Below are 56,537 nucleotides of genomic sequence, written 5' to 3' on the forward strand. Positions count from 1 at the left end.
CGGCTATCTGGCGACCGAAGGGTTCGACGTCCTCACCGCGGAGGACGGCAACGCCATGCGCAAGCTGATGCGCGACTACGCCGTCGACCTGGTGCTCCTCGACATCAACCTGCCCGGAGAGAGCGGATTGACGCTGGCGCGCGAACTGCGCGCCAGGTCGGACATCGGCATCATCCTGGTGACCGGGCGGGCCGACGAGGTGGACCGCATCGTCGGCCTGGAGATCGGTGCCGACGACTACGTCACCAAGCCCTACAACATGCGCGAGCTGCTGGTGCGGGTGCGCAACCTCCTGCGCCGGACCGCGGGCGTGGCGCGCCCGGCCGCCGAGGCGTCGGTGTTCCGCTTCGAGGGCTGGAGCTTCGCCCCCGAACGGCGGCGCCTGGAAGCGCCCAGCGGCGAGCTGGTCAAGCTGACGCGCGCCGAGTACGAGCTGCTGTCGGCGCTGGTCAGCCGACCGGGAGTGGTGCTCAACCGCGACCATCTGATGGACCAGATCAACCACCGGATCTGGGCGCCCAACGACCGCTCGATCGACGTCCTCGTCGGCCGCCTGCGGCGCAAGCTCGAACCCGATCCGCGCAACCCGACGATCATCGTGACGGCGCACGGCGAGGGCTACGTCTTCACTGCCGAAGTCACGACGGGCGGCTGAGCCGCCGGCGCTCGCCGTCGAGCAGTGCCCGCCCGGCGTCGAGCGCCGTGCGGAGGTCCGCGAGGTCGGCTTCGGACGGCGGCGTGCCGGACCGGCACAGGGTTTCGATGCGGCGGGCCAGGGCGCTGGCCGCCATCAGGCCGACCTGCGCGCACGCACTCTTGAGCGCGTGCGCCGCGTCGCCGACCGCCGCCCAGTCCCCTGCCGCGGCGCCGCGCTCCAGCAGGCCGGCCAGCCGGTCGCTCTCCCGCTCGAAGGTCGCGAGCAGCGCCGACACCGTGCCGTCGCCCAGGCGGGCGCGGTCGGCGGCGAGCACCTGGGGGTCGAAGGCCGGCGGGGTCGCGGCGAACGCCGCGTCGGACCGATGGAACGCCTTGTGCCCGGCCAGCACCGCGCGCATCGCCGCGAGCAGGTGGGCGGGATCCACCGGCTTGCCGACCAGACCGTCCATCCCGGCCTCGGCGTAGCGGCCGACGTCGCGTTCGATGACGTGCGCGGTCAGCGCGACGATCGGCAACCGTGCGACGCGCGGATCCGGGTGCGCCCGGATCGCGCGGGTGGCGGCGAAGCCGTCCATGACCGGCATGCTGATGTCCATCAGCACGAGGTCGGGACGGCTCCGCTCGACCGCGGCCAGCGCCTCCCGACCGTTCACCGCCTCGACGACGGTGTGCCCCATGCGCTCCAGGATGGTGCGGACCACCAGGCGATTGACCTCGGTGTCCTCGACCAGCAGCACGGTCATCGCAGGCAGCGGATCGCCCTCGTCGTCCAGCCGGTCCGGCGCCGGCGGCTCCCGGCCGGCCGGCAGCGGCAGGGTGAAGTGGAAGGTGCTGCCGCGCCCCGGCGCACTGTCGACGCCGATCGTCCCGTTCATGCCGTGGACGAGGCGCTCGCATATGGCGAGCCCCAGCCCGGTGCCGCCGTACCGCCGCGAGGTGGAGTTCTCCGCCTGCGTGAAGGCGTCGAACAGGCCCGGAAGCTTGTCTTCGGCGATGCCGATGCCGCTGTCGGCGACCTCGAAGCGCAGCGTCCAGACCGGCTCGCCGCCGGTCGCTCGGGCCGGCCCCTCGCCCTCGACGGAGACGTAGATTTCCCCCTCGTCCGTGAACTTGATGGCGTTGCCGATGAGGTTGGCCAGGATCTGCTGGAGCCGCCCGGGGTCGCCGCGGTACCAGGGCGGCAGGTCCGGGTCGATCTCGAAGCCGAGCAACAGGCCCTTGGCCTCGGCCTCCGGCGAAAACAGGTCCCTCAGTCGCTCGATCACCGCTTCGAGGGAGAAATCGACGACTTCGAATTCAAGTCGCCCGGCTTCGATCTTCGAGTAGTCCAGCACGTCGTTGAGAATGCGCAGCAGCACCTGACCGGATTCGACGATGGTGGCGAGGAACCGGCGCTGCTCGGCGTTCAGCTCGGTGCCGCGCAGCAGCGTTGCGATGCCGAGCACGCCGTTCATCGGCGTGCGGATCTCGTGGCTCATGGTGGCGAGGAACACGGACTTGGCGCGGTTGGCCGCCTCCGCCCGTTCCGCTTCGTCGGCAAGGCGGGCGTTGGCGTCACGGAGCATCGCCGTCCGCTCCGAGACCAGATGCTCCAGGTCGGTCTGGTAGTGGCGCAGCTCCTCGTTGACCAGAACCTGCTGGATCTCCAGCTGGCGGCGGCTGATGGCGGTCTGCCGGAACACCTCCAGCGACCGCGCCATGCTGGCCAGCTCGTCGCTGCCCTCGACGCCGATCGTCGCGTCGAGATCGCCCTCCGCGAGGCGATCCATCGTGCGGTGCAGCCCGGTCATCCGCCGCAGCAGGTTGCCCTGCACGTAGAAGACGACGATGGTGACCGACACGAGCAGGGAGACGAAGGCCAGGACCAGCAACGTCGCGCGGGCGCCGGACATCGTCCGCGCCATGCTGGCGCTGGCACCGGCGATCAGCGCGTTGGAATGGGTGGTCACCTGCCCGACGAGGTCCAGCAGCGAGTCGATGTCGCCGCCGCTGTCCGACGCCAGGCGCTCCCTCGTCGCGGCGAGCGCGAGGATGTCGAGGCGCAGGCTGAAGATGTTGCCGGGCGTGCCCCCGTCGGCGTGCGGCTGCAGCACCGCCAGATGCGCCGCCGCCGCCGCCCGCCGCTCGGGGTCGTCGACGAAGCGGAGGCGGCGCTCGATGATCGTCCACGAACGGCGGTAGGCCGCCTGCAACTCCTCGATCTCCGGCCGGCTGGTGAGGCGCGCCAGCCGCCCGACCTGCTGGCCGAGGATGCTGCTGAGCAGGCGCAGCTCGGTCATCCGCTGCAATTGGTCCAGGTGTTCCTCGACCAGTTGGTCGAGCACGTCCATCGCCTGGGCGGAGCCCTCCGGCCGCTCGACCAGGCGGTAGATTTGGGCGATGGCGGCGATGGCGCGCGTGTCGGCGTTCTCCACCAGCGTGCGCGACAGATCGACGATCTGGTCGGTGGCTTTCAGCACCTGCCCGGTGGCGTCGGCGAACCGCTGTTCGAGGTCGAGGCGCGTCAGCAGCAGGTCCTTCTGCCGATCGACGTTGGACGACAGCCGATTCACGATGGTTCGCAGCTCGGTCGTCGTCGCCGGGGCCGCACCCTGGGTATGCAGGTCGTCCACCAGGGCCGCCAGGGTCCGGCTTCCCGTGCTCAGCAGCCGCGATCGCTCCTCGACCTCACCGACGGTGGTCGCACGCCCGAGGACGATGAGATCGGAGGCCACCTGGGCGCTGACCTCGGACACTTGATGCGCCGTTGCCATAGCGGGGACGGCGCTGCCGATCATCAGGGTTTCGGCATCCTTCACCATCCCGAATCCCAGCCACGCGGTCAGCGCGGCAATGAACGCCAACGCCGCCACCGACCCGAAGGCGAGCAGCAGCCGTCCGCGAATTCCCATGCCATGCAGCCGAACCATGCAGCGCTTCCGCCTGTCCCGGGGGTGGCGTGCGATCCACCGATGTCGTGCCGCCACGACCAGGCGATGACGGCTGAGCACCCATGGTTTATGGCCTTTGTTCTCGCGCGTGGCAAAGGGAGTGGAGCGGAGGGCGCGAAACACCCCCGGGCCGCTGAACAGGCGGCGCTCTGGCGCGGCGCCCTGATGGCCCAACGCTCGCGGACACGGAGCCCCGCAGGATCGCCCTGTCGAGCGTGGACGTGGCGACCGCCTTGTTCGGACGCCGGTTCCCGGCTCAAAGACACCCGCGCGGGTCGAGCGGCATCAGCTCGCTCGCTCCATGTCGGCCATTCGGGTGGCCTCAGGCACGCGGTGACACAGCACATATAGGACGCCAGCGGGACAGGCTCATCGTCGACCACGACCTGATCGACGATGAGTCCAGCCGGCATCCGGGAAAGCGGATGGGCCCGCGCACGGCCCTGCCGTCCAACGATGATGTTGACGGCCTGGGCCATGCCGACAGGCGCGCGCTACCATCACATGCGCATCATGCGGAAGATGGCGATGAACATCACGACGACGCCCACTTCAGCCGCTGTGGCCAGCCAAGCGGGGTGGAACACAATCCCCAACGGCATGATCAGCAAAAGGGCGAGGGCCGGAAATACGATGTAGGGCGAGTCGAGCCGGCGGGAATTCGTCTCCGCGTCGGAAATCTCTGCGTCAAGCAACGACGGATTTGCCAAGTGCATGGACATAAGATCACAGTCCTCATTCTTAAGGATGACGCAACGACCGTCGTTGATCGGCGTAAGGGGGGCAGCAGGACTTCGACGCCAAGGATACCGGACGTCCCACAAGGAACCGGGCGTCGGGATGACTGCAGGACACAAGCGCCAGAATCAGCGGCGAGCCCTGTTTGCCATCATCGTTTCCGCACAGCACCCTGCTCTTGCGGAGCCAATACTAGGCAGCCACACCCATCGGCAAAAGCGAAATAAACCGATGGTATCCATCGGATTTCTTCAATTGGGTGGGCGCCTGATGCCGATCCGCTCCCAGGATCGGCCACCGGACACCCTGGACTGGGGGGCAAGCGGATCGCCGGTATGGACGGTCAGTCGGCGCCCGCGCCGGCCCCCGAAGGGAGACCCAGGATGGCCTTCAATCCGGTGAGCGCCGGGTCGATGATGGTGGCATCGGCGTCGGTTGGATAGGCGGCGTAGATGGGCAGGCTCATGGCGCGGGCGTTCGGCAGAATTTCCCCCTTGCCGGCGTCGATCAGGGGCTGGACGAGTTGCCGGGGAAAATGCCCCGTGCCACCACATTGTTTCACATAGTCAAGCCCGAGTGTCCCGACGCCGATCGACACCGGAGCCGATTGCACATCCGGATGGTGGAGACTCACGTTGCGCCGGAAGTCGTCACCCCAATCAATATGGACATAATGCTCCTCCGCATGGTCCTCGACCGCGGGCATCCGGAAAAGAACAAGCTCTTCCTCAAGAAGCAAACGTATGGATAAGCCCGGCAGGGCGCGCGGCGAATAGAGGACGGCAACATCGAGCGTTCCATCCTGGAGGCCTTGAAGCAACCCGCTCGGCAAACCGACGTCGCAGCGCAACGCGATCTCGTTGGCGTTGCGTCGCATCCAGGGGATCCAGCGGTGCAGCAGGCGATTCCACAAACCCGCCTCGCTGCCGATGCGCAGAAGCGCCTTGTGGCCGGCGGGCAATGTCGCTTCCTGACGGGCCTGCTCCCACAGGCGAAGTATTGCGACGGCATGGCGTTGGAAGCGCAAACCCGCGCTGGTCAGCGTGGCGCCGGTCTTGTTGCGCACGAACAGCCGACAGCCAAGTTGCCGTTCCAGCTGCTGAATGCGCGTGCTGACCGTCGACTGTGTCACATGCAGCCGGTCGGCGGCCGCCATGAAACTTCCCGCCGCTGTGACCTCCAGAAAGGTCCGCGCCATCTCCGTATCCATGACACCTCACGTGAATGCCGGCCCATCCGCAGCCGGTCGCCTTCAGCCTTCGAGGTCCAGACGTAAGGCATCGCTGGTGGGATCGCGACAGGACAGTATGAGACGATTCGTCGCACTCACCGGCTGCAACCACGACGGCCGAGATCACCGCAGAGACGAAATGATATCGGAAAAGGCGATGACGACCATCGGTTAAATTCGCTTTCTGCTTCTTTCTGCCGCCAGTAGCCTCCGCTGTGCCAGCCCGGACGGAAGCCGGCCGACCGCGCCGTACATCCGGGGGCAACGTTGAGAAAGGGGAGTTCCGCTGTGTCAGTCATGCGCAATGTTCTGTTGGCGTCCGTCATTCTGATTTCCGGTGGGACCATCGCCGCGCAGGCCGCGGAGGGCGATGCGGCGGCGGGCAAGGCGGTGTTCAACACCTGCAAGGCTTGCCACACCATCGAGGCCGGCGGCCCTAACCGTGTCGGTCCAAACCTGCATGGGATCGTTGGCAGGAAGGCGGGCACCGCCAACGGCTTCACCTATTCCCCGGCGGTGAAGGACGCCGGGTATGTGTGGGACGAGCAGAAGCTCGATGTCTATTTGAAGGACCCCAAGGCGGCCCTTCCCGGCAACAAGATGGCTTTTGCCGGCCTCAAGGACGACGCCAAGCGTGCGGATCTCATCGCCTATCTGAAGAGCGAGTCGCAGTGACGGCAAAACCCCCGTCCGGCATCGCCGGCGCGTTGTCCCGTCTTCGCGTCACGGCCGGTTGAGCGGATCGACGAAACCGATCGGCTCGCGCGTGTTCCGGCGCCGGAAAGGCCGGCTGATGCTGAGCCGGTCCGAATGACGGTGTCGCGCGAACGCTCGCGAGACCATCGCCCAACGCAGGAAATCCGCCGAGCTTGCTGGTTCGGCGGATTTCCACGGTCGATGTGCTCGGTGGGCGACGAGAGGGTGGCTCATGTCACCAGGGGATCAGGCTGAAGCACACGGCCCCCAGCGTGGCACCGACGATCGGGCCGCCGATGGCGACCGGGATGCCATAGGAGAAGTCGGAGTTTCCCTTGTCCTTGATCGGCAGGGCCGCATGGGCAAGGCGGGGGCCGAAGTCACGCGCCGGGTTGATCGCATAGCCGGTTGCACCGCCGAGCGACATGCCGATGCAGGCGATGATGCCCCAGACAAAGACGTAATTCAGGCCGGATCCGGCGGCACCGGTGACATTGCCGAGGCCGAGCAGCGCGAACACCAGCACAAAGGTGGCGATAACCTCGCAGAGAAAATTCTGCGGCAGGTTGCGGATCGCCGGGCGGGTGCAGAAGCAGCCGAGCTTGGTCCCGGTGTCCTCGGTCGCGCGGAATTGCTCGCGGTAGAACAGGTAGACCAGCACGCCACCGGTAAAGCCGCCGGCGACCTGGGCCAGACAATAACCTGGAACCATGCTCCAACTGAACTTGCCGGCCACCGCCAGCGCGATCGTCAGCGCCGGATTGAAATGGGCTCCCGACACGGCGCCGAAGATGTAGGCGGCGATCATGACGGCAAAGGCCCAGGCGATCGTGATCTGCAGGACGCCCGCCCCCTTCATGGCAGACCGGTCCAGCGTGCAGTTGGCGACGACCCCGTCGCCAAGCAGGATCAGCAAGGCAGTGCCCAAATATTCTGCCAGATATGGCAACATGGATGGTCTCCTTGAGCGGGTTGCAGCGTTGTGGCTGGAATCAGCAAAACGGCGCCGGCACAAACCCAGTCTCCCACCAATACAGATCACACCGGCAACGGGTTTCAGGGCGGGCTAAGGTTTGATCGGGCGTAACGGCATCCTGTTCAGCCGCGTGAACCAGGCATCGGCTTGATGTTTGTCTATCAGAGCGCTGCGATCGGCGGCCAAACTCTGATGCACTTACTTGATGCTGATTAGACTGTGCGGGGGCGGGAGGGTCAACGTGACAGTTTTGTCTTCCGACTGTAAAAACTTGCACTCCCGCACAGGCGCAAGCAGACGGCGTCAGGCGGTCGGCCCGACCACGGCGTCCTAGACCACGGCGTCCTGAAGCAGGCGCAGGGTATGGCCGGCGATCATCCGCTCCTCGTCGGTGGGGATGATGAAAACGGGAATCCGGCTGTCGTCGGCGGAAATCCGGGTGGCCTTGGCGTCGTTGGAAACCTGATCGAGGCGGATCCCGAGCCAGTCGAGTTTCGCCGCGATCCGCGCCCGCACCGGAGCGGAATGCTCGCCGACACCGGCGGTGAAGACCAGCGCGTCGATGCCCCCCATCGACGCGGCCATCGCCGCCGCCTGCTTGGCGACCCCGTGACAGAACAGCTCCACCGCCTCCGCCGCCTCCGGAGCATCGGATTGCAGAAGATCGCGCATGTCGTTGGAAATGCCCGACACGCCGAGCAAACCCGATTCACGGTACAGCAGCCGTTCCAGCTCGTCGGCGCCGTAGCCTTTTTCCCGCATCAGGTAGATCAGCACGCCCGGGTCGATGGCGCCCGGCCGGGTGCCCATCGGCACGCCGTCCAGCGGGGTGAAGCCCATGGTGGTGTCGACGCTGCGCCCGGCACGCATGGCGCACAGGCTGGCGCCGCTGCCGAGATGGCAAACCACGACCCTGGCCTCCGCCAGATCGGGGTCCACTTGCGGCAATTGCGTCGCGATGTATTCGTAGCTCAGCCCATGGAAACCGTAGCGGCGGATGCCCTCGGTGGTCAGTGCGCGCGGGATGGCGAAGCTCTGCGCATGCGCTGGTTGGCCCTGGTGGAAGGCGGTGTCGAAGCAGGCAACCTGCGGCAGGTCGGGATACAGCGCCGCCAGTGCGCGGATCGCCGCGACATTGTGGGGCTGGTGCAGCGGAGCAAGCGGGATCAGGCTGTCCAACTCATCGACCCGGGCGGCCATCAGGCGCACCGGCTTGGCGAAGCGGGTGCCGCCATGGGCCACCCGGTGGCCGGCCGCCGCCAGCCGGACGTCGCCGAGCTGACCGCCGAGCCAATCGAGCAGGTGGCGCAGCAGCCCTTGGCGGTCCGGCGCACCGTCGCCCTCCCACCGGCGTTCGCCGAGCGACCGGCGCGCGGCATCCCTCGCCTCGAACACCGGCCGGGTGCCGATGCCCGAGATTTGACCGGACAGCAGTGGCTGCGGTGACGTCTTGCCACCGTCCAGGAACACGGAGAATTTCAGGCTCGACGAGCCGGCGTTGATGACGATGCAGGCATCCTGATGCGGCATGGACGGGATTCTCTTGCGGAAGATTGAGACAGGATCCCCCCTGCGGGCACTGGGACCGTCCGGTCCGCCCGTGGCAGAAGGCAGGGATTCGACATGAAAGCCGACGGGTTCAGGGAGCGCGCACCTGCCGCCGGTATTCCAACGGCGACAGCCCGACTTCCTTCCTGAAGGATTTGCAGAAGTAGTTGACGTCGTTGTAGGACAGCTTCAGCGCGATGCCGGTGACCGGCAGCTCGGTCTGGGTCAGCAGATCCTTGGCCAGTTCGATCCGCCGCGCCGTCAGGTAGGTGACGAAGTTGATGTTCAGCCTCTTCTTGAACAGCCGGCTGAGATAGCACGCGCTGATGTGCGCGTGGTCGGCCACCTCCTCCAGCGTCACCCCCTTGCTCAGGTTCCGCTCGATGTAGTTCAACGCCTTTTCCACCAGGCCGGCGCATTGGCTGGCTTCGGTGTCCCCGACGTCGAACAGCAGATCCAGCAGACCCAGCAGCACCGCCAGCGCCGCACGGCCGTCGCACTCCCTCGGCGGCATGGCGCGCAGCTGTGCCACCTGCTTCGCCACGGCTTGCGGCAGGGCGACGCCCTTTTCCCGCGCCAGCCCGACCAGACCGGTGGCGAGATCGAGGAAGAGGTCGCGGGACGGACGGTCGCGCTGCGTGCCGATCCAGTCCACACGGCGCCGCACCAGGGCGACGGCATCGCGGTAGGCGTTGCGCTCCACCAGTCCGGACAGGGCGTCCATCAGCTCCCGGCATTGCCGGCCGGCGCCGAGTTGATCGAGGCAGGCCTGGACCGTGGACACCAGGGTCTGGGTCCGGATCGGCTTCAGCAGGTATTCGTCCGCCTTGAGGTGGATCGCCGTCCGCGTCATCTCGAAATAATCATAGGCGGTGGTGATGATCACCTTGGTGTCGCTGTGCCGTTCACGCAGGTGACGGATGACCTCAAGCCCGTTCATCCGCGGGATGTTGATGTCGACGAGCATCAGGTCGATGTCGAGCGTGTCGATCAGCTTCACCGCCTCCGGCCCGGTCGCCGCCTCGCCCAGGATGCGGATACCGTCCATCTTCTCGGTCAGGATGCTGCGCAGCGCCTGACGCTCCAGTTCCTCGTCCTCAACAATGACAACGCCGTACATCGCCGTCCTCCCGAACGCACCGCCGCCGGCGGCTGGCGTCACATGCTGCAGGGATCGAAGTCGAGCGGGATGCGCAGGCTCACCCGCGTTCCCCGACCGGCCATGCCGAGGCTTTCGATGGTCAGCCCATGGTCGTCGCCGAAGAAATAGCGCAACCTGCTGTCCACATTGTGCAGCCCGATGCTGGTCCGGCCGTGATGATCCGCCACGCCGTCCAGGGCAGCCCGCGCCAGCTCGGGAGCGATGCCGTCGCCGTTGTCGGTCACCTCGACGATCATGTCGCGCCCGTCGTCACGCACCGAAATCGCAATCCGCCCGCCGGCCTCACGCGGTTCGATCGCGTAGTTGATGCAGTTCTCGACGATGGGATGCAGCACCATGAAGGGGGAGAGCACGCCGTCATAGCCGTGCGGCAAATCGATGGTGAAGGTAAGCCGATCACCCATCCGCACCTTCTGAATGTAGAGGTAGTTGCGGACATGCTCCAGCTCGATGGAAAAGGGGACCAGCTGCGACCGCGACTTCTTCAGGATGTAGCGCATCATGTCGGCGAAGGCGTGGACCAGCTCCTCCGTCTTCTCCGCCCGTTCCTTCAGCGCCAGACGGCCGATGGTGTTCAGCACGTTGAACAGGAAATGCGGGTTGACTTGATAGGACAGGGCCTGCAGTTCCGCCTCGCGCAGGGATTTCTCCAACTCGGCGCGGCGCTTGGATTCCTCCATCAGCTTCAGGTTCTTGGCGCTCAGTTCCTGGCTGACCGCGTTGGAATAAGCCTCTTCCACCAGATAGGCGGCCATGTGGAACAGGGTGTAGGCGGCGGCGCGCAGCTTGTCGTAGGGGATCTCGCGGATCTGCTCGCGGAGCGCGCTGAGCTGCGGGTCGAGCCGCCACGCGTCGTCCGGCGGCAGGATATGGTCGATGACCCGGTTCGACGCATCGCGCAACAGCACCTGTCCGGAGATGACGGCGCCAAGATACTGGCCGCGGACGATGACCGGGGCGGCGAAATCGACGAGGCCGCAATGGCAACGATAGATGCTCGGCTCGCCGGTGGCCATCGCCCGGCGCCCGCCCACGTCGTCGCACAGGAAGCACTGGTCGCGCCGCGTGGCCGAGGCCCGGACGGCCTGACAGAAGGACGAGAAACTGCTGGGCCGGGTGACCGGCGCGCCTTCCTGATCGACGATGACCATGGCGATGCCCACGGCGGCGCTGAAGTTGTCCTGCACCTTCTGCAGCATGTCGACACTGATCAGGTCGTCGAGCCGAAGCGTCCGATCCTGGGCAGGCACCCGTTCCAGCACATCCTGCATCATCGCCTCCGCGCGATCCGCCTCAAAGACCGCAGGCAGCGCGCAAGGCCGCCGCACGGTCGGTCAGTTCCCATCGGAAGCCTTGGTCTTCCCTGCCGAAATGCCCGTAGGCTGCGGTGGGGCGGAAGATGGGACGGCGCAATCCCAGCGCTGCGATCATCCCGGAAACGGACAGGGGAAACACGTCCCTGACGGCCATCGACAGGCGATCGGTATCGACCGTCCCGGTCCCGAAGGTGCCGATGGTCACCATTTCCGGCAGACTCTCCCCAATCGCGAAGGCCAGGGCAACCTCGCATTTTGTCGCAAGTCCTGCGGCGACCACGGTTTTGGCGATCAGGCGTGCCATGTAGGCGGCGCTGCGATCGACCTTCGTCGCGTCCTTGCCGGAAAAGGCGCCGCCACCGTGCCGGGCGCAGCCGCCATAGCTGTCGACCATCAGCTTGCGCCCGGTCAGCCCGGTGTCGGCCGCCGGCCCGCCGACGACGAAGCGGCCGGTGGGATTGACCAGGATGCGGGCGTCCGGCGCCAGCAGGCCGCCGACCTCCGGCAGGATGACCGCCTCCACCAGCCCGCGGACCAGCTCCTCACGCCCGACCGTCTCGTCATGCTGGGCGGACACCACCAGGCTGGAAATCTCCACCGGCCGTCCATCGTTGTCACAGCGCAAGGTGACCTGGGTCTTGCCGTCCGGCCGCAGCCAGGGCAGCGTGCCGCCCTTGCGTGCCGCGGCCAGACGGGCTGCCAGCCGGTGGGCGAGATGGATGGCGGCCGGCATGCCGCAAGGCGTCTCGTCGCAGGCATAGCCGTAGAAGACGCCCTGATCGCCGGCGCCGAGTTCCTCGCCAAGCGACACACCGCGGTCGATGTCCGGCGACTGGGTCCGCAGGTTGGTCAGGATAAGGCAGCCGTCGGCATCGAAGCCGAGCGCGGGATCGGTGTAGCCGATGTCGCGGATGACGCCGCGGGCGGTTGCCGCCACGTCGATGTCGGCGGTGGTGGTGATCTCGCCGGCGATGACCAGCGTGTCGCCGCACACCAGCGCCTCCACCGCCACGCGCGACAGAGGATCCTGCGCCAGACAGGCGTCCAGGATGCCGTCGGCGATCTGGTCGCAGATCTTGTCGGGATGGCCCTCGGTCACCGATTCCGCCGTAACGAACTGGGTGGACATCGCAATTCCCTCGCAAATGCCGGCTGCCGGACGATCAGCCGCCGATGACGCAGGTGAACCCCAACCCCTCCACCACGCCCTTCAGCGCCGCGACGGTCTCCGCCGGCACCGCGGGCGTGTCGCCCATCGGGTAGTCGCGCCCAAGCAGGCCGTACTTGTTCTCGCCATAGGTGTGGTAGGGCAGCAGATGAATGGTGCCGACGCCGGGCATCAGCTTGGCGAACCGCCCGATCGCCTCGACGGCCGGCGCGGTCGCGTTGACCCCCGGCACCAGCGGCACCCGGACCACCGTTTCGGTGATCGAGGCGATGCGCAGCGCGTTCTCCAGGATCAGGCGGTTGGGTGCGCCGGTGTTGTCCTGGTGGACCGCCGGGTCGATCGACTTCAAATCCACCAGGGCGTGGTCGACGTGAGGCATCACCCGCTCGACCACCTCCTTCGGCGCGCAGCCGGTCGTCTCCATCGCCGTGTTCCAGCCCTGCTCGTGACAGGCCTTCAGCAACTCCACGGAAAAGTCCGACTGCACCAGCGGCTCGCCGCCGGACAGCGTGATCCCGCCACCGGACCGGCGGTAGTTGGTGGCGTCCTTCTTCAGCTCCTGCATCACCTGCCAGACCGTCATCCGGCGCCCTTTCAGCGCCAGCGCACCAGTCAGGCAGACATCGGCGCAGGCGCCGCACCCGTTGCAGCGCGAGCGGTCGACGAAGGCCGGATTGTCGACGGACAGCGCGCCCTGCCGACAGACCTGGATGCAACGCCCGCAGGCGACGCAGCTCGGCTTGTGGAACAGCAGCACCGGGTCCGGGCGTTGCGATTCCGGGTTGCTGCACCAGCGGCAGGCAAGCGGACAGCCCTTCAGGAAGACGATGGTGCGGATTCCCGGACCGTCATGGATCGAATAGCGCTGGATGTCGAAGACGATCCCGTCCTGCTCGAAATTGATCGCACTCATGGTCGCATTCCTTTTGAGCTTGCCGCTCGCCGCCTGCCGCGTCAGTGGGCGCGGCCGAGCTGGCTTTCGATCGCCTGCATGGCGGCCTGGACGGCGGCGGTCTCGCCGAAGACGGCCAGCGTGCTGATGTGCTGCGGGCAGCTGCCGTGCAATTCCACCGTGAAGACCCCCGACGCCTTCCCCGCCAGATCGGCGAGGAAGAAGATGTCGGGGATGCTGGTCTGCACCAGCCCGACGGCGTCGATCCGCTGTTCGCGCAGGCGCGCGCGCAGGTCGGGCGTCATGCGGCGCTCCAGCATCTGCAGCACTTCCGGCCGCGGGGCGTTGATGATCCGGGCGTTCATTCCGGGTTCCTCCCGTTTGCTGGGGCTGGCGGTTCGGCGGCGGCCGGTGTCAGCGGATGTTCAGCGCCTCGACCATCACGCATCGGCGGCGCCGGGCGAAGGAGCGGGCGGAGGTCAGCCCCTCGCCGGTCGGCCCGGCGATGGTGAAGGTCGCATGGCCCTCGCCCCCGGCGCCGATGCCGGCGTAGGACGGGCCGTTCTTCACGAAGATCGTGGTCTGGATCAGCTTCGCCATCTGGGTCAGCTTGCGCACGTTGGTCGAATGCATGATCGCGGTGTGGCGGTTGCCATGCTCGACCTCGATGGCGACGGCGATGGCCTCGTCGACGTCGCGCACGCGGACCAGCGGCAGGACCGGCATCATCAGCTCCTCCTGCACGAAGGGATGCGCCTTCGGCACCTCGATCAGGATGACCCGGACGCCGTCGTCCGCCGCTACGCCGATCTGGCCGAGCAGCCAGGCCGCGTCCTTGCCGACGCAGGACGTCTTCGGCCCGCCCTTCTCGGTCAGGACCAGCGCCTCCAGCCGGCGCAGCTGTTCGGGATCGGTCAGGTGGAAGGCGCCGTTCTTCTTCATCGCGAAGACCAGGAAATCGGCGATCTCGTCCACCGCGATGATCTCCTTCTCCGCGATGCAGGGAAGGTTGTTGTCGAAGCTGCAGCCGTTGACGATGTCGCGCGCCGCCTTCTCGATGTCGGCCGTCTCGTCCACCACCACCGGCGGGTTGCCGGCGCCGGCACCGATCGCCTTCTTGCCGGTGGACATCACCGCCTTGACGATCGCTGGGCCGCCGGTCGCCATCAGCATGCGGACCTTGGGATGGGCCATCATGGCGTTGGTGTTCTCGATCGACGGCTTGCCCACCGTCACCACCAGATTGGCCGGTGCCCCCAGCTCGGCCAGCTTCTGGTTGATCAGCCGCACGGTCAGCAGCGACACCTGGGTCGCGCGCGGATGCGGGCTGAACACCACGCTGTTGCCGGCGGCCAGCATGCCGATCGAATTGCAGATGATCGTCTCGGTCGGGTTGGTGGTCGGGGTGATCGCCCCGATGACGCCGTAGGGCGAATGTTCGACGAGCGTCAGCCCGTCGTCGCCGCTAAGGGCGTCGGTCGCCAGATCCTCGGTGCCCGGCGTCTTCTCGGCGGCGAGGCGGTTCTTGATCAGCTTGTGCTCATAGCGGCCCATGCCGGTTTCCTCGACCGACAGGCGCGACAGCCGCTCCAGCGTCTCCGGCCGCAGGATCACGGCACGGATGCCGTCGACGAAGCGCTTGCGGTCGGCCATCGAGCACAGCAGGTACTGCTGCTGGGCGACGGCGGCGGCCTCCACCGCTTCGTCCATGCTGTCGAAGATGCCGTCCCCGACCTCGTCCGCCGGCCCGCCCGTTGCCGCCGGTTCCGTCCCGCCCAGCACCTTGGCGACGATGCGGTCGATGACCTCGTCCGCCGCCCGCTCCGGTGCCTCCGCCGGCTTCCAGCAGCAGCGGCGGGAGCTGGGGACCCAGCGCGGCACCTCCGTCTTGGCCTCGCCCTTCGGCTGCGTGTGGGAGCCGTGGTCGCTCAGGACCTTGGCGATGGCCCGCGCCACCGCGTCGTCGACGGCGGGCTGGGGTGCCGGGGCCGGGGCCGGAACGGGAGCCTGATGGACGGTGGCCTCGGCCGGGCTGCCATAGGCGCCCAGCACCTTGTCCACGAGCGCGGTGATCTGCCCGTCATTCATGAGTTTTCCCTCCCTCGGGCAGCAGGCCCGAGTCTCGCGTGAGTGTGTGCAGCGCGCAGGCCGCGATCCGCATGTCCTGGTCGGCCGTGCCGCCGCTGATTCCGATGGCGCCGCCGACGGCGCCGTTGCGCCGGCACGGATAACCGCCGCCGAACAGGACGACGCGGCCCTGGTTGGTGGCCTGCACGCCGTAGAGCGGCCGGCCGGGTTGAGCCAATTCCCCCAGCTCGTGGGTCGCCATCCGGAAAGCGGCGGCGGTGAACGCCTTGTTCAGCGCGATGTCGGTGCTGGCCGGCAACGCGCCGTCCATCCGGTGCAGAAGCATCGGCGCGCCGGCCGGGTCGGCGACCGCGACGACGATGGCGAGCCCCATCGCCAGCGCCACCGCTTCGGCGGCCTGGGCCAGCCGCTGGGCCTCGGCGAGGGTGAGCGCGCCGTTGCCGGCCAGATCGGCCAGCGCCGCATCGACCAGCGCCGCGATCCGGCGTTGCTCCGCTGCGGTTCCGAACGCGACCGCAGGGCCGGTTGCCGTCAGGGTCGTCATGTCAGCCCCCCTGATGCGCGATTTCGACGGTGTCGACGATGCCGACGATGGCGGCGTCGGCCACGGAATGGTCGCGGCCCAGCGCTTGGCGGGCGGAGCTTCCCCGGGCGACGATGACCGTCTCGCCGTTGCCGGCGCCGACCGTGTCGACCACCACCTCGGTCACGCCGTCGGGGATCAGCCGCTCGGTCAGCCGGGCCACCACCAGCAGCTTGGTGCCGGCAAGGGACTCCGCCTTGCTCGTCGACACCACGGTCCCGATCACCTTGGCCAGATACATGGCTCGCCTCCGTTCACGCTTGGACCAGCCGGATATCCCGGCGGCGCAGTTCGTCGGCCGCGGCCGGCGTCACCAGCACGTCGCGGCCGAGCCGCAATTCCGCGTCCCGCCACAGCGCCGCGTCGCTGCGGCCGAAGACCCGCCGGCCATGGGCGGGCGTCTCCGCCACCGGTTGCCGCGCGGGCGCGCCGCCGGAGGTCTGCCGTACCGCCAGCGCCAGCGCCCCGGCCGGGACCAGCTCCACACCGAAGGAGCGCAGCGCCCGAAGGTGAGCGCGCATCATCTCCCGATAGGGTTCCGGTGCCGTGAAGCCGCGCCCGGCGCGCGCCGGATTGTCGGGGCAGCAGCCATCGACGGCGGCGACCACCCGCAAGCCGCGCTCGATCCCGCGCGCCAGCAGCCAGGGGGCCAGGCCGTCGCGCAGCCCGCAGGCCACCTTGGCGGCGGTGGTGGCGGTCAGCGTCGGCACCAGCAGCAGGCCGCAGCCGTCGAGCAGCGCCTCCCCGTCCGCATCCACGGGCGCCCCGTCCAGAAGCCGGCACAGCCCAGCATCGCGGGAGAGCGCCGGCGTCAGCAGGCGGCGGGCCTGGGGCGACAGCGCCGCCCGCAACCGCCACCCCTCGGCCGCCAGTTCGCGAAGCGAGGCCGCAGCCTTGACCAGCCCCAGGTCGGTCCCGGTGAACAGGACCAGGGCGTGCCGGGAAGGGACGTTCCACGAAGACGCCTGGCGCGCGCGCAGCCGCTCGACGATGCGGTCGGACAGCAGGTCGACGATGGCGTTCAACACCACCCGTTCGAGGTCGGCCGGCGTCATGACGCCCTCCCCGCCAGCGCACCGGCGTTGCCGTAGAGAGCGATGCCGAGCGGCGTCACCAGCAGGGGCTCCGCCGGCCTGACCACAACGCGACCGGTCCGCTTCGCAAAGAGCGGAACGAAGCGGTCGAAGCTGCAGGCCCCGCCGACGACGTGGATCGTCTCCACCTGATGCCCGGCGAGGCAGCGGGTGACGATCCCGGCCATCTTCTCGACCACCGGCTGGACAATCGCGAAAACCTCGTCCGCGGCGGCCGGATCCGTCTTGCGCGCCTCCGCCTCCGCGATGGGAATGCCGAGCGCTCCGGCCAGAACCAGGGTCATGTGGGTGCCGCCGGTCGCCTCGTCGTCGGTGAAGACCACCTGGCCGTCCTTCAGGATGCTGATGCCGGTGGTCCCGCCGCCGACGTCGACCACGGCGCCGTCGCGCAGCCCCAGCACGCGGGCGGCTGCCGTCGGCTCGTCGCTGACGTCCGCCACCTCGAAGCCGGCGGCCTCGACCACATTGGCGATGGCCTTCGCGTTGCCGGGCAGGATGCCGGGCGGGATCGCCGTGGCGCCCTGCACGAGGTCGCACCCCAGCCGCTCCTCCAGCTCCGCCTTCAGCCGCCGCACCACCGACACCGCGCCGACATAATCGACGACGATGCCGTCGCGGACGACGGTGGAGGGAAAGCTCGCCCCGGCCACCGGCCGCCCGGCGCCGTCGACCACCGACAGCACGATGTTCGCGGTGCCGAGGTCGACGCCGGTCCGCAACGGGCCGGGAGCGCGGCGGTCGGCCGGCAGGCAGGCCCGCTCGCGGACCAGACGGCCGAAGTCCCGCAGCACGGCGTCCGGATCGGTCTGTTGCATGGTTCGAACTCCTTTCCCGACGGGGTTGGCCGTCCGTCTCAGGGCGTCAGGATGCGGACGGTGTCGCCGTTCCTGAGGCAGAGCGCGTTGGCCTCCTCCACGTCGATGTGCAGTTCCAGCGCCGACGCCTCGACCGCCCGGATGGCGACCGCGTGCAGGATGCCGCCGCGCTCGCCGATGGCCTCGACATCGACCACCTGGCCGTTGCGCAGGCCGAGCCGGGCCGCGATGTCCGGCGGCATGTGGATGTGGCGCTGGGCGACGATGACGCCGCGCTCCTTGCACACCCGGCCGCGCGGCCCGATGATTTCGATGCCGGGGGTATCCTCCAGCTGGCCGGACATCCGCAGCGGCGGCGCGATCCCCAGCGCGAAGCCGTCGGCGATGGAGATCTCGACCTGGGTTTCCGGCCGCACCGGCCCCAGCACCCGCACCTTGGCGAGGCTGCCCTTGGGACCCTTGAGGGTCACGGTCTCCTCGGCGGCGAACTGGCCGGGCTGCTTCATCGCCTTCATCCGGTGCAGCGCCGCCCCCGGCCCGAACAGGGCCTCCAGGTCGGCGCGCGACAGGTGGAGGTGCCGGTTCGACACGCCGACCGGCACAAGGCGGGGGTCGGTGCCGGACGAACCGGCGGACGCCGGCGCCCGGCTGTCCCGTGCCCCCGGAAGCCCGGCCAGGATGTCCCGCGCCAGCACCTCCTGGATGATCCGTTCGACCGTGTCGTTGGTGAGTTGCATCATATCCGCCGCCATGGGCTTCGAAGATTTGCGGTCCCGTCACCCCGCCGTTGCGGCTGCGCCGGTGGGATGACGGGTTGGGAAAGGGTCCGCCGACGGTCGTCTCAGTGCAGATGCGGCAGGATGCGCTCCACATCCGCATGCGGGCGCGGGATGACATGCTTGGACACCACCGCGCCGACCTTCTCGGCGGCGGCGGCGCCGGCATCGACGGCGGCCTTCACCGCGCCGACATCGCCGCGCACCAGCGTGGTCACCAGCCCGGAGCCGATCTTCTCGTAGCCGATCAGCGTCACGTTGGCCGATTTCGTCATCGCATCGGCAGCCTCGATGGAACCGACGAGACCCTTGGTCTCGACCATTCCCAATGCTTCGCCACTCATGGTCCTTCTCCTTGTCTGGGCTCGACAGGCTTGCGAGCGCTACTTGATCTTCGTCCTCTGGCCGCCGGGAGCCGCCGGACGGCTGGACGGGCGGACGGGCGGCTGCGACGGTGCGGGGTCCGTCTTCGCGGTGGTGTCCGCCACGGCTTCGGGCACAGGCTCCGCCGCCGGCTCCGCATCGGCAGAGGCCGGTTGGGCCGGGGCTTCGGGGACCGGCTCCGGCACCGGTTCGGGCACGCTTGCCGGGAGCAGCGCCGGCGCTGCCGCCGCAACGGCGGGGGCCTTGCGGACGCCGACGGTGTCGCGGTTGGCCACCAGTCCGGCGATGCCGTCGGCGGGGCGGGCGATCACCCGCGTGGCGACCACCCGGTTGACCCGGGCCGCCGCCGCCGCCCCGGCGGCGACCGCGGCGTTGACCGCCCCGACCTCCCCCTGGACCTTGACGACGGCCATGCCGTCGCCGCGGGCCAGTTCGTACCCAACCAGCACGACATTCGCGGATTTCACCGCGGCATCGGCGGCTTCCACCGCGGCTGCCAAGCCGATCGTCTCGATCAGCCCGAGGCTGAATTGCGTCATGGCGGTTCCTCCCCGACAGGCCGTCAGATGTACGGCCGGGTGACCGACTTGATCTCGGCCGGGTCGAGCGTGGCGAGCACCTGCTTGCCGACCTCGCGCGCCGCGATGACGGCCTGGCGAACGGCACCGGAGTCGCCGGTGAACAGGAAGATGACCTCGTTGCTGTAGCTGGTGCCGCTGCCGGGCGAGGCATAGCCGACCGCATCGATGGTCGCGGCCTTGGCGGCGGTGTCGGCCAGCAGCACGCCGATGGCGGCCGGAGCGCCGACGGTGATGCCGAAGGCCTGCCCGATGGGCGCGCCGAACGCCTTGTTCAGCGCATAGCTGGCGCGGGCGGTGTACTGGAACTCCAGATGCCCCGCCGGCGTGCCGTACACGTCGCCCATGGTGCGCTCGACTTCCTTCAGCGTCACCTCCACCGCACGGCGGGCGTCGGAGACGTCCTCCGCACCGAACAGGATCAGGCAGCCATGGCCGGCCCCGCCCTCGGTGTCGCGCGGCAGCTCGATCAGCACCACCTCGCTGTTGGTCGCCTTCACCGCCTCGTCGGCGGCGAAGATGTGCGGCCCGGCCCCGGTGCGCGCCCCGACGATGCCGATGGAGCGGTATTTCGGGCTGATCTTCATCTTCTCGTGGAGCAGCGGATCCACGTTGGCGATGACCAGGCCGATGGTGTGGCCGATGGCGGTCCCGACGAATTCCGTCAGCCCGCAGCCGCCCAGGGAGCGGCTGGGGGAGCTGCTGGGAGGCGGCGCGGCGCGGGGGGAGTCCGGGATGGCGGGCAGCAGGTCGGGACCGCCCATCTTCCGCAGCACCTCACCCATGATCTTCTCGACAAGTTCGTCCTTCACGGCAAAGCCCTCCTGTCAGGATTTCCGCGGCTAGTCGGCGGCGTGAGCGATGGCGGGGGTGTTGTGCGGCAGGATCTTCTCGACCTCGGTGTGCGGCCGCGGCACGACATGCACCGACACCACCTCGCCCACCTTGCCGGCGGCCACGGCGCCGGCATCGGTCGCCGCCTTCACCGCGCCGACGTCGCCGCGCACCATCACCGTCACCAGACCGGACCCGATCTTCTCGTAGCCGACCAGGGCCACATTGGCGGACTTCACCATGGCGTCAGCGGCTTCGATCGCCCCGACCAGACCCTTGGTCTCCACCATTCCCAAAGCTTCCTGTTGCATCGCAAACTCCCTTGTCTTGAACTCGATTGGCTGGATTTGGTTTTCCGGACTTGAGATCAGCCACCCACCGCCCGGATCAGGCCGGCCACCTCGCCGGCCGTGGGCGTGCGCGGGTTGCTCGCCGTGCAGGCGTCGGCAAGCGCCGCCTCGACCAACTGGTCCTGCGCCCTTGCGTAGTCGTCCATGTCGGTGCCGGCCGCCCGCAGGGTGGCGGGAATGCCGAACCGGTCGTTCATGCGGGCGATCGCCCGGGCCAGCGCCTTCGCACCGCCACGGGCGGTCGAGGCCTCCAGCCCGACGCGCCGCGCGATCTCGGCGTAGCGCTCCGCCGCCGGCAGGCCGGGGCCGAAGCCGTCCTGCGTGCCGGCGTTGTAGTCCACCACCAGCGGCAGCAGCATGGCGTTGATGCGGCCGTGCGGAAGGTGGAAGCGCCCGCCGATGGCGTGGGCAAGCCCGTGGTTCAGGCCGAGCCCCGCGGCGTTGAACGCCATGCCGGCCATGCAGGAGGCGTTGTGGAGCGCCGCCCGCGCCGCCCGGTCGCCACCGTCGGCATAAGCCGCCGGCAGCTTGGCGAAGGCGAGGCTCAGCGCCTTTTCGGCGAAGGCGTCGCTGAAGTCCGTCGCCCCGGTGGCGACATAGGCCTCCAGCGCGTGGGTGATGACGTCCATGCCCGTGTCGGCGGTGACCGCCGGCGGCACGCTCGCCACCAGATCCGGATCCAGCAGGGCCAGATCCGGAACCATCTCCGGCGAGCGCAGGGGATGCTTGATGCCACGCTCCGGTTCGGAGATGACGGCGTAGCAGGTCACCTCCGATCCGGTGCCGCTGGTGGTCGGCACCGCCACCAGGACGATGTCCGGCCCACCCATTTCACGCAGCGTGGCCAGCATCGCCTTGGCCGCGTCGATGACCGAACCGCCGCCGAGGGCGACGACCGCATCCGGCCGGAACTCGGCCAGGACACGGGCGCCCTTGGCGATGCCGTCCACCGGCGGTTCCGGCACCACCTCGGCGAAGACCGCCAGTTCGCAGGGCGGCAGCTTGCCTTGCAGCCGCCCGACCATGCCGGAGCGGACCATGAAGCCGTCGGTGACGATGCCGATCCGCCGGCCACGGAACACCTCCAACCGGTCGTACAGCCCGTCGCCGAACAGGATCTCGGTCTTCAGGAAGAAGCGCTGGGTCATGGTCATGGCCGCCGATCCTCCGCCGCCGATGCCTCAGAACACCTGTTCGGTGCGGCTGATGATGTCGTCCTGCACCTCTTTGGCGAGGACGACGAACTGGGCGCTGTAGCCGGCGACCCGCACGACCAGATCCCTGTGCTTCTCCGGCTCCCGCTGGGCGTCCAGCAGGGTCTGGCGATCGATCACGTTGAACTGCACATGCATGCCCTTGTGATCGAAGTAGCTGCGCACCAGCGAGGAGAAGTTGCGCAGCCCCGCATCGCCGGCGAGCGCGGAGGGCAGGAATTTCTGGTTGTAGAGCGTGCCGTTGGAAGCCAGGAAGTGATCAAGCTTGGCCACCGAGTTGGCGGCGGCGGTCGGCCCCGTCACGTCCTTGCCCTGGCGGGGCGACACACCGTCGGCGAGCGGCGTCCTGGCCGGCCGGCCGTCGGGCAGCGCACCGACATCCTTGCCGAACAGCACGTTGGCGGACACCGGATAGATGCCGGCCTGGAACTGTCCGCCACGCGGGTTGCGGTATTTCTGGACCTCGTTGCAGTAGATCGCGGCGCATTTGCGGGCGACCAGATCGACGTCGTCGATGTCGTTGCCGAAGGCCGGGCTGTTGTCGAGCAGACGGCGGATCGCCTCGTAGTTGGAGGCCTTGCCGGCGTTCGCCGCCGGGGCGGCGGAGCCGGCCAGCGTGCGGTAAACCTCGCCTCTCAGCGCTGCGATATCGAGCGAGCCGCTGGCGCTCAACACCTTGCGGACCGCGGCGTAGACCTGCTCTTCGGTCAGGTCGCCGGCCGCCGCCCCGCTGGCCGGCATCGCCACGCCGGCCGACAGGCCGAAATTGGCGTCGACCGCCTCCTTCAGTTCCGCCAGCGTCAGCTTGCCGTCCTCGAAGACATGCTTCTGGATGGCGTAGGCCGAGTCACCGGTGTCGGCGACGCCGAAGGCCTGCGGACCGGTGAAGTTGTAGATCGCCCCGCCTTCCTGCACCGACTTGCCGCGACCGATGCAGTCGTCGACCAGGGCCGACAGGAAGGGCAGCGGGCAGCGTTCGGCGTGGGCGAGATCGACGCAGTTGTCGGCCTCGGCCAGATAGTGGACGAAATACTCCATCTGCGTCTGGAAGGCGGCATAGAGGTCGTCCATGCTGCGGAAGCTGGTGAATTCGCCGGTCACCGGGCCAAGCTGCTTGCCGTTGACCTTGCCGTTGTTCAGCGTGATCTCGAAGACCTTGGCCACGTTGAAGAAGGCGGCGTCGTGCCAACCCTCGGTCCGGTGGATGGCCTGCGGCTCGACGCAGCCGACGATACCGTAATCGCGGGCGTCGCGCAGCGTCACGCCGCGGTTCTGCAGCGCCGGGATGATCACCTCGTCGTTGTACATGGCCGGAACGCCGAGCCCGAGCCGGGCGACCTCGCAGGCCCGGTAGAGGAATTCCTCGGGCGTGCCCTGCCAGACGCGGATCGAGAAGGACGGCGCCGGCAGGCGGACATGGGCGACCGCCTCCATGCACATGAAGGACATGTCGTTGGTGGCGTCCAGCCCGTCCTCGGTCTGGCCGCCGACGCACAGGTTCTGGAACACGGCGTAGCCGGCGAAGGCCTGCGCCGACACGGCGTCGCGGGTCTTGTTGACGTCGTTCAGCTTGATCCAGATGCAGTCCACCAACTCCTGCGCGAACTCGCGCGAGATGCCGGTGTCGGCCTTCAGATAGGGCTGCATGTACTGGTCGAAGCGGCCCGGCGAGATCGAATGGCCGCTCGATTCGATCTGCAGCAGGCTCTGCACGAACCAGAAGGACTGGCAGGCCTCCCAGAAATTGCCGGCGCCATGTTCGGGAACGCGCTCGCAGTTGCGGGCGATCTGCAGCAGTTCGGCCTTGCGGACCGGGTCGCTTTCCGACCGGGCCATCTCCTGCGCCTTGGCCGCGTAGCGGTGGGCGAAGTTGATCGCCGCGGTGTAGGCGATGATCACCGAATTGTAGAATTGCTGCTTCTTGATGTAGTCGGGATCGCTGCGGTCCATCGTCTCCATCGCCTGGACCACCTCGGCGATGATCCCGCGGAAGCCGATCTTCAGCACCTTGCCGTAATCGACGCAGACATGACCGACGCCGCCGTAGAAGTAGTTGCCGACGGTGAAGACGCCGGCGGCGATGCAGTCCTTGGCCTCCTGCGACATGTAGGAGGCGGCGAGGTCGCTGGTGGTCCGTCCCGGCCAGTAGAGGAAGGCGTCATGCAGGGCGCGGGCGGTTTCCTTCGGGATTTCGAACGGGTCGGCCACGCGGGTGGCCATGGTGTCGAATTCCTTTTCCACCCAGTCGAAGGAAAACTCCGGGCAGATCTCGGTCGAGCGCGGGTTGCGGGTGATGGCGCCGACGATCAGCTCGTCCGGGCGGATGGTCACCGGCAGGTTGTTGAAAATCTTCTCCGCCGCCTTGGCCCGCCGCAGGATCGCCGGCAGCCCTTCGGTTTCCTTATAGGCTTCGGTGACCAGAACGGCGCGGTCCGCCTCGACATGCGGAACGGCGTTGAGAATCTGGTTCTTCAGCCGCATGACCCGATCGGTCGGCTTGGAGAAACCTCTCTCGATCATGACACATCCTCCACTTCGGGATTTGCTGGTTTCCTGGAAGAGTCTCTGGAAATTCTTGGAAGGCGGCGGCCTGCTGCGGGTGGATGCCCCGCCGGTGCCGCCGCCTCAGCGCCGGATGCCGTGATCCAGCAGACGGACGAAGTCGCGCAGAAGAGCGGGATGGCCGGGCCAGGCCGGCGCGGTGGCCAGGTTGCCATCGGTCACCGACTCCTCGGGATCCGCATCGACAAAGAGGCCGCCGGCCATCTCCACCTCGGGACGGACAGCGGGATAGGCGGTAAGCTTGCGACCGCGAACCAAATCCGCGGCGGTGAGGATCTGCACGCCGTGGCAGATCGCGGCCACCGGCAGCGACCGGTCCATGAAATGACGGACGATGCGCAGCACCGCTGGGTTCAGCCGCAGATATTCCGGTGCCCGTCCCCCGGTCAGATACAGGCCCTGATAGGCATCGGGATCGATGGTCGCGAAGGAGCCGGTCAGCTTGAAACGGTGCCCCGGCTTTTCACTGTAACTCTGGTCACCCTCGAAATCGTGGATCGCTGTCTTTATAAGATCACCGGCCCGTTTTCCTGGACAAACCACGTCGATTCTCATGCCCAGCATCCCCAGGGCCTGAAAAGGAACCATCACCTCGTAGTCTTCTGAAAAATCTCCTGCCAACATGAGGACAGCAACCACGGCAATCCCCCTTTTTATTTTGATCTGACGTGATGAAAGATTAGTTTTTGGGTGACTACCGGTCAATTGTACAATTTTGTCTTATGACAGTAAAAATTTGCCTCGCGCGGAACATCAAGGGCGACCTTGCCGGTGTCGGTCAGCACCGTCTTGCGTCCATAGCCGTTGCGGCTGCTGGACCGCCCATCTGGCTCACCACTCTCCCGGTGATGATCAATCCCGGCGTTCAGCCCCCTTTGTGCTCGAACACCATCCGAACCCCGCGATCGCGGACGTCAGGGGGCGTGCTTGGGTGATGCCTGTGTCGTCATGATGACCCCACTTTCTCAGACGATGGGGGAGCTCCGGGAAAACCGGTGCGGTTCAACTCCACACCGGAGTTGCTCACAACACCGAGCAGGTTGCGCAGTCATCCAGTTCCGAAGCGAGCGCGTAACGCCCCTTGCCGGCGCGTTTGGCTCGGTACATCGCGTTGTCCGCTCGTTGCAACGTACATCCAAGATCGTCACAGCCCTGTGGCTGCAAGGCGATTCCGACGCTGCAACCAAGGCCCGGCTCAAGCCCTGCGATCTGTCCAACGACACGCTCGGCGATGCTGCACGCCGTCTGCAACAGGATATTGTATGGCCCTGGCACACACAGGGTGAATTCGTCACCGCCAAAGCGGCCGATCAGATCGTGATCGCGCGTCAGTGCCTGCAGCACCGACGCCGTTCGCCGAAGCACCTCGTCACCGGCTTTATGCCCCTCGCGGTCATTGATCGACTTGAAGCCGTCCAGATCAATGAACAGGACGGCGATCGTCTGGCCCTGCGCACGACACTGCTGATGAAGAGAAGCGGCCATCTCCAGGAACAGGCCGCGATTGGGCAACTGGGTCAGTGGGTCGCGGCGGGCGTACTGCAGTTCGGCGGCCATCTGCACCGTCATCGCCTCAGCCTCCAGGAGGCGTCGCTGGGTCCGCCGGGCCTTCAGCCGGAAGCGCGAGCCCCAGAGGATCGCCAGCACAATCAACGCGAGCATGACCGCGACATCTATGACGAACCAAAGCGATCGCTCGCGCCATGACGCGAAGACCGTGGCCGTCTCCACGCCGGCGTAGATGATCAGGTTCAATTCAGCCAGCGAGCGGTAGGCCGCCATGCGCCGCTTGCCGTCAAACCGCGAGGTGGAAATATAGAAACCGGCTTGCCCCCGCGGCAGATGCTCCTTGAACAGTGGTCCATCAATATCCGACTGGCCAATAACGCTTTCGAGGTTGGGACGGCGGGCGACGATGCTTCCATCGGTGCGGAAGATTGCGATGGCAGGGCTGTAGCCGAAGTCCATCAACGCGTAGAATTCGGTCAACCACTGCGCGTTGATGGCCACGACGACTCCGCCGACAACGACGCCGTCCTTGTCTCTCAAAGGACGGGAGGCGGTAACGACCGGGGCGCCGTTGACCTTGAACTGAATGGCCGGACCGATGAACAGCCCCTGGCTCTGAAGAGCGGCCTGAAAATAAGCCCGATCAGTGGCGTTGAAGGCCGTACCGGGAAAGGGCCCGGTGGTCGAAAGCACAACATCACCGCCCCGGTCGAACACCCACAGACTTTCACCGCCGTCGACGTTTGCGGCATACTGCCGGACCCGCTGCCAGTAAGGTTCGCTGCGGACCGCCCCCAGACCGCCGGCCTCTTCGATCATGGTGATGACCTGCTGAAGGACAATGTCTGCGCTGTGTACGGTGCGGGACACCTGGGCTTCGACGACTCTGGCCGTGTCTGTGGCAAGCGCTTCAGCCTGCAGCCAGGTGCGGTTGTAGTCCTGCCAAAGCGTCCGCACGACCAGTCCGATCACCGCGATGATGGCGACGGCAACGACGAACACAGTTCTCGACGGCCGCTCGGTCACCCCACGCATTCTGCCCACTCCCGTTCTTCCAAGCCTTCTCCAACCGGCTCTTCAGATTGGAAGGATCAGCAAAACCTATGCCATGCCCTTGGAGCGCAGCCGAAAGGGATTGGGCGACAGGTGAGCGGTCTTCGTCCTGCAGTGCGCATCTGCTGTCGCGCTTTGCGAAGCAAATCGCGGATCGTGCATCGACGAGGCTTTGGAGCCCAGCGCGCCTTGGCGTCCCTATGTTGCACGGAGGGAGCATATTTCGGCGGACATCGTGCCGACCTCTGGCGAGACCGCGACCAGCCTATTCCACGAAAGCGCTCGAAAGGGACTTTGGCGCACAAATCGGAAGGCGGTTGTCGCGGGGCGCGCCGGAGCCGAAGCCGAAGCGCGCGACCATGCTCAAACCGAGGACGCCGCCATGGCGGCGTAACTCAACACAAATGGCCTCCCGGAAAACCCGCTGCGGTTCGCTGGGCCATCATTTCACCAGACGCAATGATGAAGTGTCGAAGCCGGTCATTCCCGCCACGCGGCGGATGGATCAGTCTGGCGATGCTGAACGGGAATGAGCCCGTCCAATGCATCGCAGGACTTGGACATGAAGCTGTATCACCACCCGCTGTCGGGTCACTCGCACCGTGCGCGCCTGCTCGTCTCGCTTCTTGGGCTGCCTCATGAACTGGTCGAGGTCGACCTCAAGGCCGGCGCGCACAAGAGCCCCGAGTTCCTGACGCTCAACCCCTTCGGTCAGGTGCCGGTCCTGGATGACGCGGGCGTCGTCATCGCGGATTCGAACGCGATCCTCGTCTATCTCGCCAAGAAGGCCGGGCGTACCGACTGGCTGCCGGAAGACCCGCGGGGTGCCGCCGCCGTCCAGCGCTGGCTGTCGGTCGCCGCCGGCGAGGTGGCTTATGGTCCGGCGGCGGCCCGGCTCATCACGGTGTTCGGGGCGCCGTACAACGCCGACGAGGTCATCACGCGGGCGCATGCCCTGCTGGAAAAGCTCCAGAACCGGTTGAGCGGACAGGATTGGCTGGTCGGTGAGCGTCCGACGATCGCCGATGTCGCGATCTACAGCTACGTCGCGCGGGCGCCGGAGGGCAACGTCGACCTCTCGGGGTACCCGGCCGTCAACGCCTTCCTCCGCCGGGTCGAGGCATTGCCGGGCTTCGTCCCCTTCGCCCAGACACCGGTCGGCCTGGCCGCCTGACCCCGCACCCGGGCGCGCCGAAGGGCGCACCCGCAACCTCGATCCGCATGGGACATCCGAGATGACCGCGACACGGACGACGCTGCCGACCTGGCACGAGGGTGAAAGGTTCATTCAGGAGAAGGTCGGCGTGGCCGAGCGGATGGCGGTCGTCGGCGAACGGGTGATCCGCGACCACATGCCCGACCAGCACCGCGATTTCTATGCCCAGCTTCCCTTCATCGTGCTGGGCAGCGTCGACCCGGAAGGCGACCCGTGGGCCACGCTCCTTGCCGGCAAGCCGGGGTTCCTGTCGTCGCCGACGCCGACGACCCTCGACATCGCCGCTCAGGCGGACCCCAGCGATCCGGCGAGCGCGGGCATGCGGGAGGGAAGCCCGGTCGGTCTGCTGGGGATCGAGATGCACACCCGGCGCCGCAACCGCATGAACGGCGTCCTCACGGCCCACGAATCCGGTTTCCGGGTCGATGTCGACCAGAGCTTCGGAAACTGTCCGCGCTATATCCAGCTTCGCGATCTCGACGTCGCCCGGGACCCCGCGGAGCGATTCACGGGTGTCGTGGAGGACCTGCCCCAACTCGATTGCCCGGCGCGGGCCATGATCGGGGCGGCGGATGCCTTCTTCGTCGCGACCTACGCCGACCGTGCGGAGCGCCGGCAGGTCGACGTGTCCCATCGCGGCGGCAAGCCGGGTTTCGTCCGCATCGCCGCGGACGGCACCCTCACCGTACCGGACTTCAACGGCAATCTCTTCTTCTCGACCCTTGGAAACATCGTCCTGAACGGCAAGGCCGGGCTCGTCTTCGTCGATTACGGGAACGGCGACATGCTGCAGATGACCGGCGACGCGGAGGTGATCCTGGACTCGCCCGAGATCGCCGCGTTCCAGGGCGCGGAGCGGCTGTGGACCTTCCGGCCGCGCCGTATTCGACGCCGGGCCGGCGCACTGGCGCTGCGCTGGTCGTTCCGGAAGGACGGCTGGTCCCCGAGTTCGCTGATGACGGGGGATTGGGCCCAGGCGTCCGCGCGCTTGCAGGCGGCCGAACTCGCGACGCGCTGGCGGCCCTACAAGGTGACGAAGATCGTCGATGAAAGCCCGTCGGTCCGCTCCTTTCATCTCCAGCCGGGTGACGGGGCGGGTCTTCTTCCCCATGCCGCCGGTCAGCATCTGCCGATCCGCGTGACGCCGGCGGGCGCGGACAGGCCACTCATACGCACCTACACACTGTCCGTCGCCCCGTCCGACGGTCTGTACCGCATCAGCGTCAAACGCGACGGTGCGGTGTCGCACCACCTTCACGACACCATCCGGGTCGGCGACGTCATCGAGGCGCGCGCCCCCGAAGGCCGGTTCACCATCGACCCGTACGAGACGAGACCCGCGGTCTTGCTGGCGGGAGGGATCGGGATCACCCCGCTGCTGGCGATGCTGCGTCACGTGGTCTACGAGGGGCTGCGCAGGCAGCGGATGCGGCCGGTCATCCTGGTCCAGGCCGCGCGTTCGGCGTCGGATCGTCCCTTCGGGCGGGAGATCGCCGATCTGGTGGACGCCGCGCGGGGAGCGGTGACATGGATCCGGGTGCTGAGCGATCCCGACGGCGCCGAAGCGGGCGTCGACTATGATGCGGCCGGTCGCATCGACATGGCCCTGCTGACGCGCGTTCTGCCGTTCGACGATTACGACGTCTATCTTTGCGGCCCGCCATCCTTCACACAGGCGCTGTATGACGGGCTGCGGCACGGCGGCATCGACGACAGGCGGATCCACGCCGAAGCCTTCGGACCGTCGTCCTTGCAGCGCACGGCGGATGCCGGGGCCGATGCCGGCGTCGCCTCGCACCGTCGCCCCCCGCCGTCGCCCAAGCCGGTGCCGGTGGCCTTCATGACCGCGCTGAAGGAGGCCCGCTGGACACCGGACTCCGGCACCTTGCTCGAACTGGCGGAAGCGCGCGGCCTGCAGCCCGAGTTCAGTTGCCGCGAGGGCACATGCGGGACCTGCCGGACCAAGCTGCTCAAAGGCACCGTGACATATCTCAAGGAACCAACCGCGGCTGTCGGCGCCGACGAGGTCCTGATCTGCTGCGCCGTACCGGCCGCGCAGGACGCCGACGAAGAGAACCGCATCCAGCTCGCCCTCTGACCGCGTCCCGGGCCCGATTACGACGCCCGCGGCAACAGTCCCTTCCTCCTTTCCGACATTCACCATCGCAGATGGTCGGGACCATCCTGCCGGGGAAGGGAACACCCCTCTTTCACAAACGGAGACAAGACGATGTCCCATATTCCGACGCCCGCGACCATCGACGATGCTCCCGAGGCATCGCGTCCGATCCTGGAATCGGTGCAGAAGCAGCTCGGCCGCGTGCCGAACATCTTCCGCCTGGTTTCAAACAGCCCGGCGGCGCTGAGCGGCTGGACCGCCTTCCAGGGCGCTCTCGGCAAGGGCACGCTGCCCCACGCGACCCGCGAGCGGATCGCGCTCGTGATGGCCGAAGTGAACGGATGCGAGTACTGCCTGTCCGCCCACACCTTCACCGGCGGCAAGTTTGCCAAGCTCGACGAGAGCGAGATCGCGGCCAACCGCCGGGGAAGCTCGAACGACGCCAGGGCGGCGGCGGCGGTCGAGTTCGCCAAGGCCCTCGCCGTCGCGCGCGGCACCGTCGGACCGCGGGCGATCGAGACGGTGCGCGCCGCCGGCTACAGCGACGCGGAGATCCTCGAGATCATCGGGCATGTCGCGCTGAACACCTTCACCAACTACGTCAATGAGGCGCTGGACACCGAGATCGATTTCCCCCGCATCGATCACGTCGCCGCCTGACAACGGACGGGCGGGCGGCCGGCTTCCCCCTGCCGCCCATCCTCCCACGCCGCCTGACTCAAAGGAGAACGCCATGTCCCGTCCGCCGCTTCCCCCCTTCACCGAGCAGTCCGCCATCGAAAAGGTCCGCCTCGCCGAGGACGGCTGGAACAGCCGCGACCCCGCCAAGGTCGCCCTGGCCTACACCGAGGATACCCGTTGGCGGAATCGCGCCGAGTTCGCGAACGGCCGGGCGGAGGTCGAAGTCTTCCTGACCCGCAAGTGGAACAAGGAACTCGACTATCGGCTGATCAAGGAACTCTGGGCGTTCGCAGGAAACCGCATCGCGGTCCGCTACGCCTATGAGTATCACGACGACAGCGGCCAGTGGTTCCGCGCCTACGGCAACGAGAACTGGGAGTTCGCCGAGGATGGCCTGATGCGCGCCCGGCACGCCAGCATCAACGAGCATCCGATAGCCGAAACCGACCGCCGGTTCCGCTGGCCGCTCGGCCGCCGGCCCGACGACCACCCTGGCCTCAGCCATTTCGGCTTTTAGCACGCTGTCTTCCAAACGAGGATGCCGCCATGGCTGGATTCACGCTCAACGAACGAGCACGATTGTCGATCGAGCTGGCGCTGACCGCCGGCAGCGGCGACAGGCCGCTGTTGCAGCAGCAGGACACCGCGGCCAGACGGCTTGGCATGACCGGCGCGGAAATCGACGCGGCGAGACGTGGATCCAGCTTCGACTTCCACACATCGCAGGCGATCGCTCTGGCGCTCGCGTCGAACGACGAAGATCGCGGGTCGCGGCGCGGGCGGGCGGTGAGGGCCGGGATCGACGGCCAGGCTTGCCGGAAGATCGAGCATCTGGCGGCGGCCTTCAGGAACCAACCTTCAACGGAGGTCTGACATCATGGCATCCGATGTCCAGATTGCGGCCTCGCAGCCCGTCATGGCCGCTGTGCCGTCGCCACTCTTGCGGTATCTGTTCAAACTCCGTTTGCCGAGTGGCCGCTCATCCGGTTATTACGAAGACGTTCTAAGGCGCGATCCCAGTATTCGTCCGGAAGTTCTTATGACCATCCTTTGACCGCGCAGGCACGGGGGAACGAATGGATCGTTGGCAGGCGATGCGGATTTTCGTGAAGGTCGTCGAGACCGAGAACTTCGCCGAGGCCGCTCGCCACATGCACATGAGCGCGCCGGCGGTAACCCGTGCCGTGGCGTCGCTCGAGGACCTGATCGGCACACGGCTGTTCGTTCGCACGACGCGCTCGGTCAAGACGACCGAAGCGGGCGCCCGCTATTTCAAGGATTGCCGCCAGATACTGTCCGACATTGCCGAGGCCGAGGCTGCGGCCGGCGGCTCCTACGCCACGCCGACCGGAACGCTCGCCGTCACGGCGTCGGCGCTGTTCGGGCAGATGTATGCGCTGCCGATCGTGACCGAGTTTCTGAACAGCTATCCGACGATGCGCGCTCGGACGCTCTTCATCGATCGGCCCGTCAACATCGTCGACGAAGGCATCGATGTCGCCGTGCGGATCGGCCATCTGCCCGATTCAGGCTTTACGGCCGTCAAGGTCGGTACGGTGCGGCGGGTGATCTGCGGCTCGCCGGCCTATTTCGAGCGCCATGGAGTCCCGATGACGCCGGCCGACCTCAAGCATCACCGGATCGCCGCGTCGACGAGTGCATGGGCGTCGCCGGAATGGCGGTTCGCCGGGGATCAGCGGGTGACGATCGACTCCGTCCTCCAGTGCAACACCAACGAAGCGGTGATCGCGACCGCCGAAAGCGGCTGGGGCCTGACGCGGGTCCTCCATTATCAGATCGGCCCGGCCCTCCTGGAAGGGGCATTGCAGATCGTGCTCGGCGATCATGAAGAACCGCCGTTGCCCATCCATGTGCTCTACCCCGAGGGGCGTCACGCTCCTGCGAAGGTCAGAGTCTTTGTCGATCTGGCGGTGGCGCGCCTGCGAGAGAACCGTCTCCTGAACTAGAACGTCGTGCGTTCGATCGGACACGCACGACGCTCGGGATCCGTCCTGTGACGAGCGGATCGACGCTTCAAATCGATTCCGCTTCCACGCGATCCGCGCTCGCGGCCTGCCCCGGGCAATTCGTGTGTGCCGACCTGCGCCCGCCTATTCCCGCGGGCGTTTGAGTTTGGCACTCGACACCGCCCGCCGGACGATGGCGGCGAAGGAGCGCACCGCGGCCGCGCGCTCGCCGTCCCGCTTCCACAGGATCCCGGGGGTTCGCATGGGCGTCGGGCTTTCCAGCGCGACGATGCGCACGTCCTGCATCTCCGACACGGCCTGCTCCGAAACGATCGCGGCGATTTCCATCCGGCGCACCAGGCTCAGCATGGCGGCGATCGTGTTGGTCTCCGCCACCACGACCGGTTCGGCACCGACGGACTGGAAGCAGCCGTCGAGCATCTGCCGGGTCGAGAACTCCCTCGGCAGCAGGACCAGGCTTTGCCGGTGCAGCTCGATGATCCGGATCCGCTTGCGATGGGCAAAGGGATGCTGGGGGCCGACGGCGAGCACCATTTCCTCGTTGTAGAGCGGCTCGAACCACAGGTCGCGCAGATCCATGGGCCGGTACGCGATTCCGATGTCCAGCGTGTCGGCTTCGATCCGCTCCTCGATCTCCGCCGCCGACAGCTCCTCCACGGTCACGCGGACCGAGGGATTGTTGGTGAGGAAGGTTGCGAGGCAGGACGGGATCAGGCTGATGTTGAAGGTGTGGGTGGCGCCGATGCGCACCATGCCGCTGAGGTGCCGCCCCGATCCCTTCAGCGTCCGGATTCCCTCGTCGATCTCGCGCAGGGCCTTCGTGACGGCGGGAAGCAAGGTCTCGCCCGCCTCCGTCATGACGACGCGCTTGCCGACACGGTCGAACAGGCGGTGGCCGACCTCGTCCTCCAACTGCTTGATCTGGTGCGAGAGGGTCGATTGCGTGACGTGCACCTTCTCCGCCGCGTGCGTGAAGTTCAGGCGCTCCGCCAGCGCCGTGAAGTAGCGGAGATGCCGCAGTTCCATGCCCAGAGCCTCCCGGTGAACCCGGCGGCGGCGGCCGTCCAGGCTCCAATCATCGATGCCATCGATCGTTACGATGAGAATCTATCATTTCACCGCTGGTGCGGGAAACGGTAGATCTGGAAGCATTCCGGGGAGCGGACGATACAAGAATCATCCGGGAATGAGCCGCCCCATATCAACGACCGCCGTCCGACGGTGGCATTCCCAAGGGGGGAACGATGCGCCAGTTCAACGAATCCAGCATCACCGACGCGGTGCTCGCCCGTTTCGCCGCGTGCGACGATCCGCGGTTCAAGACCATCATGACCGCGCTCGTCCGCCACATGCACGACTTCGTCCGCGAGGTGGACCTGACGGAGGCGGAGTGGATGGCCGGCATCCAGTTCCTGACGGCGACCGGGCAGACCTGCACCGACAGGCGGCAGGAATTCATCCTGCTCTCCGACACCCTGGGCGTGTCGATGCTGGTGGATGCGATCAACAACCGCAAGCCCGCGGGTGCGCTGGAGTCGGCGGTGCAGGGCCCCTATTATTGGGAAGGCGCTCCCGAACGGCCGCTCGGCAGCGATCTGGCCGAGGGGGTCAAGGGTGAGCCGGCCTTCTATTCCGGCCGCGTCCTGACACTCGACGGCGCCCCGGTGGCGGGCGCGCTGCTCGACGTCTGGTCGGGCGACGGCGAGGGAAACTACGACATGCAGTTGCCCGGCCAGACGCAGATGCTGGCGCGAGGCAAGCTGCGCACCGACGCGGAAGGCCGGTACCGGTTCCGCTCGATCCGGCCGGCCTCCTACCCGGTTCCGACCGACGGCCCGGTCGGCACGATGCTGAACCGGATGGGGCGCCATCCCTACCGGCCCGGCCACATCCACATGATCGTCTCCGCGCCCGGCTTCCAGACGGTCACGACGCAGCTGTTCGTGGCGGGCGACGCGTATCTCGATTCCGACGCGGTGTTCGGCGTCAAGGAGTCGCTGATCATCGATTTCCGCCGGCACGAGCCGGGCATCGCTCCCACGGGAGAGGCGATGAGCGTCCCCTTCCACACGGTCGAGCATGACTTCGTGCTCTGCCCGGTGATGGAACCGGCCCTGCAGACCTGACCCGCAGGGCCAAGCCGCGAGAGGGCGGTGGCAACGGCCACGCCCCCCGGCACCCGATCCGCTTCAAAAATCTCGGAGAGTTGCGATGCGCAGCGAGATCTGCCGCAGTGATGCGGACAGCATCCGTATCCATGGGCTCGACCTTGTCACCGACATCCTCGGCAAGGTCGACCTCGGCCAGATGGCGTTCCTGGAGATCTGGGGGCGTCTGCCGGATCCACGGGAGGACGCCGTCTTCAACGCGCTGATCGTCGCCCTGGTCGAGCATGGCCTGACCCCCAGCGTGCTCGCGGCCCGGCTGACCTATCTCGGCGCGCCGGACTCGCTCCAGGCCGCGGTGGCCGCGGGGCTCAGCGGCGTCGGCACGGTTTTCGTCGGCAGCATCGAGGGCGCGGCACGCCTGCTTCAGGAGGCCCGGCCGGCGGACGCCACGGCGGAGCAGCGGCAAGCCCTGGCCCGGGACATCGTGGCGCGCTTCAAGGCCGAAAAGCGGATCATTCCCGGCCTGGGCCATCCGATCCACAAGCAGGCTGACCCGCGCACCGCCCGCCTGCTCGCCATCGCGGCGGAGAACGGCTTCCGCGGCGGCCATGTGATGCTGCTGGAGGCTGTGGCGGACGAGGCCGAGCGGTCGCTCGGGCGTCACCTGCCGATCAACGTTTCCGGCGCCATCGGCGCCATCGCCAGCGAACTGGGCCTCGACTGGCGTGTGAGCCGCGGCATCGGGCTGATCGCCCGCACGATCGGGCTGGTCGCCCATCTGCTGGAGGAAATCCGCTCGCCGCTGGCCCGGGACCTCTGGCTGCGCACCGAGCACGAGGCGCAGGAGCCCGGTTGACCGTCATCCGGCCTTCCACACCATCCGCTTTTCCAGGGGGCTCCCCCATGCCGACCGCTACGCCGACCGATCTCAAGCCACGCGACGTCCTCGCCCTCCATCCGCCGCACCGGGACACGATCCCGACACTGCTGGCCTCCCGCCGCGCCACCGGCCCCGACCGCCCGGCCCTGCTGTTCGAAGGCCGCACCTGGAGCTACGCCCAGATCGACGACGCGAGCGGCGTGCTGGCGCGTGCCCTGGTGCTGCGCGGCATCCGCAAGGGGGACCGCATCGGGCTCGTCTCGTCGAACGGCGACGTGGCCCTGCTGATGTTCCTCGCCACGGCGAAGGCCGGCGCCGTCTTCGTGCCGATGAACCCCGGCCTGACCGACGCCGAGCTGTCCTACATCCTCCGCCACTGCCGCCCGACCGCCGTCGCCTGCCAGACCGCCGACCTGGAGCGGGTCGAGCGCATCACCGGGTCCTTCGACGAGGTTCCCTGGCTTCTGCCGCTCGACGAGATCGGCGGGGCCGCCGCCGACGTCGCCGGGGTCACGGCACACATCGAGCGCTACGCAGGGCCGAACGGCGCCATCGACCTTCCGGAACCGCAGCCGGACGACGCCGCCGTGGTCATCTACACCTCGGGCACCACCGGCTTCCCGAAGGGCGTCGTCCACAGCCAGAAGAACTACGTCTGGGCGGCCGAGGCCTTCGTGGAGCGCATGCACCTCCAGCCGTCCGACCGGCTGCTGACGGTGCTGCCCATCTTCCACATCAACGCCCTGTTCTACTCCTGGGGCGGCGCGCTGGCGGCCGGCGCGGCGATGATCACGACGTCCCGCTTCAGCGCGTCGCGCCTGTGGCGGCTGGCGGCGGAAACCGGGGCGACGGTGTTCAACATCCTGGCGGCGCTGGGCAACATCCTGGCCAACCGGCCGCGCGGCGAGTTCGACCCCGGTCACCGCATCACCCGAATCTACGGCGGGCCGATCAGCGCGGAGATGATGCGGGTCTTCCAGCAGGAGTTCCACGTCCCCACCCTGATCGAGGGCTACGGGATGTCGGAGATCCCCGGCGCCTGCAACAACCCGTTCGAAGGTCCGCACAAGGTCGGCAGCATCGGCCGGCCCGCGCGCCATCCGCGCTTCGACGACCCCTTCGTCGAGCTGCGCATCGTGGACGAGGACGGACGCGACGTGCCGGTCGGCGACATGGGCGAGCTGCTCGTCAAGACGCCGATCATGGCGCTGCACTATCTCGACGATCCCGAACAGACGCGCGCGGCGATGCAGGACGGCTGGTTCCGCACCGGCGACTATGTCCGGCGGGACGAGGACGGCTACCATTACTTCGTCGCCCGCAAGCGGGACATCATCCGCCGCCGGGGCGAGAACATCTCGGGCGCCGAACTCGACCGCATCCTGTCCGAACATCCCGGCATCCTGGAGGCCGCCACCATCGGCGTGCCGTCGGAACTGGGCGAGGAGGAGATCATGGCGGTGCTGGTCCCCCGCGCCGATCCACCGCCCGCCGAGGCGATCGTCGAGTGGTGCAACGGCCGGATGGCGGCGATGAAGATCCCCCGCTTCGTCGTCTTCGTGAACGCGCTGCCGCACACCTCCTCCCACCGGGTGGAGAAATACCGCCTCAAGCAGGACCCGTCCCTGCTGGCGCGGGCCTTCGATCGCGAGCGCCGGGCCTCGGCACCGGTCCATTGACGCACCGGCGCTGACCGGGGCCGCAACCGGGTGCAGCCCCGCATGCGGCTGGCAGAACACCGAAAACAAAGCATCATCAAGGAGGAACGCCATGTCGCAAGAGACGCATCCAAATCCGATGGCCGACCGGATGGGTCGGGTCGGGTCGACCGCCGTGGCGCAAACCGCATCGGGATGGGAAACCCGCGTCCGCTGGCGGCAGCTGGTCCTGGGCGTCGTCGCGATGATGGCGATCTCCAGCCCGCAATATGTCTGGGCGCTGTTCGTCCAGCCGATGCTGAGCCGCTTCGACGTGTCCCTGTCGGCGCTTCAGGTGACCATCGCCCTGTTCAGCATCTTCCAGTGCGGCTTCGGCCCGATGCACGGCTATCTGGCCGAACGGTTCACGCCGCGCCAGTTCGCCACCGTCGGCGGCCTGTTCGTGGCGGCGAGCTGGATGTCGTCGGCCTCCGTGACCAGCCTGCCGGTGCTTTACATCACCTACGGCGTCTTCAGCGGCATCGGCACCGGCATGATCTACGTCGCCGTCGTCGAACTGATGACGCAATGGTTCCCCGACCGCCGGGGCTTCGCCATCGGCATGGTCGCCGGCAGCTACGGCTTCGGCGCGATCGTCACCACCTTTCCGATCGACACCGCCATCAAGGCGATGGGGTATCAGAGCACGCTGCTGGTCTTCGGCGCGATCCTGGGAGGGATCTGCGTGCTGGCGGCGCAGGGGATGACCCGGCCGCCCGCGGGCTACATGGCCGGTTTCCGGGCTGCGGCCGAGGCGAAGATGGCGGGACGGCGCAGCCACACCCCGCGGGAGATGCTGCGGACGCCGATCTTCTGGCTGCTGTTCGCGATGATGACGATGGTCGCGACCGGCGGCCTGATGGTCATCTCGCAGATCGGCGCGTTCGCCAAGGATTTCGGAATCACCAAGGATGTCATGGTGTTCGGCATGGCCGCCCTGCCGCTGGCGCTGACGGTCGACCGCATCGCCAACGGGCTGACGCGGCCCTTCTTCGGCTGGGTGTCCGACCATCTGGGGCGTGAGAACACCATGGTCGTCGCCTTCGCGCTGGAAGGCCTGTCGATCCTGCTGCTGCTGACGTTCGGCAATGATCCGCTGCTGTTCGTGCTGCTCACCGGCGTGGTGTTCTTCGGCTGGGGCGAGATCTACTCGCTGTTCCCGTCGCTGCTCGGCGACCTGTTCGGTCCGCGGCACGCCGCGAACAATTTCGGCTTCCTGCTGATCGCGACGGCGGTGGGGTCCATCCTGGGCGGGCCGCTGGCGGCGGTGATCTACGAGCAGACCCAGTCCTGGCCGCTGGTCTTCACCCTGGTCAGCGTCCTTGACTTCTGCACCGCCGGGCTGGCCCTGTGCGTTCTGAAACCGATGCGCCGCGGCTGGCTCCTCCGGCAGGACGCCGCCCCGGCGGCGGCCGGCGCGACCGTCCGGCGCTGACCCCCTGCCCGTCCGCGGGGCCGGACTGCGAAACCCGGCCCTGCGGCACCATCTCGGACGAGACCGCAAGACCACACGGGAGGATCACAGCATCATGAACGTCCTGGGAATTTCCGGAAGTCTGCGGCAGGGGTCCTACAACACGGCGCTGTTGCGCGCGGCGACGGAGTTGGCGCCCGATGGCATGACCATCGAGGAGTTCGACCTCTCGCCGATCCCGTTCTACAACGACGATGTGCGGCTCCAAGGCTTTCCGCCGAGCGTCGAGGACCTCCGCACGAAAATCCGGCGGGCCGATGCGCTCCTGTTCGTCACGCCCGAATACAACCGGTCCATCCCGGGGGTGCTCAAGAACGCCGTGGACTGGGCTTCGCGGGCGCCCAACCAGCCCTTCGACGACAAGCCGGTCGCCATCATGGGGGCGAGCCAGAGCATCCTCGGAACCGCGTTCGCCAACCATCACCTGCGCCAGATCCTGGTCTACCTGAACGCCCAGATGCTGAACGGACCCGAGGTCCTGGTCGGTGGCGCCGCCGCCAGATTCGACGAGCGGGGACGCCTGACCGACGAGGCCACGCGCAACGTCGTCGCCGGCCATCTGTCGGGCCTGAAACGGCTGGCCCTGCGGCTGAAAGGTTGAGAGCGTGCCGGGGAAGGCCGCAGCGACGGGACGGCGTGACGAAACCAGCCTCTTGAGGACCATGACATGATCCCGTTCGTCTACACCGGCTCGCCGATGCACGTCGTCTTCGGGTCCGGGACGATAACCCGCCTGGGGTCGGAACTGGAGCGTCTCGGCTGCCGGCGGGCCCTTCTGCTGACCGGCCGCCGCGACCGCGCGGCCGCCGAGGCCGCCGCGGTCGGCCGGATCGCCGGCGTGTTCGAGGATGCGGCCATGCACACGCCGGTGGATGTGACGGAGCGCGCGCTGGCGGTCTTGCAGGATCTGCGGGCCGACTGCACGGTCGCCATCGGCGGAGGATCGGCGATCGGGCTGGGGAAAGCCATCGCGCTGCGGACCGACCTTCCGCAGGTCGTCGTCCCGACCACCTACGCCGGGTCGGAGATGACGCCGATCCTCGGCCAGACGGAGAAGGGGCACAAGACGACGCAGCGCAGCGCGAAGGTCCTTCCCGAAACGGTGATCTACGACGTGGACCTGACGCTGTCCCTGCCGCCGGCGCTGTCGGTGACCTCGGGCATGAACGCGATGGCCCATGCGGTGGAGGCGCTGTACGCCCAGGCCAGCAACCCGGTGACGTCGCTGATGGCCGAAGAGGCCATCCGCGCGCTCGGCCGGGCGTTGCCCCGCATCGTCGCGGCGCCGACCGACCGCGGGGCCCGCTCGGACGCGCTCTACGGTGCCTGGCTGTGCGGCATCTGCCTCGGCACGGTCGGCATGGCCCTGCACCACAAGCTGTGCCATGCTCTCGGAGGCACCTTCGGCCTGCCGCACGCGCAGACCCATTCGGTCGTCCTGCCTCATGTGATCGCTTACAACGCACCGGCGGCCCCCGACGCCATGGCCCGCGTCGCGACCGCGCTCGGAACGCGGGATGCGGCGCGGGGCCTGTTTGATCTGGCCGCAAGGCTGGGCGCACCGTCCGCGCTGAAGGACCTGGGCATGCCGGAGGACGGCATCGATGAGATCGCCGCGTTGTCCGTGAGGGACCCCTATTGGAACCCGCGCCCCTTCGACCGCGGGGCGATCCGGAACCTCCTCCGCCGGGCCTGGGCGGGTTTGCCGCCCGACCGGCTGGAAGAGCCATCTCCGGCTCGGTAACCGCGGATCAGTCGTCCGCGGTCGCGGCCATCCACCGGCGCCGGATCATCGCGGCATCCCGGGCCGGCGGCGAACCGAAGAAGCGGATGTACTCCCGGCTGAACTGGGACGGGCTGCCGTAGCCGACCTCGAACGCGGTCGCGGAGGCGCTTCGGCCATTGGCGATCAGGACGCTGCGGGCGTGAAGCAGACGGATGCGCTTTTGGAACTGGAGCGGACTCATGGCGGTCACGGCCTTGAAATGCCGATGGAACGCCGACACGCTCAAGGCCGCCATGTCGGCGAGCCTGTCGACGCGCATCGGCTCGGCAAAGTGGGTCCTGATCCACTGGATGGCGAGGCGCACGCGCGCCAGCGCCGTGTCCGGGAGGGCGATGTCCCGCAGCAGCCAGCCGTGCGGCCCCTGCAGGACGCGGTACAGGATTTCCCGCTCATAGGCCGGGGCGAGCACCGCGATATCGGCGGGGTGATCCATCAGCCGGAGCATGCGCACCCAGGCGTCGAGCAACTCGGGCGTGACGGACGCCACCGAGAAGCCGCTCGACTGCTCGCCGAGCGGCGACGGAGCCGGGGCGTCGGCCAGCATCGCCGCGATGACATCGGGGGCCAGCGTCAGGCTGACGGCGAGATAGGGCCGTCCGGGTCCACCCTGATGGACCCGGCCGATCGCCGGCAGGTGGGTGGACATGACGAAATAGTCGGCCGGCGTGTAGTGAAGCACGCGGTCGCCGATCGTCATGGTCTTGCCGCCCTGCAGAATCAGGTTGACCATGGGATCGTAAACCGCGGCAAGCATATGCTCGGGAATGTCTCCCTGCGCCATCGCCACGCGGGGGATGCCGGTTTCGGTCCGCCGGTTTTCGGCACGGGAAGCGAGATGTCGCAGTTCGGCAAGCTGGGTTTCCATCGCTCCATGATGTCCGGTGCCGCCGCCGGCAGCCAGCCCGAAAGCAGGAATAGGCAAGAACCCGGGAGGAACCGCTCTGTCCGCCGTGACGCCCGGCTGATAGGGAATCGCCATCAGCACGACAGGGGGACACACGTGAAGATCACGGTCATCACAGGCGGCAGCCGCGGCATCGGCCGAAGCGCGGCGTTGCACTGCGCCCGCCGCGGCATGGGCGTCATCATCACCCACAACACCCACCCGGCCGGCGCGGACGAGGTGGTCCGCGGGATCCGGGCGGAGGGCGGCACGGCGGTGAGCCTGAAGCTCGACGTGAGCGACATCGCCTCCTTCCCGGCGTTCCGAACCGGGGTGGAGCAGGCGCTGCGGTCGATGTCGGATCGGACCAGTTTCGACTGTCTCGTCAACAACGCGGGCCATGGGCTGTTCAACCCGATCGAAACGGTGACGGAGGAACAGTTCGACGGTCTGCTGAACGTCCATCTGAAAGGACCGTTCTTCCTGACCCAGACGCTGCTGCCGCTGCTCGCGGACGGCGGCCACATCGTCAACCTGACCAGTGCGACGACGCGCGTCGCCACGGCGGGCGTCGCCCCCTATGCCGCGTTCAAGGGCGGGCTGGAGGTGCTGACCCGGTATATGGCCAAGGAGTTCGGCGGCCGGGGCATCCGTGCCAACGCGGTGTCGCCCGGCGCGATCCGCACCGACCTGGGCGGCGGGCTGAGCGACGAATTCGCGGCGCTGCTCGGCTCGCAGACCGCGCTCGGCCGTGTCGGCGAACCGGACGACGTCGGGCGGGTGATCGCCAGCCTGCTGTCCGACGACAACGCCTGGGTCAACGCGCAATCCATCGAAGTCACCGGCGGCTACATCGTCTAGCGGCGGCAGCCGGTTTCCAGGCACAGGAACCGGCCGTCCGGAAGAACGGCCGGGCTTGGGTTCCGATCGTCAGGCTGGCGACGCCGGCCGCGGTGAGGAACGCCTTCATGGATAGCACCCCTCGCCGACCGGCCGGCGTCATTATCCCCATCGGGGTGTCAGGGCTCCTTGGGGAGCGCCATTTTGGGAGCGCCGTCCAGTTCCGCAAGGCTCAGGCCGGCGGGCAGACGCAGCAGACCGCGGGCGACGTTGAGGTACTGCTGGGCCTGGGCGGTGCGGCCCTGGTGCGCCAGGGAACGGGCCATGACGAGGTACTGCCCGGTCTGCAGCATTTCCTCGCGGCCGAACACGCCGGTGTTCCAGGCCTGCAGAGCGCTCTCGGTTTCGGCAAACTGACTGTCCAGCGAGTTCTCGGCCGCAGCCGAGCCGGCGGCGAGCAGCAGGACGGAGAACAGGGCGGCGGTGACGCTGTGGTTGGTCGTCATGATGGGTATCCTTGGTCGGAGGCGGGCTGTGGCCTCAACGCGTTCGAGCCGGAGCCCTGGGGTTATGGAGTGTTGATGCGCAGGCCGTTGCAGTGGATGGGCTTTGAGCCGCTGCCCACCGGCCCGATGAACTGATGATCCGCGCAAATCGTCCGCGATGGTTGTTAATCGGCGTGAGCGTCCATCAACCGTTGTTCTCCGTCGTCTCGGTCGTTGTAAGAATCGGCGGTCCCGTTCACCTGTTTTACGGCGCGCTGTTGTATGGCTGTTCTTGACGGGGGAGATGCCGCCATCCTTGGAGTCCCCTCGGGACGCGGGTGCTTCGCCGGCGCCCGGAGCCCTCCGGATGCCGCAGGCGGCCTTACGGACATTCACGATGCTTAACTCGCGGCACCGGCCCGGTTCATGCGACACGGGAACGGACGCACAAGGTCGCGACGATGCCCGCCGCCATTCAGAGGATGCGAGGACAACGGGCGGCAATGGCCCCGGTTTCCGTGGGGCGAACCAAGTGGACAGGAGTTTACGCCATGCCGATGCCGGCCGACCGCCTGCGCAGAACCGCGGACGCGCTGATCGCCGCACTCAACGCCTTCGACACCGAGGCGGTGCAATCCCTTTTCACGCCCGATGCGGTGATCGATGATCCGTCCACCGGTCATCGCTTCGAAGGCCATCCGGGCGTTGCCGACTATGTCGAACGCTATTTCGCCGGCTATCACACGGTGACCCGCGTTCTGTCGATCGAACGGCCCGGTGATGGGCGGGCACGGGTGCGGGTCGATTTCACCGGCGATTTCGGCCATGAGATCGGCGTGCTCGACATACGCGCCAATGAAGAGGGGCTGATCCTGCGCATCGATGCCGACCTGGAATGACAGGCCGCCGCTGCGGTTCACTCGCCGCCGTCGGCAGCCGCGAGTTCGGCGAGCAGGGTTTGCGCGGCCTCGAGATCCGCGCTCGTGAAGCCCTCGGTGAACCGGGCGTGGGTTTCCGCCAGGGCGTCACGCGCCCCGCGCGCGCCGTCGCCCCCCCTGCACAGCCGGGCAAGGCTCGTGCACGCGCGCAGACGCCATGACAGCGCCCCCTGCCGATCGGCGACGCTGATGGCCTCGCGGAAGCTGGCCTCGGCACCGGTGACGTCGCCCAGGCGGAGTTGGACCTCCCCACGGATGCGCAGCAGCTCCGGAAGCTCGAAGGAGCCGCCATGGAGCAGAACCCGCGCCAGGGTCTCGTCGATCACCGCGTGCGCGTCGGCGACGAGCCCGCGCGTCGCGAGCGCCATGGCGAGCGACCCGCCGAAGCCCGACGTGTAAAGCTCGTAATGATCCGCCCTGAGCGCCGCGACGGCGGTCTGGAGGAGCCCGATGCCGCCGTCGAGCTGGCCAGCCTGGATCAGCCTCTCGCCCCGCATGGCGAGGCCCACCGCTTCGTACGGTTTGAGGGAATGGCTGGCGGCGCTGGCGATCAGGCGCTCCCCGAGCGCTTCGAACATGTCCCAGTCGCCGACCCACTGGAAGACCGAGGCTCCCCAGATCAGGCCGATGCAATAGGTCACCAGATCCGCGGTGGCGGTTTGCGTCGCGAGCGGTTTCGCCGCCGCGACCGCCTGGTCCGGGTATCCCTGGAGCCAGAGATTCCGGGCCAGCGCGATGGAGGGATTGCGGTGGAAGGCGAAATGGCCGGGGACGACGCGCCGGAACTCCGCCAGATGCAGCACGGCTTCCAGATGCGCACGCGCAGCCGGCAGGTCGCCGGTGAGATGATGCGACACGCCGAGCAGGTTGTGGGCCGCCGCGACGCCCGCCGGATGCCCGATCCGCGCGGCGAGCGTCTCCATGCGCCGTGCGACCGGCTCGAGCAGGGAAAGCTCCCCGCGCCGCCGGTAGTACATGTGCAGGCGGCTCAGCAGACGGAATTGACCGGGACGGTCGCCAAGCCGCTCGGCGATCTCCAGCGCGCGCTCCAGGGCGGCCCGGGTCCGGTCGCCGTTGCCGTCGGTGAACATCAGGGCGTGCCCGAGCGCCGCCTGCAGCTGCAGTTCGGTTTCGGTGTCGCGGTTGGCGTCGTCGATCACCGACAGCGCCGCCTCGCTCCAGCGCCGGCACTCGTTCAGCAGCGACAGCCCGGCGAACAGGGTGACCGCCGCGGCGGCAAGGCTTGCGGCCAGCGCGGCCTCGCCTTGAGCGGCGAAGCTCCACCGGAGCGCGGCATGAACGTCTCCCAGGATGCTCGGCGCGTCCTTCGAGGCGCCCAGGCCGCCACCGCTCGACGCGGCCGCGATGTCCCGCAGAGCATCGCGGACATAGGCCGCGTGGCGCTTGGCGATGCCGTTCAGTTCCCCGCTCTCGGCCAGCTTCCCGTTGGCATAGGCCCGCGTGGTGTCGAGCAGGCGGTATTGCGACGCCGCGGCCTGTTGCCCGACCGAAACGAGCGACTTGGCGACCAGCCCCTCCAGCGCCTCGACGACCAGCACATCCTCGAGACGGTCGTCGGGCGCAACGGACTGCACGGCCGAGAGCGGGAAGGGACCCACGAAGATGGAGAGCCGGCGCAGGACGGTCCGCTCGACCTCGCTGATCAGGTCATAGCTCCAGTCGAGCGCCGCATTGAGGGTCTGGTGGCGCGGCAGCGCCGTGCGGCGGCCCTGCCAGAGAAGCCGCAGCCGGCCGTCGAGCAGCGCCGCCGTCTCGTGCAGGCCATGGGCGGCCACCCGGCTGGCGACCAGCTCGATGGCCAGCGCGATGCCGTCGAGCTTCCGGCAGACCTCGGTCACGGTCGCCGCATCGGCGTCGGTGAGTTCAGCGCCATAGCCGCCGGCGGCGGCGCGGTCGGCAAAGAGGTGGGCGGCGGCAAAGTTCAGAACCTGCCCGATGGAAAGGGCGCCGCTGTCGGGCGGCCGGTCCAGCGGCGGCAACTCGACGACATGCTCGCCCTCCACCCGCAGCCGCTCGCGGCTGGTCGCCAGCAGCGCCACCCCGGGCGCTTCCTGGTGGATCCGCTCCGCCAGGGTGGCCGCAGCGCCGACCACATGCTCGCAACTGTCCAGCACGATGAGCGCCCGACGACCGTGAAGGAAGTCGATGATGGCCGGAACCGGGTCCACGGCCTGCGGCATCACGCCGAGGACCGAAGCCAGGGCGTCGACGACCAGCGCCGGATCGGCGAGCGGGGCGAGGTCGAGGAAATATACGGCGCCATCGACCGCATCCAGATGGGCATGCGCCACCGCGACGGCGACCGTCGTCTTGCCGATGCCGCCAGGCCCGTGGATGGTGAGAAAGCGTTTCCGGGCCAGAAGATCACCGATGCGGCGGACGGTCTCGTCCCGTCCGATCATTCGGGTCAGCCGGTGCGGAAGGCCCTGGACCGGGCGCACGACCTCCAGGGGAGGCGCGGCGGCGGGGGGAGCCGCATCGAACGGGATCGCGGGAGCCACCAGGCAATAGCCGCGGCCCGGCACGTTCGCGATGTAGCGGGCGCCGGACTGCCCGTCGCCCAAGGCCTTGCGCAGGCCCGCGATGTGGAACCTGAGGCTGCTCTCGTCGACGATCAGGTTGGGCCAGGCGCGGGCGATCAGCTCGTCTTTCCCGACGACGTCGCCGGACTTCTCGACAAGGGCGGCCAGCAGATCGAACGCCCGGCTGCCGACGGGCACGACGACGCCGTCCCTCTCAAGCAAGCGCTCGGCCGGGAAAATGCGGAACGGCCCGAACGACACACCATTCCGGGGTTCACGTGCGTTGCTGCTCAACTGGAACTCAAATCGTGGGACAGCGTGCAGGAAGAAGCCGGCATAGACACAGCATCGTATGGCCAAGTTTCCTCCCGGTGGCGAATCGGCTTTTTGTCATAGGCCCACGCTCGCAACGTCTAACAGGGATTAACTGGCCGGGACGGTCGCCCTCCGGCATCCTGGCGCGAGTGGAGGCGCCGGCCCACCAAAGCTGGACCGGCCGACTGGAACGGTCCCCGGAACGGCCCCGGAACGGCCTCGTGCACCCCTGTTCGAAAGGACCCAGCGCTTGCCGAAGACCATCCTCTTGACGGGCGCCGGTTCCGGTCTGGGCGAGGGCACGGCGATCGGGCTGGCCCACGCCGGCTGCGACGTCATCGCGACCGTGCAGATCCCGCCGCAGGTCACCGCGCTGCGGGAGAAGGCGGCGGCGCTCGGGCTGTCGAACCTCAGGGTGGAGAAGCTCGATCTCCTCGACCGGTTCGACGTCGATCAGGCGCTTGGCTGGGATATCGATATCCTCGTCAACAACGCCGGAATCGGCGAGGGCGGACCGGTGAGCGAGATGCCGGCCGAACTCGTCCGCCGCAGCTTCGAGGTCAACCTGTTCGCCCCGCTCGCCCTGACCCAGGGCGTCGTGCGGCGGTGGGTCGAGGCGGGGAAGACGGGGAAGATCGTCTTCACCTCGTCGACGGGCGGCTTGCACACGCCGCCGGCCTTCGGCCTCCACGCCTCGACCATGCACGCCCTGGAAGCCGTGGCGGAGTCCATGCGGCAGGAACTCGGCGCCTTCGGCATCCAGGTCCAAACGATCAATCCCGGCACCTATCTGACCGGGTTCAACGAAACCATGGCCGACACGGCGTTCCGCTGGCTCGACGACCGGCGCAACTTCACCAAGCGGGCGGACATGCGCCGCACCTTCGACGGCCTTCTGGGCACGCCGCAGAGCCGGATGGAACCCAGCGAACTGATCGATGCGATGGTCGAGATCATTCCGGCCGACAGCGGCAAGGTCCGGAACGTCGTGCCGCAGCATCTCGAGGACATGCTCAAGCAGCATCAGGCCGATGCCTGGGACGCGCGCCTCTGACGGCACGCCGGCCGGAACAAGCGCGGAGCCGGCCGGGCCCGGCCCGCGGCCGAAACCCCCACGCCACGACCATCCCCCTGGAACAACGGAGACCATCCATGAGCCGTCCCCCGCTGCCCCCCTTCACCGATGAAACCGCCGCGCAGAAGGCGCGCCTGGCGGAGGACGGCTGGAACAGCCGCGACCCGGTTCGCGTCGCGCAGGCCTATACGATCGACAGCCATTGGCGAAACCGTGCCGAGTTCATCGACGGCCGTCCCCAGATCGAGGCGTTCCTCGCCCGCAAATGGACGCGGGAGTTGGACTATCGCCTGATCAAGGAGGTCTGGACCCATGGCGCCAACCGGATCGCCGTCCGCTTCGCCTACGAATACCACGACGACAGCGGCACCTGGTTCCGGGCCTACGGCAACGAGAACTGGGAGTTCGATGCCGAGGGGATGATGGTCAACAGGTTCGCCTGCATCAACGAGCATCCCATCGCCGAAACGGAGCGGAAGTTCCATTGGCCGCTCGGTCGCCGTCCCGACGACCATCCCGGGCTCAGCGACCTCGGCCTGTAGGCCGCCTGCCCCCGCCTCCCGACGTGTGCGTCAGCCGACGCTTTCGACCGCGATCAGGCGGCGCGCACGCCAGTTGAGGGCGGCGACCAGCAGCATCGGCACGGAGCTGGCGATGAGCGCCCAGCGCAAGCCTTCGACGGCTCCCAGCCCCGACGTTCTGAAGGCGTCGCTCGCGAGGCCCACGGCAAGCGGGCCCAGCCCGAGGCCGACGAGGTTGATCCCCAGGCCGTACACGGCGGCGGCCGTCGCACGCACCCGGGGACGGACGAGTCCCTGGACCGCGGCGAAGCCGCCGATGCCGCCGACCCCACCGACGAGGAAGTGCGCCGCCAGCAGCGTGAAGGCCACCCGCGCATCGGGCGTCAGGAGCGCCATGGTGAACAGGGGAATCCGGACGATGGCGGCGATGGCCGGGAGCGTCGCGTAGGCGCGATAGCCGTCACCGTCGATCCGGTCGGTCATCCATCCCCCGGCCAGGGCGCCGACCACGCCCGTTCCGCCCTTGATCAGGCCCAGTGCAAGCCCGAGCAGGGCCGCCGCCCCCATCGCCGTCCCGAGCGCCGTGCCGAGGACGGCCGCCATGGCCCCGAGCGCCTCGCCATGCGCCCGGAAGAAGAAGGACGCGATGAAGGCCGCCTGACCGAAGTTCACGAACGTCATGGCGGCACCGGCGGCGGCGACGAGCAGGAACGCCTTCTTGGAGACGATCTCCCGCAGGGCTTCGGCGAACGGGACGGGTGGCTCGGCCGGGGCCGCCGTGCCGCCGGAGCGCTTGGGATCGCGCAGCGTCAGGAGCATCAGCGGCGCCAGAACAAACCCCGGCGCGCCCGCCACGATGAAGGCCGTGCGCCAGCCATGGGCGTCGAGGACGAGACCGCCGAGCGCCATGCCGAGCAGCCCGCCCAGCGGGATGCCGGCGGAGAAGAAGGCGATCGCCGTGGCCCGCCTGCGCTTCGACACGGAATCGGCGATCAGGGCGTGCGCCGGAGCGATACCGCCCGCCTCGCCGATGCCGACGAGCATGCGGGCCGCGAGAAGCTGCGCGAAGCCCGAGGACAGTCCGGAGAACACCGTCGCAAGGCTCCAGGCGGCCATGGAACCGGCAATCACGACGACCCGATTGCCGCGATCGGCCAGCCAAGCCATCGGCAACGTCAATGTCGCGTGGAAGATGGCGAAGGCCAGCCCGGTGAGGATGCCGAGTTCCGTGTCGCTGAGGCTGAATTCCTGCTTGATCGGCTCTGCCAGAATATTGACGACCTGCCGGTCCAGGAAATTCAGAGCGCAACTGAGCATCAACAACCAAAGGGCGTATCGCGAATAAGCGGCATGAGGCGCGGCACAAAGCCCGGCACTGGAATCAGGCGGCCGCATTACAGTCTCCGGAGACTTGGAAAGGATCGGCGTCCAAGCAACACATGGTAATGTACGGGGCACTAATATTTCTGTGCCGTCAATATCACGCCGGTCGATGGCCTGCAAGACGCCGCCTGGAGGTCTGGAGCCCCGAAATCGCGGAACGGATGGGCATGTGGGCTGCCTACGCTTCAGGCAGCGACCGGCAGCTCCGTTGAATACAACGCTGGATTTCCGCCAGGGTGACGTCACCTCGCGTCCGGCGCGCCGACGCTCCTCTCCGGCCCGGGGCGGGAGGGATCGGCGTCATCAGGCCCGACAAAGCACAGGTCGCCGATGGCAACCGAGACGATCGGCCTTTCAGCGAGCGGAGGATCGCTGGGCCCGCGCGCGCAGACGATGCATCGGGTCGGGAAGCTGATTCCGGCCGCCTCGGCGTAGTCGAAGACCAGTTCCGAAACCGCGAGCCCGCCGGCGATGTCGATCGAATAGTCGTGGCGGCGGAGCAGCAGGTCCCGCCCGAAGAAGAAGTCCTGGACGGTGCTGTGGGTGGCAAAGCCGGCGGGGAACCGGCTGCGCAGAACGCGCCAGGTCTCGCTTTGCTCGATCCGGGGCTCGATCTCGAGGATCGATACGCCGTGCCCGGCCAACAGAAAGGGCGTGGCGACGCAGGTCCACAGCGCGCAGCCGGCGAAATAGGCCCAGTGCAGCGGTTCCCAGCGGGTGTCGACCTCGTGGCCCACGAAGGCGACCCGCGGGTTCAGCAACCTCGAACGGACCGCGCCCGACCGGTCGAGGATGGCGACCCGACCCGGCGTGAACTCCATGCTCCAACCGGCCCCGCCGACCGGAGCGATCCACACGCGCTGTTCGTGCAGCCAGACGCGGATCCGCCAACTGCCGGGATCGCGCCGAATCCCCTTCAGTGCCCAGAGTGTGCCGTCCACGGTCACCGACGCCTCGATCCGGGTGTAGCGGTCGCGGAGCGCCAGTCCCCCATGGGCATCCAGAATCTTTGCGAGCAACCCGTTCATCCGCGTGCCTCCGGTCCATGGCGAGCGAGGACACTCCGGCCGGGGCGCCTTCCGCCCCTCCTGCACCATCACTCGCCGGGCACAGCATGCCTCCGCGCCGACGCCCGCGGGTGTTCAGCGTCGTAAAGCGCTGTAGCCGGCTGGGCCGGGCCGATCATGGGGGCCAACGCCCCTCAGGCCGCATCCAGCGCCTGGGCGAGCACCCCCTCGGCGGCGCGCAGGTCGGCGGTGGCGAATCCCTCGGTGAACGGCGAGAGCGTCTGCGTCAGCAGCGCCCGCGCCTCGTCGCCGCGACCGGTCCGCAGCCACAGCCTGGACAGCGCGGTGGCGGCACGCAGTTCCCAGGATGCCGCGGACTGGCGGCGCGCGAGGTCGAGCATCGCCGTCAGCAGCCCCTCGGCGCCGTCGACGTCCGGCCTGGGGCCTGCGAGCAGGATCGCGGCCCTGACGCGCATGAGGTCCGGCGCGTCGACCGCACCGCCCTGTTCCGCGCGCACGATCGCCGCGCCCGCGATGGCGTTCGCTTCGGCGAGGTCGCCGGTCGCCATGAGGCCTTCGGCGAGCGCGCGCGAGAAGAAGCCGCCGAGGACCTCGTGCTGCTCCACCTGCAGCCTGGCCATGGCGTTGCGCAGTTCGGCGACGCCGGCGGCCGCATCGCCGAGCGCGATCAGGCGCGCGCCCTCCAGCGCCTGCCCCACGGCATGATACGGGCCCAGCGAGTGCCGGGCGGCGGAGGCGAGCAGGCGCTCGATCCGTTCGCGCGCCAAATCATCCTCGCCGCTCCACAGCGCCACCGTCGCGGTGTAGATCAGGGCGATGCACAGCGTGACCGGATGGTCCCGGCGTTCCGCCACGGCGATCGCCTGCAGGGAGGTCTGCGCCGCCCGGTCGGGGTAGCCGCGCAGCCACAGCGTGCGGGCGAGCACGATCAGGGCGCGGACGCGGTGGTCGTAGCCGAAGAAGCCCATGTCGATCGGGGCATCCACGGGCACATGCCCGAACCCGATCTCGCAATGCCGCTGCGCGCCGTCCTGGTCGCCCACCAGATGATAGGTGCAGCCCAGCATCCAGTCGGCCATGGCCAAGGCGCCGGTCCTGCCGGTGGTGCCGGCGACCTGGACGCTGCGTCTGGCGCAGTCCAGCGCCCCCTGATAGTCGCCGATGCGCGTCAGGTAGATGTGCAGCCCGGCCAGCAGGTGGAGTTGATGGTTCCAGTCGCCGAGCGCCTCCGCAAGATCGAGCCCACGTTCGATGGCGGCGCGCACCTCGACGCTGTTGCCGCGCGTGAACATGGCCGAGACGGCCAGCCCCTCGTTCAGCGCCAGCTCGGTCGGGGTTCCGCGCTCCTCCTCCGCGAGGGCGGCGAGCGCGCGCCCGCACCAGCGCCGGCATTCTCCCAGAAAGGACAACCCCAGGAACAGGGGCATCGCGTGGGCGGCGAGCCGGACGGCGAGGGGGCGGTCGCCCTCGGGCGAGAATGCCCATTCCAACGCGGCGCGGACGTTGCTCAGGTCCGGCGCGTGCCGGCCCGGCTCCCGTCCGCCGGCGTGTTGCGGGTCGATCCCCTCGCCTGCCAGCCCGTCCAGGCAGAACCCGGCATGCCGCCGGGCGATCAGCGGTCCCTCGCCGCTTTCCGCCAGCTTGACGGCCGCATAGGCGCGCGTCGTATCCAGCAGGCGGAAACAGAGCGTCCCTTCGTTCGTGCAGGCCGAGATCAGCGACTTGTCGACCAGCGCCTCCACGGCGTCCGTGACCTCCAGATCGTCGATGCACTCGTCGGTGGCGACCGACCTGACCGCCGCGTGGGTGAAGAACCCGACGAACACCGACAGGCGCCGCAGGACCCGCTGTTCCCGGGAGGACAGCAACGCGTAGCTCCAATCCAGCATCGCCTGCAGGGTCTGGTGCCGGGGCACGGCGTTGCGCCGGCCCTGCCACAGGAGCTTGAGGCGGCCGTCGAGCAGGTCGGCCGTGCCCCGGATCCCGTAGGTGCCGACCCGGCTCGCCACCAACTCGATGGCGAGCGCGATGCCGTCCAGGCGCCGGCAGATGCCGGCGACGACGGGGGCGTCCTCGTCGGTCAGGGCGGAGCGGCTTCCGGCGGCGTCCGCGCGTTCCATGAAGAGCTGCCCCGACGCCGTCGCGAGCAGCGTTTCGGCGGTGGCTCCGTCCTCCTGTGCGGGGATGCCGAGCGGATGCAGGAGATGAACCTGTTCGCCCTCGACCCGCAACGCTTCGCGGCTGGTGACCAGCAGATGAACCCCCGGCGCCTCGGCGAAGAGGATTTCGGCGAGGGCGGCGGCGGCATCGACGATGTGCTCGCAACTGTCGAGCAGCAGCAGCAGGCGGCGGTCCGCCAGCGCCGCCAGCAGGCCAGCCGCACCGATGTCCTCCTGGATCTGCAGACCGACCGCGGCGGCGACCGCCGACGGCAGGAGGGCACCGTCGCCGAGCGCGCTCAGGTCGATGAAGAACGCCTCACCCTGGAACTCGTCGAGCAGGGCATGCGCGATCGCGACCGCCACGGTCGTCTTGCCGAGCCCACCGGCACCCAGCACGCTGACGAAGCGGCGGGCCATCAGCAACCGCGACAGCGCGGCCACATCGGCCTCGCGCCCGATCATGCGGCCGAGCCTGGCGGGAAGCGATTTTGCGGCGCGGGACCGTGCTTGCGGCGCCGGGGGCTGAGGCCCGTCCTCCGACCGCTCCCGCCGCACCGGGGCGACGAAGCAGTAGCCGCGCCCGGGAATGTTCGTGACGTAGCGGGCGCCGTCCTGTCCGTCGCCCAGCGCCCGGCGCAGCCCGAGGATGTGGACCCTGAGATTGGCCTCCTCGACCACAAGGTCGGGCCAGACACGGTCGATCAGCTCTCGGCGGGACAGCACGTCGCCCGCACGCTCGACCAGCGCGATGAGGATGTCGAGCGAACGGCTGCCGATCGCGACCGGCACGCCATCGCAGGTGAGCAGCCGTTCGGCGGAGGACAGTCGGAAAGGTCCGAAACGCACCTGCTCGAAAACTCGGCTGTCGTCAGCCATGCCAAGGCCCTCCACCGCATGTCTGCCCAGGGTCCGGCCGTCAGAGCGACGGGCGGTGCGCAAACCCTAGGCGGCGGGGTGGGCTGCGGCCAGTTAGGCCTTGTGAGATGGCGTGAGGAGGACCGGGCGTGCGACCGCTACAGGCGGATCACCTCGTCGACGCCGTGCCGGCCGGACGCGGCCACCACCTGCACGCAGACCAGGCGACGCGCCTGTGCCAGCAGTTGCCTGGCCGTCGCGTGGTCGCCGTCCAGCTCGAGCATGGCGGCTTGTCTGCGCAGCATCCAGGCCATCTCGCATCGAAGCCGCCGCCCGTCCCAGGCTCGCGCCGACGCGTCCCGTGGGGCCGTCGGCCTGCTGTCGCCGACGATCGGGGCGCTCACGCAGGCCGGCGTCACGTCGACCCGGGTGCGCGCGGTTCGCTGTCCTGTCATCATCATCATCGCTTCACCTTCCGTCCCTCTGTACCGTTGCGTGCATGACGGCTGTGTTGCCCGGCGCGCGGTTCGGCACGGGTGGCGGCCGGCCACCAGCGCCGCCGCAGCCTCCGGGGATCAGAGCGCCAGTCGGAGCTGGCCGTCCCCGTCGCCGTCGGGCGCGGCCGGGACGGCGCCGCAGATCAGCACCTCGCCCTCGGCAACCGTCGCTTCCGGCTCCTTGAGATACGTCACCGCCCCCGCGGGCAGCGTCGTACGGCAGGTTCCGTCGTCGAGCAGGCCGCTCACCATGGCGGCTCCCGCGGGATTCCCGCCGGGCTCCCGGACAAATCCATAACGGCGCAGCTGGATGTATTGGGGGCAGTTCCCGAAACTCTGGTCGACCTCAAGCTCGAAGCCGCCCGCAGCCGACGCCCGCAGGCGGCCGTTCACGCGGTTGCGCCGGCGGGTGTGCAGTTCGATCCCCAGCTGTCCGACCGCGGCACCGGGCATCATGCCTTGGCTCGCGGGGTCGCCGGGCTCGTTCCGGACGTCCATGTGAAGGGCGTCGGGCGTGGGGGCGGACAGGAAACCGGGACGGCCCGTCAGCAGGGTCGCCGATGCGTCGCCCTCGCGGTCGACGCTGCCCAGCACGACGAACGGCAATTGCGCAAAGAAGTCGCGGTGCTGGTCGAGGAGAATGCCGCGGATCACCCGCTGGCCGACCAGTTCCATCTGGTCCGCGACACCGACCTGCTCCTGCAAGGTCCGTTCACCGGAATGCCACACGGTCGATTTCGTCTCTGACAACAGGTTGTCCATCCGGCCTGCCCTCCTGTTCGGTTGCGTGGGGCGCGCCGTTTCCAGCGCGCCCGGTCAGCGCGTCACGCGGCCGCCGAAAGCCCGACCGGCATCTCGACGAACGGCGTGAAGCCCGGCAGCGCCTCGATCCGGCGCAGGAAGGCGCGCACAGCGGGATAGGCGGACAGGTCGACGTTGCCCTCGGGAGCGCGCGCGATGTAGCTGTACAGCGCCACATCCGCGATGGTCGGCCGATCGGCCGCCAGCCAAGCGCTGTCGGCCAGATGGAATTCGAGGGTCTTCAGCAGGGTATGCGCCCGGCCGATCACCTCCTCCGGATTGTGGCGGGAGCCGAAGAGCGTGATGAGCCGGGCCGCCGCCGGACCATAGGCGACCTCTCCGGCGGCGACCGACAGCCAGCGCTGGACAGCGGCGGCGCCCCGCGGATCCTCCGGCAGCCAATCGGTCCGGCCGAGCTTCATGGCGAGGTAGACGAGGATGGCGTTGGAATCGGTGATGACCGTGCCGTTGTCGTCCACCAGGACCGGCACCTGCCCGAACGGGTTCAGGGCCAGGAAGTCGGGCTTCTTGTGGGCGCCCGACATCAGGTCGACTTCGACCAGCTCGTGCTCGATGCCCAGCAGGGAGGCGAACAGCCGCGCACGATGGGAATGGCCGGAGAGCGGATGGTGATAGATCTTCATGGTCTTTTTCCCGTTTGGATAGAGATGGATTGGGTCTGAACCGGTCGGCTGGGATGTTCGGAGTGTTCATCCCGTGTCTGTTGCGTGGCCCACGTCCGCTGCGTGGCCGCCGCCGTCGGGCGGGGCAAAGAGGCGGCGTTGCGCGGCACGGAACACGGTGCCCGCCGCGATGCCCAGAACCAGCAGGTTCGCCAGGACGAAGAGAACCGGCGCCACGACCTCGACCGCCCCGCCCTTCCCTTGGGCGATCAGCCGCAACGGTGCGGTGGCCAGCGCGGTGGCGCCGAAGGCGAAGGACCAGTAGGAGGCCGTGAACGGCTCCCGCGTGATCCACCGCAGCAACCGCAGCAGCACGAGGGCCTGCAGCAGCCCGTAGCCGATCATGGCCTCCGCAAGGAGGTCCGCTTCGCCGGGCGCGACGGTGAGCAGCGCCACCGCGCCGACCGCGGGCGGTGCCAGCTGGA

52 protein-coding genes and 2 pseudogenes (2 of these 54 only partly in view) are annotated in these 56,537 nt (G+C 68.2%); 18 read left to right on the forward strand and 36 right to left on the reverse strand.

Annotated elements, in window-relative coordinates; genetic code table 11:
• A protein-coding gene (gene torR / locus TSO352_RS20195) for a two-component system response regulator TorR (RefSeq protein WP_109109045.1) crosses the window boundary here: on the forward strand, positions 1–655 show its 3' portion. 71 nt of this gene lie to the left of the window's left edge; the window shows 655 of its 726 coding nt (coding positions 72–726); its start codon lies beyond the left edge, outside the window; its stop codon occupies positions 653–655.
• Here torR and torS read toward each other — a convergent pair.
• From torS to TSO352_RS20210, 3 genes are all read right to left on the reverse strand, one after another.
• Complete coding sequence (gene torS / locus TSO352_RS20200) at positions 639–3,566, reverse strand: TMAO reductase system sensor histidine kinase/response regulator TorS (RefSeq protein WP_109109046.1); 2,928 nt, start codon at positions 3,564–3,566, stop codon at positions 639–641. The two genes, torR and torS, sit on opposite strands and share 17 nt — an antisense overlap.
• Before the next feature lie 521 nt (positions 3,567–4,087).
• The gene (locus tag TSO352_RS20205; RefSeq protein ID WP_109109047.1) at positions 4,088–4,309 is read right to left on the reverse strand and encodes a hypothetical protein; all 222 of its coding nucleotides are present in this window, start codon (positions 4,307–4,309) and stop codon (positions 4,088–4,090) included.
• Positions 4,310–4,668: 359 nt separating this feature from the next.
• Positions 4,669–5,535, reverse strand: a complete 867-nt coding sequence (locus TSO352_RS20210) for a LysR family transcriptional regulator (protein ID WP_109109048.1) — start codon at positions 5,533–5,535, stop codon at positions 4,669–4,671.
• Between the two features lie 318 nt (positions 5,536–5,853).
• On the opposite strand from TSO352_RS20210, the gene TSO352_RS20215 reads away from it, so the two are divergent.
• A complete protein-coding gene (locus tag TSO352_RS20215) occupies positions 5,854–6,231 on the forward strand; it encodes a cytochrome c family protein (protein ID WP_109109049.1) in 378 nt (125 codons plus the stop codon).
• Between the two features lie 256 nt (positions 6,232–6,487).
• Here TSO352_RS20215 and TSO352_RS20220 read toward each other — a convergent pair whose 3' ends face one another.
• From TSO352_RS20220 to TSO352_RS20325, 22 genes and pseudogenes are all read right to left on the reverse strand, one after another.
• The gene (locus TSO352_RS20220) at positions 6,488–7,204 is read right to left on the reverse strand and encodes an MIP/aquaporin family protein (RefSeq protein ID WP_109109050.1); all 717 of its coding nucleotides are present in this window, start codon (positions 7,202–7,204) and stop codon (positions 6,488–6,490) included.
• A gap of 354 nt (positions 7,205–7,558) precedes the next feature.
• A complete protein-coding gene (locus TSO352_RS20225; RefSeq protein WP_109109051.1) occupies positions 7,559–8,758 on the reverse strand; it encodes an acetate/propionate family kinase in 1,200 nt (399 codons plus the stop codon).
• A 109-nt stretch (positions 8,759–8,867) separates the two neighbouring features.
• Entirely contained in the window at positions 8,868–9,896 is a 1,029-nt protein-coding gene (locus TSO352_RS20230; RefSeq protein WP_109109052.1) for a response regulator, read from the reverse strand.
• A 38-nt stretch (positions 9,897–9,934) separates the two neighbouring features.
• Positions 9,935–11,212 (reverse strand): PocR ligand-binding domain-containing protein, encoded by a 1,278-nt coding sequence (locus TSO352_RS20235; RefSeq protein WP_247872275.1) that lies wholly within the window; start codon positions 11,210–11,212, stop codon positions 9,935–9,937.
• Between the two features lie 19 nt (positions 11,213–11,231).
• The gene (gene metK / locus TSO352_RS20240; protein ID WP_109109053.1) at positions 11,232–12,383 is read right to left on the reverse strand and encodes a methionine adenosyltransferase; all 1,152 of its coding nucleotides are present in this window, start codon (positions 12,381–12,383) and stop codon (positions 11,232–11,234) included.
• A gap of 34 nt (positions 12,384–12,417) precedes the next feature.
• Positions 12,418–13,335 carry a glycyl-radical enzyme activating protein gene (locus TSO352_RS20245; RefSeq protein ID WP_109109054.1) on the reverse strand — a complete coding sequence of 306 codons (918 nt, stop codon included), beginning with the start codon at positions 13,333–13,335 and terminating at the stop codon, positions 12,418–12,420.
• A 41-nt stretch (positions 13,336–13,376) separates the two neighbouring features.
• Complete coding sequence (locus tag TSO352_RS20250; RefSeq protein ID WP_109109055.1) at positions 13,377–13,679, reverse strand: BMC domain-containing protein; 303 nt, start codon at positions 13,677–13,679, stop codon at positions 13,377–13,379.
• 49 nt (positions 13,680–13,728) lie between these two features.
• The gene (locus tag TSO352_RS20255; protein ID WP_109109056.1) at positions 13,729–15,402 is read right to left on the reverse strand and encodes an aldehyde dehydrogenase family protein; all 1,674 of its coding nucleotides are present in this window, start codon (positions 15,400–15,402) and stop codon (positions 13,729–13,731) included.
• Positions 15,395–15,946, reverse strand: a complete 552-nt coding sequence (locus TSO352_RS20260) for a heme-binding protein (RefSeq protein WP_109109057.1) — start codon at positions 15,944–15,946, stop codon at positions 15,395–15,397. Before TSO352_RS20260 ends, TSO352_RS20255 begins: the two co-directional genes overlap by 8 nt.
• A 1-nt stretch (position 15,947) precedes the next feature.
• Positions 15,948–16,226, reverse strand: a complete 279-nt coding sequence (locus TSO352_RS20265) for a EutN/CcmL family microcompartment protein (protein WP_109109058.1) — start codon at positions 16,224–16,226, stop codon at positions 15,948–15,950.
• A 13-nt stretch (positions 16,227–16,239) separates the two neighbouring features.
• Positions 16,240–17,040, reverse strand: a complete 801-nt coding sequence (locus TSO352_RS20270) for a flavoprotein (protein ID WP_109109059.1) — start codon at positions 17,038–17,040, stop codon at positions 16,240–16,242.
• Complete coding sequence (gene eutJ / locus TSO352_RS20275) at positions 17,037–17,894, reverse strand: ethanolamine utilization protein EutJ (RefSeq protein ID WP_109109060.1); 858 nt, start codon at positions 17,892–17,894, stop codon at positions 17,037–17,039. The genes TSO352_RS20270 and eutJ overlap by 4 nt, the downstream gene beginning before the upstream one ends.
• A gap of 38 nt (positions 17,895–17,932) precedes the next feature.
• Positions 17,933–18,634 carry a phosphate propanoyltransferase gene (locus TSO352_RS20280; RefSeq protein ID WP_282183890.1) on the reverse strand — a complete coding sequence of 234 codons (702 nt, stop codon included), beginning with the start codon at positions 18,632–18,634 and terminating at the stop codon, positions 17,933–17,935.
• A gap of 101 nt (positions 18,635–18,735) precedes the next feature.
• Positions 18,736–19,014, reverse strand: coding sequence for a BMC domain-containing protein (locus TSO352_RS20285; RefSeq protein ID WP_109109061.1), 279 nt, complete (start codon positions 19,012–19,014; stop codon positions 18,736–18,738).
• Positions 19,015–19,338: 324 nt separating this feature from the next.
• Positions 19,339–19,593 (reverse strand): annotated as a pseudogene (locus TSO352_RS34050) (BMC domain-containing protein); the annotation flags it as partial.
• A 23-nt stretch (positions 19,594–19,616) separates the two neighbouring features.
• A complete protein-coding gene (pduB, locus tag TSO352_RS20295; protein ID WP_109109063.1) occupies positions 19,617–20,444 on the reverse strand; it encodes a propanediol utilization microcompartment protein PduB in 828 nt (275 codons plus the stop codon).
• Between the two features lie 30 nt (positions 20,445–20,474).
• Positions 20,475–20,777, reverse strand: coding sequence for a propanediol utilization microcompartment protein PduA (pduA, locus tag TSO352_RS20300; RefSeq protein ID WP_109109064.1), 303 nt, complete (start codon positions 20,775–20,777; stop codon positions 20,475–20,477).
• Between the two features lie 56 nt (positions 20,778–20,833).
• A complete protein-coding gene (locus TSO352_RS20305; RefSeq protein ID WP_109109065.1) occupies positions 20,834–21,970 on the reverse strand; it encodes a 1-propanol dehydrogenase PduQ in 1,137 nt (378 codons plus the stop codon).
• Positions 21,971–21,997: 27 nt separating this feature from the next.
• Positions 21,998–24,550, reverse strand: coding sequence for a glycyl radical protein (locus TSO352_RS20310; protein WP_109109066.1), 2,553 nt, complete (start codon positions 24,548–24,550; stop codon positions 21,998–22,000).
• A 105-nt stretch (positions 24,551–24,655) separates the two neighbouring features.
• Positions 24,656–25,216, reverse strand: a complete 561-nt coding sequence (locus TSO352_RS20315; RefSeq protein ID WP_199231758.1) for a DJ-1/PfpI family protein — start codon at positions 25,214–25,216, stop codon at positions 24,656–24,658.
• A 107-nt stretch (positions 25,217–25,323) separates the two neighbouring features.
• Positions 25,324–25,470: pseudogene (locus tag TSO352_RS20320) on the reverse strand (transposase); the annotation flags it as partial.
• 145 nt (positions 25,471–25,615) lie between these two features.
• The gene (locus TSO352_RS20325) at positions 25,616–27,136 is read right to left on the reverse strand and encodes a sensor domain-containing diguanylate cyclase (RefSeq protein ID WP_109109069.1); all 1,521 of its coding nucleotides are present in this window, start codon (positions 27,134–27,136) and stop codon (positions 25,616–25,618) included.
• A 580-nt stretch (positions 27,137–27,716) separates the two neighbouring features.
• Between TSO352_RS20325 and TSO352_RS20330 the strand changes: the two genes are divergently transcribed.
• The 6 genes from TSO352_RS20330 (at position 27,717) to TSO352_RS20355 (ending at position 33,137) form a co-directional block, all read left to right on the forward strand.
• Positions 27,717–28,328 carry a glutathione S-transferase gene (locus tag TSO352_RS20330; protein WP_109109070.1) on the forward strand — a complete coding sequence of 204 codons (612 nt, stop codon included), beginning with the start codon at positions 27,717–27,719 and terminating at the stop codon, positions 28,326–28,328.
• A gap of 61 nt (positions 28,329–28,389) precedes the next feature.
• Complete coding sequence (locus TSO352_RS20335; protein WP_109109071.1) at positions 28,390–30,468, forward strand: pyridoxamine 5'-phosphate oxidase family protein; 2,079 nt, start codon at positions 28,390–28,392, stop codon at positions 30,466–30,468.
• Positions 30,469–30,600: 132 nt separating this feature from the next.
• The gene (locus TSO352_RS20340; RefSeq protein ID WP_109109072.1) at positions 30,601–31,149 is read left to right on the forward strand and encodes a peroxidase-related enzyme; all 549 of its coding nucleotides are present in this window, start codon (positions 30,601–30,603) and stop codon (positions 31,147–31,149) included.
• A 73-nt stretch (positions 31,150–31,222) separates the two neighbouring features.
• A complete protein-coding gene (locus TSO352_RS20345; RefSeq protein ID WP_109109073.1) occupies positions 31,223–31,687 on the forward strand; it encodes a nuclear transport factor 2 family protein in 465 nt (154 codons plus the stop codon).
• Positions 31,688–31,716: 29 nt separating this feature from the next.
• Entirely contained in the window at positions 31,717–32,043 is a 327-nt protein-coding gene (locus tag TSO352_RS20350; RefSeq protein WP_199231675.1) for a hypothetical protein, read from the forward strand.
• A 203-nt stretch (positions 32,044–32,246) separates the two neighbouring features.
• Positions 32,247–33,137 (forward strand): LysR family transcriptional regulator, encoded by an 891-nt coding sequence (locus TSO352_RS20355; protein ID WP_109109075.1) that lies wholly within the window; start codon positions 32,247–32,249, stop codon positions 33,135–33,137.
• A 144-nt stretch (positions 33,138–33,281) separates the two neighbouring features.
• On the opposite strand, the gene TSO352_RS20360 is transcribed toward TSO352_RS20355, so the two are convergent.
• Complete coding sequence (locus tag TSO352_RS20360) at positions 33,282–34,184, reverse strand: LysR substrate-binding domain-containing protein (RefSeq protein ID WP_109109076.1); 903 nt, start codon at positions 34,182–34,184, stop codon at positions 33,282–33,284.
• Between the two features lie 218 nt (positions 34,185–34,402).
• Here TSO352_RS20360 and TSO352_RS20365 point away from each other — a divergent pair, with 218 nt between their 5' ends.
• The 6 genes from TSO352_RS20365 to TSO352_RS20390 all read left to right on the forward strand — a co-directional run bounded on the left by TSO352_RS20365 (position 34,403) and on the right by TSO352_RS20390 (position 41,061).
• Entirely contained in the window at positions 34,403–35,284 is an 882-nt protein-coding gene (locus tag TSO352_RS20365; protein WP_109109077.1) for an intradiol ring-cleavage dioxygenase, read from the forward strand.
• An 85-nt stretch (positions 35,285–35,369) separates the two neighbouring features.
• Positions 35,370–36,122, forward strand: a complete 753-nt coding sequence (locus TSO352_RS20370) for a citryl-CoA lyase (protein ID WP_109109078.1) — start codon at positions 35,370–35,372, stop codon at positions 36,120–36,122.
• A 47-nt stretch (positions 36,123–36,169) separates the two neighbouring features.
• Positions 36,170–37,825, forward strand: coding sequence for an AMP-binding protein (locus TSO352_RS20375; protein WP_109109079.1), 1,656 nt, complete (start codon positions 36,170–36,172; stop codon positions 37,823–37,825).
• A 91-nt stretch (positions 37,826–37,916) separates the two neighbouring features.
• The gene (gene oxlT, locus TSO352_RS20380) at positions 37,917–39,278 is read left to right on the forward strand and encodes an oxalate/formate MFS antiporter (RefSeq protein WP_199231676.1); all 1,362 of its coding nucleotides are present in this window, start codon (positions 37,917–37,919) and stop codon (positions 39,276–39,278) included.
• A 94-nt stretch (positions 39,279–39,372) separates the two neighbouring features.
• Entirely contained in the window at positions 39,373–39,918 is a 546-nt protein-coding gene (locus tag TSO352_RS20385; protein ID WP_109109080.1) for an NAD(P)H-dependent oxidoreductase, read from the forward strand.
• A gap of 66 nt (positions 39,919–39,984) precedes the next feature.
• Positions 39,985–41,061: a maleylacetate reductase gene (locus tag TSO352_RS20390; protein WP_109109081.1), complete on the forward strand. Its 1,077-nt coding sequence runs from the start codon at positions 39,985–39,987 to the stop codon at positions 41,059–41,061.
• A gap of 7 nt (positions 41,062–41,068) precedes the next feature.
• Here TSO352_RS20390 and TSO352_RS20395 read toward each other — a convergent pair whose 3' ends face one another.
• Positions 41,069–41,968 carry an AraC family transcriptional regulator gene (locus TSO352_RS20395; RefSeq protein ID WP_109109082.1) on the reverse strand — a complete coding sequence of 300 codons (900 nt, stop codon included), beginning with the start codon at positions 41,966–41,968 and terminating at the stop codon, positions 41,069–41,071.
• A 135-nt stretch (positions 41,969–42,103) separates the two neighbouring features.
• Between TSO352_RS20395 and TSO352_RS20400 the strand changes: the two genes are divergently transcribed.
• Positions 42,104–42,847, forward strand: coding sequence for an SDR family oxidoreductase (locus TSO352_RS20400; protein WP_109109083.1), 744 nt, complete (start codon positions 42,104–42,106; stop codon positions 42,845–42,847).
• 158 nt (positions 42,848–43,005) lie between these two features.
• On the opposite strand, the gene TSO352_RS20405 is transcribed toward TSO352_RS20400, so the two are convergent.
• Entirely contained in the window at positions 43,006–43,332 is a 327-nt protein-coding gene (locus TSO352_RS20405) for a hypothetical protein (protein WP_109109084.1), read from the reverse strand.
• Between the two features lie 530 nt (positions 43,333–43,862).
• Here TSO352_RS20405 and TSO352_RS20410 point away from each other — a divergent pair.
• A complete protein-coding gene (locus TSO352_RS20410) occupies positions 43,863–44,210 on the forward strand; it encodes a nuclear transport factor 2 family protein (RefSeq protein ID WP_199231678.1) in 348 nt (115 codons plus the stop codon).
• 17 nt (positions 44,211–44,227) lie between these two features.
• Here TSO352_RS20410 and TSO352_RS20415 read toward each other — a convergent pair whose 3' ends face one another.
• Positions 44,228–47,086, reverse strand: a complete 2,859-nt coding sequence (locus tag TSO352_RS20415; RefSeq protein ID WP_199231679.1) for a winged helix-turn-helix domain-containing protein — start codon at positions 47,084–47,086, stop codon at positions 44,228–44,230.
• Positions 47,087–47,357: 271 nt separating this feature from the next.
• On the opposite strand from TSO352_RS20415, the gene TSO352_RS20420 reads away from it, so the two are divergent.
• Together TSO352_RS20420 and TSO352_RS20425 are read left to right on the forward strand one after the other, a co-directional pair.
• The gene (locus tag TSO352_RS20420; protein WP_109109085.1) at positions 47,358–48,161 is read left to right on the forward strand and encodes an SDR family oxidoreductase; all 804 of its coding nucleotides are present in this window, start codon (positions 47,358–47,360) and stop codon (positions 48,159–48,161) included.
• Between the two features lie 98 nt (positions 48,162–48,259).
• Positions 48,260–48,724 carry a DUF1348 family protein gene (locus tag TSO352_RS20425; RefSeq protein ID WP_109109086.1) on the forward strand — a complete coding sequence of 155 codons (465 nt, stop codon included), beginning with the start codon at positions 48,260–48,262 and terminating at the stop codon, positions 48,722–48,724.
• 30 nt (positions 48,725–48,754) lie between these two features.
• Here TSO352_RS20425 and TSO352_RS20430 read toward each other — a convergent pair whose 3' ends face one another.
• The 7 genes from TSO352_RS20430 to tehA all read right to left on the reverse strand — a co-directional run.
• Positions 48,755–50,020: an MFS transporter gene (locus tag TSO352_RS20430; RefSeq protein ID WP_247872518.1), complete on the reverse strand. Its 1,266-nt coding sequence runs from the start codon at positions 50,018–50,020 to the stop codon at positions 48,755–48,757.
• A gap of 308 nt (positions 50,021–50,328) precedes the next feature.
• Entirely contained in the window at positions 50,329–51,114 is a 786-nt protein-coding gene (locus TSO352_RS20435; protein WP_109109088.1) for a hypothetical protein, read from the reverse strand.
• 173 nt (positions 51,115–51,287) lie between these two features.
• Entirely contained in the window at positions 51,288–54,152 is a 2,865-nt protein-coding gene (locus TSO352_RS20440) for a winged helix-turn-helix domain-containing protein (RefSeq protein ID WP_109109089.1), read from the reverse strand.
• A gap of 137 nt (positions 54,153–54,289) precedes the next feature.
• On the reverse strand, positions 54,290–54,436 hold the full coding sequence (locus TSO352_RS33285; protein WP_158284611.1) for a hypothetical protein: 147 nt from the start codon (positions 54,434–54,436) through the stop codon (positions 54,290–54,292).
• Positions 54,437–54,706: 270 nt separating this feature from the next.
• Positions 54,707–55,390, reverse strand: coding sequence for a hypothetical protein (locus TSO352_RS20450; RefSeq protein WP_109109091.1), 684 nt, complete (start codon positions 55,388–55,390; stop codon positions 54,707–54,709).
• A 62-nt stretch (positions 55,391–55,452) separates the two neighbouring features.
• Positions 55,453–56,073 carry a glutathione S-transferase gene (locus TSO352_RS20455; protein ID WP_109109092.1) on the reverse strand — a complete coding sequence of 207 codons (621 nt, stop codon included), beginning with the start codon at positions 56,071–56,073 and terminating at the stop codon, positions 55,453–55,455.
• A gap of 66 nt (positions 56,074–56,139) precedes the next feature.
• Positions 56,140–56,537: the end of a dicarboxylate transporter/tellurite-resistance protein TehA gene (gene tehA, locus TSO352_RS20460; RefSeq protein WP_109109093.1), read on the reverse strand. The gene runs 628 nt beyond the window's last position; only the last 398 of its 1,026 coding nucleotides appear in the window; the start codon falls outside the window, past its right edge; its stop codon occupies positions 56,140–56,142.

Origin of the sequence: Azospirillum sp. TSO35-2 (assembly GCF_003116095.1) — a bacterium.
Classification (GTDB): Bacteria; Pseudomonadota; Alphaproteobacteria; order Azospirillales; family Azospirillaceae; genus Azospirillum.

Bases quoted from the DNA above. Each gene is read 5' to 3' on its own strand.
- torS (WP_109109046.1), bottom strand. From the start codon at position 3,566: ATGGTTCGGCTGCATGGCATGGGAATTCGCGGACGGCTGCTGCTCGCC.
- TSO352_RS20205 (WP_109109047.1), bottom strand. From the start codon at position 4,309: ATGTCCATGCACTTGGCAAATCCGTCGTTGCTTGACGCAGAGATTTCC.
- TSO352_RS20210 (WP_109109048.1), bottom strand. From the start codon at position 5,535: ATGGATACGGAGATGGCGCGGACCTTTCTGGAGGTCACAGCGGCGGGA.
- TSO352_RS20215 (WP_109109049.1), top strand. From the start codon at position 5,854: ATGCGCAATGTTCTGTTGGCGTCCGTCATTCTGATTTCCGGTGGGACC.
- TSO352_RS20220 (WP_109109050.1), bottom strand. From the start codon at position 7,204: ATGTTGCCATATCTGGCAGAATATTTGGGCACTGCCTTGCTGATCCTG.
- TSO352_RS20225 (WP_109109051.1), bottom strand. From the start codon at position 8,758: ATGCCGCATCAGGATGCCTGCATCGTCATCAACGCCGGCTCGTCGAGC.
- TSO352_RS20230 (WP_109109052.1), bottom strand. From the start codon at position 9,896: ATGTACGGCGTTGTCATTGTTGAGGACGAGGAACTGGAGCGTCAGGCG.
- TSO352_RS20235 (WP_247872275.1), bottom strand. From the start codon at position 11,212: ATGATGCAGGATGTGCTGGAACGGGTGCCTGCCCAGGATCGGACGCTT.
- metK (WP_109109053.1), bottom strand. From the start codon at position 12,383: ATGTCCACCCAGTTCGTTACGGCGGAATCGGTGACCGAGGGCCATCCC.
- TSO352_RS20245 (WP_109109054.1), bottom strand. From the start codon at position 13,335: ATGAGTGCGATCAATTTCGAGCAGGACGGGATCGTCTTCGACATCCAG.
- TSO352_RS20250 (WP_109109055.1), bottom strand. From the start codon at position 13,679: ATGAACGCCCGGATCATCAACGCCCCGCGGCCGGAAGTGCTGCAGATG.
- TSO352_RS20255 (WP_109109056.1), bottom strand. From the start codon at position 15,402: ATGAATGACGGGCAGATCACCGCGCTCGTGGACAAGGTGCTGGGCGCC.
- TSO352_RS20260 (WP_109109057.1), bottom strand. From the start codon at position 15,946: ATGACGACCCTGACGGCAACCGGCCCTGCGGTCGCGTTCGGAACCGCA.
- TSO352_RS20265 (WP_109109058.1), bottom strand. From the start codon at position 16,226: ATGTATCTGGCCAAGGTGATCGGGACCGTGGTGTCGACGAGCAAGGCG.
- TSO352_RS20270 (WP_109109059.1), bottom strand. From the start codon at position 17,040: ATGACGCCGGCCGACCTCGAACGGGTGGTGTTGAACGCCATCGTCGAC.
- eutJ (WP_109109060.1), bottom strand. From the start codon at position 17,894: ATGCAACAGACCGATCCGGACGCCGTGCTGCGGGACTTCGGCCGTCTG.
- TSO352_RS20280 (WP_282183890.1), bottom strand. From the start codon at position 18,634: ATGATGCAACTCACCAACGACACGGTCGAACGGATCATCCAGGAGGTG.
- TSO352_RS20285 (WP_109109061.1), bottom strand. From the start codon at position 19,014: ATGAGTGGCGAAGCATTGGGAATGGTCGAGACCAAGGGTCTCGTCGGT.
- pduA (WP_109109064.1), bottom strand. From the start codon at position 20,777: ATGCAACAGGAAGCTTTGGGAATGGTGGAGACCAAGGGTCTGGTCGGG.
- TSO352_RS20305 (WP_109109065.1), bottom strand. From the start codon at position 21,970: ATGACCATGACCCAGCGCTTCTTCCTGAAGACCGAGATCCTGTTCGGC.
- TSO352_RS20310 (WP_109109066.1), bottom strand. From the start codon at position 24,550: ATGATCGAGAGAGGTTTCTCCAAGCCGACCGATCGGGTCATGCGGCTG.
- TSO352_RS20315 (WP_199231758.1), bottom strand. From the start codon at position 25,216: ATGTTGGCAGGAGATTTTTCAGAAGACTACGAGGTGATGGTTCCTTTT.
- TSO352_RS20325 (WP_109109069.1), bottom strand. From the start codon at position 27,136: ATGCGTGGGGTGACCGAGCGGCCGTCGAGAACTGTGTTCGTCGTTGCC.
- TSO352_RS20330 (WP_109109070.1), top strand. From the start codon at position 27,717: ATGAAGCTGTATCACCACCCGCTGTCGGGTCACTCGCACCGTGCGCGC.
- TSO352_RS20335 (WP_109109071.1), top strand. From the start codon at position 28,390: ATGACCGCGACACGGACGACGCTGCCGACCTGGCACGAGGGTGAAAGG.
- TSO352_RS20340 (WP_109109072.1), top strand. From the start codon at position 30,601: ATGTCCCATATTCCGACGCCCGCGACCATCGACGATGCTCCCGAGGCA.
- TSO352_RS20345 (WP_109109073.1), top strand. From the start codon at position 31,223: ATGTCCCGTCCGCCGCTTCCCCCCTTCACCGAGCAGTCCGCCATCGAA.
- TSO352_RS20350 (WP_199231675.1), top strand. From the start codon at position 31,717: ATGGCTGGATTCACGCTCAACGAACGAGCACGATTGTCGATCGAGCTG.
- TSO352_RS20355 (WP_109109075.1), top strand. From the start codon at position 32,247: ATGGATCGTTGGCAGGCGATGCGGATTTTCGTGAAGGTCGTCGAGACC.
- TSO352_RS20360 (WP_109109076.1), bottom strand. From the start codon at position 34,184: ATGGAACTGCGGCATCTCCGCTACTTCACGGCGCTGGCGGAGCGCCTG.
- TSO352_RS20365 (WP_109109077.1), top strand. From the start codon at position 34,403: ATGCGCCAGTTCAACGAATCCAGCATCACCGACGCGGTGCTCGCCCGT.
- TSO352_RS20370 (WP_109109078.1), top strand. From the start codon at position 35,370: ATGCGCAGCGAGATCTGCCGCAGTGATGCGGACAGCATCCGTATCCAT.
- TSO352_RS20375 (WP_109109079.1), top strand. From the start codon at position 36,170: ATGCCGACCGCTACGCCGACCGATCTCAAGCCACGCGACGTCCTCGCC.
- oxlT (WP_199231676.1), top strand. From the start codon at position 37,917: ATGTCGCAAGAGACGCATCCAAATCCGATGGCCGACCGGATGGGTCGG.
- TSO352_RS20385 (WP_109109080.1), top strand. From the start codon at position 39,373: ATGAACGTCCTGGGAATTTCCGGAAGTCTGCGGCAGGGGTCCTACAAC.
- TSO352_RS20390 (WP_109109081.1), top strand. From the start codon at position 39,985: ATGATCCCGTTCGTCTACACCGGCTCGCCGATGCACGTCGTCTTCGGG.
- TSO352_RS20395 (WP_109109082.1), bottom strand. From the start codon at position 41,968: ATGGAAACCCAGCTTGCCGAACTGCGACATCTCGCTTCCCGTGCCGAA.
- TSO352_RS20405 (WP_109109084.1), bottom strand. From the start codon at position 43,332: ATGACGACCAACCACAGCGTCACCGCCGCCCTGTTCTCCGTCCTGCTG.
- TSO352_RS20410 (WP_199231678.1), top strand. From the start codon at position 43,863: ATGCCGATGCCGGCCGACCGCCTGCGCAGAACCGCGGACGCGCTGATC.
- TSO352_RS20425 (WP_109109086.1), top strand. From the start codon at position 48,260: ATGAGCCGTCCCCCGCTGCCCCCCTTCACCGATGAAACCGCCGCGCAG.
- TSO352_RS20430 (WP_247872518.1), bottom strand. From the start codon at position 50,020: ATGCTCAGTTGCGCTCTGAATTTCCTGGACCGGCAGGTCGTCAATATT.
- TSO352_RS20435 (WP_109109088.1), bottom strand. From the start codon at position 51,114: ATGAACGGGTTGCTCGCAAAGATTCTGGATGCCCATGGGGGACTGGCG.
- TSO352_RS20440 (WP_109109089.1), bottom strand. From the start codon at position 54,152: ATGGCTGACGACAGCCGAGTTTTCGAGCAGGTGCGTTTCGGACCTTTC.
- TSO352_RS33285 (WP_158284611.1), bottom strand. From the start codon at position 54,436: ATGCTGCGCAGACAAGCCGCCATGCTCGAGCTGGACGGCGACCACGCG.
- TSO352_RS20450 (WP_109109091.1), bottom strand. From the start codon at position 55,390: ATGGACAACCTGTTGTCAGAGACGAAATCGACCGTGTGGCATTCCGGT.
- TSO352_RS20455 (WP_109109092.1), bottom strand. From the start codon at position 56,073: ATGAAGATCTATCACCATCCGCTCTCCGGCCATTCCCATCGTGCGCGG.